This is a genomic window from Ornithinimicrobium ciconiae, assembly GCF_007197575.1.
Classification (GTDB): domain Bacteria; phylum Actinomycetota; class Actinomycetes; order Actinomycetales; family Dermatophilaceae; genus Ornithinicoccus; species Ornithinicoccus ciconiae.
The window spans coordinates 113568-167819 of record NZ_CP041616.1 but is presented as its reverse complement, the minus strand read 5'-3'; the positions used below and the strand labels follow the sequence as shown (position 1 = coordinate 167819).

The window sequence follows — 54252 nt, the reverse complement described above, 5'->3', positions numbered from 1 at the left end:
AGGAGCGGGTGCTGGACCGGGTCGGGATGGCGACGAGCACCTTCCTGCGCGCCGACGTGTCGCCCCATCTGGGCGCCAGTCCCCACCTGGGACTACCGCCGCAGGTGGTGGAGGGGGCGTATCCCTACACGCGCAAGCACGCACCGAGTTCGACCCTGCACAGCAGCGCCGCCGAGCTGGGGCGGTGGATGGTCGCCCACCTCGCCGACGGAGCCGGGCTGATGTCCCCGGGGACCCACGAGGTGATGTGGACGCCGGTGGTCGAGAGCGGTAGCGAGTGGCACGCGCACATGGCGCTCGGCTGGTTCTGGGGGACCCACCGTGAGCACCTGGTCGTGAACCACTCTGGCTCCGACCCCGGCTTCGCGACCAACCTGGCCCTGATGCCGGAACTCGGGCTCGGGGTCAGCGTCCTGGCTAACAGCAACACCGCCCCGATCTTCGGTCTGACCAGGGCGGCGCTGGACGTGCTGCTCGGGCGGGAGCCGGCCGACCCGCCGCTCCCGCCGGTGACCGTGCCGCTGGCGTCCGTGCTTGAGCGGTCTGGGGTGTCAGCGGCCGCCGACCTCTACCGTCGGCTCGCGGCTGCTGACCCGCCGACCGCGGACGTCGACGAGGAGGGGTTCGAGGACGCGGTATGGGGTCTGATCGAGATGCATCGCACCGACCTCGCCTGGCCGTTGTTGGAGCTCTGGCGGCTGGTCCAACCGAGGTCCTCCCCAGCGTGGGGCAACACGGGATGGGCCCACGAGATCGCCGGGCGCTTGCAGACCGCAGCGGAGCACCTGCAGCGGGCGGTCGAGCTGGACCCCGACAACGACGAGGCGACCACCATGCTGCGCCGCTTGCTCAGCGCCCCGTGACGACTTGGTCGACCGACCCCGTGGTGGGCGGCTCAAGGTATGGCGAACTGGTGACCGTCCATCTTGCTGCGCTTCGGATGTGGACCAACTACGAATAGGCAGAACCGTCCTGACATGCCGTTGGTGGGTCGCTGGACGAACTGGCTCGATGGGTTCCGCGGAACGCCGCTGCAGCCGGAGGTCATGATCGATAGACGTCCGCACGATGTTCGATTGCGATGATGGTCACGCGCTCGTTGATCCGGTAGAGGATCCGGTCGTCACCACGTCGAGCGCTGTGCAGCTCTTCGAGGTCGAAACGCGGGGCTTTGCCGACGCGCTGGGGGTTGCTCGCGAGTGGACCGTAGATGACCTCGATAGCCGCCGTAGCCACCTTTTCGGGCGGTCGCTGCAGGGCGCGCTTGGCCGTCGGCGTCCACGCGACCTGTACTGCTCCACCATCAGGCGCGTAGCGTTGCAACGACTTCGTCTTTGCTGAGGACCTCGGCCTCGCCGGCCGCGAGCTCGGCAAGGCTGTCTCGGACCTGTGTGTTGAGTTTGGGTCGGCTCACGACCTTCAGCGTCTCCGCCAACGACTCGAGGTCGTCGGCGCGGATGACCACCGCCGCCGGCTTGCCGTGACGAGTGATCACGACCCGGTCATGCTCCCGCTCGACCTGGTCCACCACCTCGGACAGCCGATTCTTCACATCTCGCAGGGCCATCGCAGGATCCACAGTCATAGCCACAAGTGTGGCCTTATTAGGCTGCAGGTGAACGTCCTGTTCTGGGCCTGCCGTACCGACTTTGCCGCGTGGGTGATGTGGCTCAGGCAGTCTGGAGAGGGTGGATTTGGTCCAGGTCGGCTCCGATGACGTCCCTGCGGGTCTCCAGGTCGTACCGGGTCTGCAGGTTGATCCAGAACCGATCGCTGGTCCCGAAGTAGCGGGACAGGCGCAGGGCCGTGTCGGCGGTGATGCTGCGCTTGGCGTGCACGATCTCGTTGATGCGCCGTGGGGGCACGCCGATGGAGACGGCTAGGTGGTGCTGGGTGACTCCCAGGGGTCCGAGGAACTCCTCGAGCAGCACTTCGCCGGGGTGGATTGGGGTGATTGTCGCGGTCATGCCTGGGTGCCTCCTTAGTGGTAGTCGACGATTTCGACGTCCTGCGGACCGGCTTCTGTCCAGACGAAGCAGATCCGCCACTGCTGATTGATCCTGATGCTGTGCTGGCCGGCCCGGTCGCCCTTGAGCGCCTCGAGCCGGTTGCCGGGCGGCACCCTGAGGTCGTCCAGGGTCTCGGCGGCGTCCAGCATGACCAACTTGCGCAGGGCGACCCTCTCTATCCGAGGGTCGACGCCCTTAGCCCGCTGGCGAGACCAGAGACGCTCCGTCGCAGTGTTCCGGAACGACCTGATCACACGATCAGCATAACGCGTCGCGTTATGTCTTGCCAGGCCCTTCGAGCGACCGCACCTGCCGCAGGTGGTTCGGGATGCTCGCGCGGGGCTGCTCAAAACGGCCAGTCGCGGGGGTAGGCCAACGGAGTGGTCAATACCTGCACGTCGATCCTCCGGCACCTGATCTTGCCCGATAGCCCAGCGAAAGCACGACCCTCAGTCGTCGAGTTGCGGTACCGTCCGCAGTTACATAGAGCGTGCCGTCCGTCGAGAAGATCATGGACTCGATGAGAGCCAACCCTCGCAACGTGCGGTACGAGAACCGGCGAGTCCGTGCCCGTGCCCTTTGCGACCCGCAACTACCCAGGCAAATTCAACCTGCGCGTAGGGGAGCACCTACACCGCCAGCTAGCCGTGAACGCCGCCCAGGAACACCTCAGCCTGAACGAGTACCTCGTACGGCGCCTTTCAGACGCTTCCTAGACCGCCGCAAGCCGTTTGCGTGCGCTGGTACCACTTGGCCAAGTGACGAGCGGCCATCTGGTGGTCGGCCGTACCGCTGGCAACGGCTATCACCAGGTCGAAGGCGTCGCCGTCGGGTGCTTGGAGGTCGATACCGTTGAGGCCGTAGAACACGACCACGGCCAGCCATCCCAGTCGCTTGTTGCTATCGACGAGCGGGTGGTTGACGACGATGGACTCCAGCAGCGGGCCAGCCTTGGTGTCGATGTCGGGGTAGGCGTCACGTCCGAAGACGCTGGCGTTTGGGCGGTGGGCTGCGGAGTCCAGCAGGCCAAGGTCCTGTACGGGACCGACGCCCAGGTCCTAGGACGTGCCATTCAGTCCCGTCGGGGACACTGGGGGAACACCGACCGCAGTTTCGAGAAGGAGTCAGACGTGACCGAGGGAACCGTCCGCTGGTTCGATGCCGACCGGGGTTTCGGCTTCATCGCCCTGGGGCAGGAGGCGGAGGACCTGTACGTGCATGCGTCCGAGATCATCAGCGACGGCGCAGTGAAGTTGCTCCGGGAGGGACAGGTGGTCGAGTTCGAGATCGGCGAGGGCGACCGCGGCCCGCAGGCACGCCGCGTCCGGGTCATCGCCGACCAAACCGCCGATACACCGCTGGGCCTGCTCGGCACCGTCTCCTGGTATGAGCCTGCCAAGGGGTACGGCTTCATCGCGCCCGACGGCGGTGGTGCCGAGATCTTCATGCACAGTTCGGCCATCATGGTCGGTGGCGTGGTCTCGGAGGGGCAACGGGTGGCGTTCCTCGTCGTTGACGGAGAGAAAGGACCGCAGGCTGACTATCTGCTCCCCCTGGGAGCAGAGGCCGGCCAGCAGGCCGTGGCATCCGACGGGGCGGACGGCACCGTGACCTGGTATGACGGGGACAAGGGCTTCGGGTTCATCACCCCCGAGTCGGGCGGCCCCGATGTCTTCGTCCACATCCGGGCGCTGCCCGACGGGCACTCCGAGCTGCGCGAGGGGGACCGGGTGACGTACGACATCGTCGTGAGCGAGAAGGGCCCGCAGGCCCGCGACGTGCGCCTCGTGCGCAGCTCGACACCGCGGGGTGCACCCGCGACGTCGACGAGCAGCGGTCGGTCGGGACAACGGGAGCCATCGGTCGTCCCGGCGCGCGGCGGCGAGGGAGTGGTCGCGCGCTACGACACGGAGCGGGGGTTCGGCTTCATCGCGCCGGACACGGGAGGCGCGGACCTGTTCGTGCACGTGTCGGTTCTTAGAGGCGCCGAGGCGCTGCACCCGGGCGATCGGGTCCGATACCAGGTGCGACAGAGTGATCGAGGACCACAGGCCGACCGCGTCGAACGGGTGTGAGCGGGACGGCGGGCCGGTCCGAGCAGTCCCTGGGACGAGGAGTGAGGCGCGGTGAGCTGTGGACGGTCGCCGGCGGTGTCCATGCTTCCAAGCCCGACCTCTTCGAGGCCACCACTTCCGTGACTGTCGTACCACTGATCAGCACGCTGGTCGACGCACCTCTGCTACGGGTGCGGGTCGACGCTGACGAGGTCACTGGCCTCCAGCAGGAGAGCCAGATCATGATCGACAAACTGACGACCGTGCCGCGCGACAACGTCGTTTCTCGCGTCGGACGACTTCGCCCCGAGAGCCTCGTGGAGGTCGAGAGAGCACGGATGGCCTTCGTGGGCCTCGCCCGATAAGCAGAGCCGCCCGCCTAGGCTTCAGCGCAAAGAACTCACCAACCGCGCGGAGGCGACGTGGAGGACTACCAGGTGCACGATGCGGTCTCGCTGGCCGCTCTTGTCCGCCAGGGCGAGGTCACGCCGGATGAGCTGCTCACTGAGGCCCGACGGCGCCGTGACGAGGTCAACCCCCGGCTCAACGCCGTCGTCATGGACCTCGACCCGCCGGTCGCCAGTGAGGGGATCGACGGCCCGTTCTCCGGGGTCCCGTTCCTGCTCAAGGACCTCGGACAGTATGTCGAGGGGCAGGCGTGCAGCGACGGCAGCCGGTCGCTGGTGGGGTTGCCCCGCGCCGAGACCGCGACGGCGGTGCAACGGTGGCTCGACTCCGGCCTGGTGATCTTTGGCAGGACCAACACCCCGGAGTTCGGGGCCAAGGGAGTGACCGAGCCTGCCGTCTATGGAGCGGCCCGCAACCCGTGGAACACCGACCATTCTCCGGGTGGATCGTCCGGCGGGGCAGCTGCGGCCGTGGCGGCCGGCATCGTGCCGTGCGCGGCGGCGAGCGACGGTGGTGGTTCGATCCGCATCCCCGCCTCGGCGTGCGGTCTCTTCGGTCTCAAAGCGTCGCGCGGTCTCGTGCCGTCCGGCCCGGCCGTGTCGGAGGCGCTGGGTGGGATCGCCACGAGCGGCGTGATCTCGCGGACGGTCCGGGACAGTGCCGCGATGCTCGACGTCCTGGTCGGGCCGTCCGCTGAGTCGCCATACCTGGCGGCGGTGCCGCGCACGGCATACGCCGACGAGGTGGGGCAGGACCCGGGTCGGCTCCGGGTCGGCATGTGCACGTCGAGCTCGATCAACGCTGACCCGCATCCTGAGGCGATCGCCGCCGTGCGCAGCACGGCCGACCTGCTCACCGAGCTAGGTCACGAGGTGGTCGAGCTCGAGCAGGCACCGTTCGACGACGCCGAACTGGCTCGGGACTTCCTCACGATCTGGTTTGCCTATGCCGCCTACGAGGTTGATCTTGCCAAGCGGGCGAGTGGTGCCGACGACTCGCAGTTTGAGCCCGACACCCTCACCATGGCCGCCCTCGGTCGGGCGACGAAACCGATGGAGCTGATCCAGGCGCTCGAGAACCGCCAGGTGCACATCCGTCGTCTTGCAGCCTTCCACGAGACCCACGACCTGCTGCTGACCCCGACCACCGCGACCCCACCCCCGCGCATCGGGGCGTTTGATCTGCCGCCGCGGCTGCAGGCCATGCAGGCCAGGCTCATCAAGGTCAAGGGTGCCGGGCTGCTGCGGTTCACGTCGCTCATCGACCAGATCATCGGCGCCAACCACAGCTGGGTGCCCTACACACAGCTCGCCAACATGACCGGTCGTCCGGCCATGTCCGTGCCGCTGCACTGGACGCCGGACGGCCTGCCGATCGGATCGCAGTTCGTCGGCTCGCTCGGCTCAGAGGGAGTGCTGCTGCGGCTCGCCTCCCAGCTGGAGGCTGCCCGTCCCTGGGCGCAGCGACGCCCTCAACTCCGGCCCCTGAGGGACGCCCCAGGGGACGCTGGCACAGTGGAGAGGTGAACCGTTCCGACGACCTGCTGATCTCCCGTGCTCGGTGGCGGGTGGCGCGTCCCTTTGTCGGCCTGGCCCTCCTCGGCGTGCTCGCCGGCGGACTGGTCGCTGCCGTCACCGGCCCGCTCGATCTGAGGCACGGCTCCTGGGCCGCGGCCTATCTGGTCCTCGTGGTCGGGGTCGCGCAGGCAGTCTTTGGCGCGGGACGTGCGTGGCTTCCTGCCGTCGCCACCGTGCCGCCACCCCGGCTGCTCCTCGAGCTCGCGGCCTGGAATGTCGGCAGCCTGGCCATCATCGCCGGCACCGTCCTCGATCAGGTGTGGCTCGTCGTGGCCGGCAGCGTCCTGCTCGTGGGGGCGCTGGCGTCCTGGGCCGCCGCAGTGCGCACTTTCCGGCAGGAGCAGCGGCCGCTCGCCACGGCATACCTGCTGTTTGTGGCTTTCCTCATCCTCAGCGTGGTCGTCGGGATCGGGCTCTCGGTCTCCCGCAACCTGTAACCCCGGCTTGACGGACCAACCACAGACACTGCACGGGAGTGAGCACCATGAGCAACGACCAACCTCTCGACGGCATCACCGTCGTCTCGATCGCGATCAACCTGCCCGGCCCGGCCGCCGTCGCGCGGCTTGCCGCCCAGGGCGCCGCCGTGGTGACAGTGCTCCCGCCAGGCGGGGACCCGATGCAGCAGTACGCAAGGGCTTACTTCGATGAGCTGCACGTCGGTCAGGAGCTGCGCACCATCGACCTCAAGTCAGAGGCCGGCCAGTCCGATCTCGACGACCTGCTCGCGACCGCGGACATCCTGATCACCTCCTCGCGGCCGTCCGCGCTGCGAAGACTGCACCTGGACTTCACCAGCGTGCACGCGCGGCACCCACAGCTCTGCCAGGTCGACATCGTCGGCTACCCCGGAGACCAGGCAGAGACCGCCGGTCATGACCTGACCTACCAGGCAGGGCACGGCCTCATCGTCGACGGACGCATGCCGTCAGCCCTGATGGTCGACCTCGCCGGCTCCGAGCGGGCGGCTGCGGAAGCCTGCGCCGCACTCATCGCACGCGCCCGCCTGGGGGAGGGGGTCCGTCGCGAGGTGCCACTGTCGGACCTCGCGCAGACCCTCTCCGGCCCGCTGCGCGCCGGCCTGACGGGCCCCGGGCAACTGCTCGGCGGAGGCCTGCCCGTCTATGGCGTCTACGACACTCTGGATGGCCAGATCGCCCTGGCCGCTCTCGAGCCGCACTTCACCAAGGCGCTGCTGGTTGCCCTTCGCCTCTCACCCGAGGACTGCACCCGGGAGCGGCTCAGCCAGGTCTTCGCTGAGCGCACCGCCACCGACTGGCAGACCTGGGCCAACGAGCACGACATCCCGCTCGTCAGGTGCGCATGAAGGACAGGTGGCGCGGCGCAAGGTCACCCAGCTGTCGTTCATCTTCGACCACCGAGTGTGCGACGGAGGCACGGCAGGCGGATTCCTGCGCTATGTCGCCGACTGCGTGAACGCCCCATCCGTGAGCTGCGCGAGCGTCAGCATGCCGTCGCGCTCACCGTCGGTCAGCTCGGGGAACTATTGCAACCCGGCCACGGTGATCCAGGCCAGCAGCGCCAGTATGCCGATCGCGTCGCCCGCCTGTTCCCGCTTCAGGGCGTCTTTGGTCCCCAGAAGCTCGGTGGTGGGCTGCCCTGGCGGCCCGAGACGCTGATGACCGTGACTCTGAGGCAACTTGCAGCCGGATATGTCTCTCGCAGCCGGAAATAACCGGCTGTCAGAGACATGTCCGGCTCGAAGACGGGCGAGGAAGGCCGCGTCGACGCCGGGAGTGGAGGGCGGGGGTGCGGCGGGGTCGGACCGGAGTGGAGGGTCGGAAGGGTGGCGCCGGGGGAGGAGGGTGCGGGCTGGGCCGAAGCCACCTCACAGGATAGCGAGCAGGACCGCCGGGCTCTCCACGCAGTCGGCGACACCATCGAGACACTCTCCTCGTGGAAGAGCTGAGCAGTGGGCACCGACTATGACGCCTTCGCCGCGGAGTATGCCGCGGACGGCCCGGCAGGAGTCGGGCCTGCCGCTGCTGGCAAACGACCCCCAAGGTCAGCGCAGGATCACGGTCCGGTGCTCGTGCAGGAAGACCCGACCCTCGCAGTGCCAGCGGACGGCGTTGGACAGTGCCTTGCACTCGGTGTCCCGACCGGTCGCGATCAGTTCCTCGGGACCGAAGGCGTGGTCCACCTCCTGCACGCTCTGCGCGATGATCGGCCCCTCGTCCAGGTCGCTGGAGACATAGTGCGCGGTGGCCCCGACCGTCTTGACCCCACGGTCATACGCCTGGTGATAGGGCTTGGCTCCCTTGAAACTGGGCAGGAACGAGTGGTGGATATTGATCGCTCGCCCGCTGAGCCGTCGCGACAGGTCGTCGCTGAAGATCTGCATATAGCGCGCCAGCACCACCAGTTCCACGTCGAACCGGTCGATGAGCTCGAGCAGCTCAGCCTCGGCCTGGCGCTTGGTCTCCCGGGTGATCGGGATGTGAAAGAACGGGACCCCATGCCACTCCACGAGCTGCTGGGAGTCCGGATGGTTGGAAGCCACCGCCACGATCTCGGCGCCCAACTCGTCGTTGCGGGCGCGAAAGAGCAAGTCGTTGAGGGCGTGGGGGAACTTGGAGACCATGATCAGCACACGCCGTCGGGTCGCTGCGCCACGGATCGTGAACGCCCCCTCGACCCCTTCGGCCAGCGGGGTGAAGGCCGTGCGCAGACCCTCCTCACCGGGGTCGTCATGTGCCTGGTCGAGCACGAAGTGGACCCGGAGGAAGAAGCGTCCGGCGCGGAAGTCGTCGAACTGCTTGAGCTCGAGGATGTCGGCGTGCCAGTCCTGCAGGAAGCCGGTCACCAAGTGGGCGAGACCGGGGCGTTCCGGAGCGTCAAGGGTCAGGACGTATGCCGGACCCTGGGGCAGCCCGCCGGGTGCCGGTGGGGGAGCTGGCTGGGTCATGAGGGTTCCTTCCCTGGACGATCGCCGTTCGGACATCTTGGCACTAGCGGGTCCGGGTCGGACTCATCGCCGAGGGATGCGGTGCGTAGCCACCTCTCCCCACTGGAGCCATATCTCGGGTTTACCGCATATGGAGCATGGATCAGGATCGCGTTCGGTGCCACGATCGGCAGACAGGACCGCGTTGGAGCGGACACCGCCGACAGAGGAGAAGGATGACCGTGGAACTCGTCCCGGGAAACACACTGATCACCGCCACGCCGCAGGAGGGCCGCGAACTGGCGATCACCATGGCCCGCAAGACGATCGGGGCGATGCAGCCCGACGCGGAGGTCCGGCAGGTGCTGCGGCCCGGCTACGCGACGAGCGCCGACTCGTTGACGGCGGCGGGCCACGTCGTGGCCGTCGAGTTCGCCACGATCGCAGCCGCCAACAACTACTGGCGCGGGGACAGCGTCTGACCCCAGGTTGATCGGGTCGTCGGTCAGCGGAGCAACGGCCGAGCGGGTCAGGCCGAGACGGGCCAGTGCCGACGGTCAGACTCGCGGTCAGGCCGAGTCGACGCCCTCCGTCGACAGCAGGACGACGACGGCGTCCGGAGGCAAGGCGAGGTCTGCCCTGCGGTCCGGATCACTGAGGGCTGCCCGCACGCCGGCAAGCGTGGCGGCACCGCACGGTCCCGATGAGACGCCGAGCTCGCCGAGATCGCGGGAGGCGGTCAGTGCCGCCTCGTCGCTGACCGCCACCGCGGCGTCACACCCCTCGCGCAGCACCGGCCAGGCCAGGCTGGAGACAGTGCCGCAGTTCAGGCCCGCCATCACCGTCGCTGCGGTGGGCACCGAGGTGGGTATGCCGTCGCGCAGGCTGGTGAGCACGCACGCCGCTGAGTCGGGCTCGACCGCGAGGACACTGGTGCGGGGGGTGCCGGGGGTGCCGCTGGTCCCGTGACGGTAGTGGGACACGACTGCCTGAGCCAGCGAGCCCACCCCGACCGGGACGGCAAACAGGTCCGGCTGACGGCCCAGCGCCTCGTCCACCTCCTCGGGCAGCGTCGCGTAGCCGTGGACGATCCACTGCGGCACCTCCTCATATCCCTCCCAGGCGGTGTCCTGCACCAGTGCGCGGGGTGCGCCGGACGCACTTCCCTGCTCGTCGGCATACGCGGCGGCGGTGCGCACCGTCTCGTCATAGTCACCGGCCACCCGGATGACCTCGGCGCCTTCGGAGGCGATGAGCGTCGCGGTGCTCTCCGGCATGACGGCGGGGACGAAGATCGTTGCGCCCGTGCCCAGTTCGCGGGCCATCCGCGCGACTGCCCGGCCGTGGTTGCCGTCCGTGGCGGTCACCAGCGTGGCCCCCGGAGTGCGATCGAGCGCCTGCCGACAGGCCCACGAGGCCCCGAGGATCTTGAAGGCGGGCAGCCCGAGGCGCGCAGACTCGTCCTTGACCAGCACCCGGCCCACACCGAGCTCGGCGGCCAGGGCAGGCAGGTCGACCAGAGGCGTCGGCGCATAGCCGTCCAGACCGCGGTGGAAGACACGGACGGCATCGACTGCTGCACCGTCGGTCGAGGGCCACTGTCGGGCAGCGGGATTGCTGAACCAGAGCGTCATCGGTCTGCCGATCCGGCGAGTCCGGCCACCAGGTCGGGGGTCACCTCATCGAGGTTGCCCACGACGACGGCGGCCAGGGCCAGCGCGTCCTGGGCCGGGGGGAAGGCCTGGTGCGGGATGGCGATGACCTGCAGTCCTGCGGCGGCGGCGGAGCGGATCCCGTTGCTGGAGTCCTCGATCGCCACGGCCGAGCCCGGGTCGACGCCGAGCAGGTCGCAGGCCCGCAGATAGCCGTCCGGTGCGGGCTTGCCGGCAGCAACCTCCTCCGTCGAGACCGACACCTGGAACTGGTCGGTCAGGCCGAGCGCCTCCAGCGAGGAGTCGATCAGGGTGCGGGGTGAGGACGAGGCCAGCCCCAGCGGCCAGCGCGAGCCTAGCCGACGCACTGCCTCCACGGCGCCGGGCATCGTCGGCAGGTGCTGGCGATAGCGTGCGGCCATCCCCTCCAGGGTGCGCTGGGCGGCGTCCCCGCGGATGCCGACGGTGGTGGTGAGGTAGTGCGCCCACTCGGGGGTCGACATACCCATCATCGCCTCGGTGGCACCCTCGGGCCACGGGAGGTCATCCTGCGCGGCCAGGCCGCGGCGCACCTCGTCCCAGATGGTCTCGGTGTCGGTCAGCACACCGTCCATGTCAAAGACGATGGCGGCGATGGGGGCAGATGTGTCGCTCATGCCCCTATGGTGGCCGAACCGCGGTGTGGGGGCCGCTGACGGTCCACCCTCTCGGGCAGCGCCGCAAACCCAGCTGACCGATAGGCGGCGACGGCGCCGACGTTGGCGCTGGGCGTGGCCACCAGGACGGCCGAGGATCCGAGGTCGCGCAGCGCCGCCGCTGCGGCCATCGTGATCGCACGGCCGTATCCGTGGCCGCGGTGGTCCTCGTGCACACCCATCGGCTCGATCAGACCACAGCGTCCCGGCCCCGCCGACCACACGGTGATCGCTGCCACGGCAGCGTTGGCACTGTCGCGGGCGACGAGGGAGCGGGCATCGGCATACGGGATTCCCTGAGCCATCGCGTGCCAGCGGTGCACCATCTCCTCCAGGCTCAGGGCGGAGCCGAAGGCGGACTTCTGCACCCGCGCCCAGTCCGGAGCGTCGGCTGGTCCGACCGTCTCGATCCGGACTCCCGGGTTCTCGACGGGGTCGCTCAGGTCGCGACGCAGCGGGGTCCACACCTCATCGGCGTGCCAGCCGGACTCGTCGAGGAGCTCGGGCAGCAGCGCTCCCGGAGGTGACTCCAGCGACACCGTCCCGGCTGGCAACACTCCCCGCTCCGGTGCCGACAGATCCGCTGCCAGGTGCTGGGCCAGTTCTTCGTCCCGGTGCGCCGTCGGTGCCATCGCGAGGCGGAGCAGGTCAGGGCCGTCGAGTATGCCGATCGCGACCAGCCCACCGTCGCGCGTCCAGGTGCGCACAGCAGCGGTCGTGGCGTCGGTTCCCGTGCGCCAGAGCCAACCCAGGTCGCCCGGGTGCAGCTGGAAGGGTGTGCTGTCCTCTTGCCAACTGCGCAGCGCCTCGACGACGCCGTCGAGGTCACGCAGCCTTGGCCGGTCCAGTGTGATCGTCATGCGGTGATCGCATCACGTCTGCGGGGGGCGGCGCATCGGGATTTCCGGTCGTCGAGGAGGTGTCAGGGGGGCGGGAGCAGGTCGGTCTTGCCAAACATCTCGGCCGTCGCGCGAGCAGTCGGCGCTCCCGCCTCGGGGTCCGCGCCATGCTCCAGCAGGGCGGCCACCACGGCCGGCTCACCCTTGAAGATCGCGCCCGCCAGAGGCGACTGTCCGCGGTCGTTGAGCCGGTCGACGTCGGCTCCTCGGGACGCCAGCTCACGGACCAGGTCGGCGTGGCCGTGATAGGCCGCGAGCATCAGCAGCGTGTTGCCCGATGCGTCGGTGAGATTGGGTGGAGCCCCGGCGTCCAGATAGGCAACGAGCTGAGCCGTCGCCCCCTGCCGCGCGAGATCCATCAGCTGGTGGGCGAACTCGACCGACTCCTGGCTGGGTTCCTCCATCGTGACAGCGTACGGTCGACGTCACTATGGATGGGCTGACGCAGACTCCGAGCGCGCTGGTCCTGGGCGTGCCGCTCTCCCTGCTCGACCGCTCCCGCATCCGTCAGGGTGAGCAGGCGGGGGTCGCGCTGCGGGCCACCGTCGATCGGGCCGTGCGCGCCGAGGAGCTCGGATTCCACCGGTTCTGGGTCGCCGAGCACCACGCGGTGCCTGGGATCGCCAGTGGGAGTCCGCCGGTGCTGATGGCGGCGGTCGCAGCCGCCACCCGACGGATCCGGGTCGGCTCGGGCGGGATCATGCTCCCCAACCACCGGCCGCTCATCGTGGCGGAGCAGGCTCGGATGCTGGCGGCCCTGCACCCCGGCCGCATCGATCTGGGCGTCGGGCGGTCCCTCGGATTCACAGCCCCGGTGCGCGAAGCGCTCGGTGTCACGCAGTACCGGCCCGAGAACTTCGCGCAGGACCTGGGCGCCCTCCAGGAGTTCCTCGACGACACCAGGCCGGTGACCGTCATGCCACCCGGGATCGCCGCACCACCCCTCTTTGTCCTCGCGACCGGTTCCGGACTCGCCACCGCCGCAGAGCGTGGGCTCCCCGTCGTGGTTGGTGGGCCGGTGCTCCACGGCGACCTGGAGCCGTTGTCCGACTACCGGCGCCAGTTCCGCCCCAGCGCCCACTGGCCCGAGCCGCACCTGATCATCAGTGCAGACGTCCTCATCGCCCAGACCCCGGAGCGCGCTCGCGACCTTGCGCTGCCCGAGGCCTGGGCGATGGTGGCGTCGCGGTCCACCGGCGCCTTTCCACCCCTGTCGGACCATGAGCCGCACGGGCTCACTGGCCGTCAGCAGGCACTGGTGGAGGAGCACGTGGAACGCACCGTGCACGGCACGGCGGACCAGGTCGCCCAGAGACTGCGCGACCTGGTCGCTCGCACCGGTGCCGCCGAGGTCATCGCCTTCAGCTCGACCTTCGATCGAGCTGCGCAGGACGCGTCCGATGCCGCCCTTGCTCGGCTGCAGCACAGGGGAACTGACCAAAGTCATCCGCAGGGGGTATAGCGCGCGCACCCCTGGGTGCGGGATACTGAGTGGGTGCGCTCCCGGGACTAGCTCGGCGGCCCCGGATCTGGGAGAACCTTAGATGTCTGAACTCATCATCATCGGTTACGACGACCACGAGACGGCAGACCGCGCCTACAACAAGGTGATGGACCTGCAGCGAGACTTCGTCGTCGAACTCAACGGCCTGGCCACGGTGCACATCGACGACAAGGGCAAGAAGCATGTCGAGATGCCGCAGAAGATCGTCGGTGCCTCGGCCACCGCCGGCGGACTCTGGGGAGTCCTGGTGGGCCTGCTCTTCCTGGCCCCCGGCCTGGGGCTGCTGCTCGGCGGGGCCTTCGGTGCCCTCAGCGGCAAGCTGAGCAAGGCCGGGATCGACAGGTCCTTCCGGGAGCGCGTCGAGGGCATGCTCACCCCGGGCAGCGCGGCGGTGGTGGTCATGGCCGGCAAGATCACCGAGGACAAGTTCAACAAGGCCATGGCGGAGTTCGGCGGAACCGTGCTGCAGACCTCCCTCTCGGAGGAGGACGAGGCTGAGCTCGCCGCGGACCTGGCGGGCGAGCAGGAGTAGGCACCAGACTGCGCGTTTCCCTGTTCACTCAGGAGATTCCTCGCTAGACTCGCTGGCCCTACGAACGGGAGACTCCTATGTCCGACACCAACTTCCAGTTGCTCGCGATCGGTGTCTACTTCCTGGCGATGATCGGAATCGGCTATTACGCCTTCCGCAAGACCAGCAGCCACGAGGACTACATGCTCGCCGGGCGTGGGCTCAACCCCATGACGGCAGCCCTGAGCGCCGGTGCCTCCGACATGTCGGGCTGGCTGATGATGGGCCTGCCCGGCGCCATCTACGCCGCCGGGCTGATCGAGGCTTGGATCGCGATCGGTCTCACGGTGGGTGCCTACCTCAACTGGCTCGTCGTGGCGCCCCGCCTGCGCGCCTACACCGAGGTGGCGCAGAACTCCATCACGATCCCCAGCTTCTTCGAGAACCGGCTGCACGACCGGTCCCGGCTGCTGCGCATCGTCTCGGGCCTGATCATCCTCATCTTCTTCACCTTCTATGTCTCCTCCGGCATGGTCGCCGGTGGTGTCTTCTTCGAGTCCTCGTTCGACTCCAACTATCAGGTCGGGATGCTGCTCGTGGCCGGCGTCACCCTGCTCTACACCCTCTTCGGTGGGTTCCTGGGAGCCTCGCTCACGGACGTGGTGCAGGGGCTGATGATGGTGATCGCGCTGGTCATCGTGCCGCTCATCGCCTTCTTCACCGTCGGCGGGCTGTCCGACGTGCAGGACGGCATCAGCGAGTCCGGCGCGGAGCTGTCCGGCCTGTTCCCCGCCAACATGGACACCCTGGTGTGGTTCGGGATCATCTCCTCACTGGCCTGGGGCCTGGGCTATGTCGGTCAGCCACACATCATCGTGCGCTTCATGGCGCTGCGCAGCGTCGCGAGCGCCAAGCCGGCCCGTCGCATCAGCATCACCTGGATGATCGTCTCCCTCGTCGGAGCGGTGGTCTCCGGGTTCATCGGCATCGCCTACATCCAGCGCAGCGACGTCACCCTGGACAACCCCGAGACCATCGTCCTGGTCATGTCCCAGGCCCTCCTGCACCCGTTCATCGCCGGCCTGGTGCTGGCCGCGGTGCTCGCGGCGATCATGTCGACCCTGTCCAGCCAGCTGATCGTCTGCTCCTCGGCGCTGGTGGAGGATCTCTATCGGGTCCGGGCCAAGGAGCCGCCCAGCCAGCAGCGCCTCGTGCTTCTGGGCCGGCTGTGCGTCCTCGGGGTGGCGCTCGTCGCGATCCTGCTGGCTCTCAACCCCAACGACACCATCCTCGAGCTGGTCGGCTTTGCCTGGGCCGGTTTCGGTGCCGCCTTCGGGCCGATCGTGCTGCTCAGCCTGTTCTGGCGCAAGCTCAGCAACTGGGGCGCCCTGGTCGGCATGATCACCGGCGCGGTGACCGTCTTCCTGTGGGATGCACTGGAGGGCTGGACGGACGCCTCGATCTTCACCGTCTACGAGATCCTGCCGGGCTTCCTGCTCAACCTGGTCGTGGCGATTGTCGTCAGCAACATGACCTATCAGGAGAACCCCGAGCTGGAGGACGAGTTCGACACAGCCAGCGAGCTCGTCACCTCGGTGCGGTAGGGCTGAGCCAAGCCTCTCCTCCGTGGCATCAGTCGGCAAAATCCGATAGATATGGAGCATGCGCAAGGCACGCGTCCTCATCGTCACCTATCCGGTCGTCGCACTGACGGTCGCAGTGCTGGCGGTGGTCCTTGGCCTGCTCGCGTCGGGTCAGGGCGAGGCTGCGCGTTGGCTGGCCAGTCTCTACGTGGGCGCTGTCGTGATCCACACCGCAGTCGGGATGGTGCGCGACATACTGCGTGGGCACTACGGCCTCGACATCCTCGCCGTCGTGGCGATGGTCGCGACCATCGCGGTGGGGGAGTATGTCGCGGGCCTGATCATCGTGCTGATGCTCAGCGGTGGCGAGGCGCTGGAGGAGTTCGCGGCCCGGCGGGCCCGCTCGGAGCTGACCGCCCTGCTGGAGGGCGCCCCGCAGCGAGCCCGACGACTGGCTGAGGACGGCCAGGTCCAGGATGTTGACATCGCAGCGGTGCAGATCGGTGACGTGCTGCTCGTGCGCCCCGCAGAGGTCGTCCCTGTCGACGGCGAGCTGCTGGATGAGGTGGGCGTCTTTGACGAGTCGTCGCTGACCGGTGAGAGCCTGCCGGTCGAGCGGGTGCGGGGCGAGTCGGTGATGAGCGGAGCGGTCAACGGAGAGGTGGCCCTGCGGATACGCGCGAGTGCCTCCGCCGCAGACTCGCAGTATCAACAGATCCTGACCCTGGTGACCGAGGCCCAGGAGTCCAAGGCACCGACCGTGCGGCTCGCCGACCGGTTCGCCGTTCCCTTCACCGTCGTGTCCCTGGTGATCGCCGGCATCGCGTGGTGGGCCTCCGGAGACCCAGTGCGCTTCGCGGAGGTGCTGGTGCTCGCGACCCCGTGCCCCCTGCTGATCGCCGCGCCGGTCGCCTTCCTGGGCGGTATGAGCCGCTCGGCCCGTTCCGGTGTCGTGGTCAAGGGCGGCGGGACGCTGGAGGCGCTGGCGCGGGTGCGGTCGGTCGCCTTCGACAAGACGGGCACCCTCACGCACGGCCGACCAGCGCTGACTGAGATCGACCCTGTCGAGGGTGCAGATCCGGACGAGCTGTTGAGACTCGCCGCCTCGGCCGAGCAAGGGTCCTCCCACGTGCTGGCAGCGGGGGTGATGCAGGCCGCCCACGACAGGGGGTTGGCACTGTCTCCCGTTGACTCGGCGAGCGAGACCGCAACCAACGGGGTTGAGGCGATGGTCGACGGCCACACCGTGCGGGTCGGCAAGCTGCGTTTCGTCCAGGAGGTCGACCCCACCGCCACCTTCCCGGAGCTCGAGCCGGGCCACACCGCTGTTGCGGTGGCGGTCGACGGGCGATGGGTGGGCTCCCTGATCCTGCGGGACACCCTGCGCGAGAACGCCGCCGCGACGGTCCGGATCTTGCGCGAGGAGGGGGTGGGCCGGGTCGTGATGCTGACCGGCGACAACGAGGCGACCGCCCGCTCGCTGGCTACCCAGGCAGGGATTGACGAGGCCCACGGTGGGCTCCTGCCGGAGGACAAGGTCCGGTTGGTCGGCGAGTTGCCCCCGATCGTCGTCATGGTCGGCGACGGGGTCAATGATGCTCCCGTCCTAGCGGCCGCAGACGTGGGGATCGCGATGGGTGCCCGTGGCTCGACCGCAGCGAGCGAGTCGGCAGACGTGGTGATCATGAAGGACGACGTGGGCAAGGTCGTCCAGGCGGTCACCATCGGTCGGCACACCTACCGGGTGGCCCTCACCGCGATCTGGATCGGCGTCGTGCTCAGCCTGGGCCTCATGGTGGTCGCCGCGTTCGGGCACATCCCGGCGGTCGCCGGAGCCCTGACCCAGGAACTCGTGGACCTGGCCTGCATCCTTTATGCGCTCCGGGCGCTGAAGGGCGGCACGAGCCATCCGGAGCTGCGCCTGCCCTCCGGGGGTTCGGAGCAGCAGAGTCCCGTCAGCCTCCGAGCTGGCCGCGCCGACGGCTGAGATAGGCACGCTCAGCAGCGTTTCCCGCCAGGGCGATCGCCCGGTCATAGGCCGCGCCCGCCTCAGCGCTGCGACCCAGCCGCCGCAGCAGGTCGGCTCGCGTCGCGTGAAGGGCGTGATAGCCGCTGAGAGGTTCCGCCAACCGCTCGACCTCGGCGAACCCGACCGCCGGTCCATCCACCTCGGCGACGGCGACGGCACGATTGAGACGCACGATCGGCGAGGGATCGATGGTGACCAGCCCGTCATACAACCGGACGATGCGGGACCAGTCGGTGTCCCGGACAGATGGGGCGGCGGTGTGCACGGAGTTGATCGCGGCGAGCAGCTGAAAGCGACCCACGGATCCCGCTCCGGCGACGGCTGACCCGGCCTCGGCCACCAGCGATGCTCCCTCGGCGATCAGGGCACGATCCCACGCCCCACGGTCCTGCTCGTCCAGAGTCACCAGCTCACCGGTGCGCGACACACGCGCGGCCCGGCGCGCGTCGGTGAGCAGCATGAGCGCCAGGAGTCCGGTCACCTCGCCCTCGTCGGGCAGGAGTTCGTGCAGCAACCGGCCGAGCCGGATCGCCTCATCGGTCAGTTCGACGCGCAGAGGATCGTCACCCTGGCTGGCGAGATAGCCCTCGTTGAAGATGAGATAGACCACGGCCAGCACGCCGGCGAGGCGGACCCGCAGGTCCTGCTCGAGCGGCACGCGGTAGGGGATGTGAGCCGTCTTGATCTTCGCCTTGGCGCGCGTGATGCGTTGTGCCAGAGCGGTCTCCCGGACGAGAAAGGCATGGGCGATCTGGGCGACGGTCAGGCCGCCCAGCAGCCGCAGCGTGAGGGCGACCCGCGCCTCCATGGCCAGTGCCGGGTGGCAGCAGGTGAAGATCAGACGGAGGCGGTCGTCCTCGATCGGGCCGACCGGATCGGGGCGGCTGTCGTCCGTCACCATGAGGGCCTCCTGGTGCTTGGCGTCCCGTCGGGACTCGCGGCGGATCCGGTCGATCGCCTTCCGCGTGGCCGTGGTCGTCAGCCACCCGCCGGGATGAGGAGGTATGCCGTCCCGCGCCCAGCGCTCCACCGCCAGGGAAAATGCCTCGGCAGCGGCATCCTCGGCGATGTCAAGGTCACCGAAGCGTCGGGTCAGGCCGGCGACCACCCGCGCCCACTCCTGACGGTGGACACGGGTGATGGCCTCCTCGAGTTCCCGGTCGGTCACGACTCCAACAGCGTCGCGAAGGACTCGGCAGATTGGAACGGCCGGACCTCGACCGTGCCGCGACATGCCTTGGACCCCTCTGCGGCGAGGGCAAGTGCCTCGTCCAGATCTGCTGCCTCGATGACCCAGAAGCCGCCGAGGTGCTCCTTCGTCTCCAGGTAGGGCCCGTCGGTGAACACCGGCTGCTCGCCCTGGCCGTCGACAGTGGTGGCGATGCTCGCCGGCTCGAGGCCGTCGGCGAAGACGAGGTGGCCATCGCGTTCCAGCTTCTCGTTGAAGACGCCGGTGTCAGCAAACGCCTGCAGCATCTCCTCCTTGGAGGAGTAGTTGCCGAAATCGGTGCGCTCGGCGGATCCGAAGACGGACAGCAGATATCTGGGCATCTGCCTCACCCCGCCTCTGGTGCGTCGAGCTGAAGGATCTGCGCCCGGGTCGGGAACCGGTGGACCTCCTGCGGCCAGTCGAGCGCGACCGCGAGGCGGCCGGCCCAGTAGCGTGCCCTGGCATCGTCGGGGACGTCCACCACGCAGAAGCCGCCGAGGTGCTCCTTGGTCTCGACGAAGGGGCCGTCGGTGAACACCGGCTCACCGTCTCGGTTCTCGACACTGCACAGTGTGGTGGAGGCGTCGAGGCCCCCGTCGCCGAAGACGTAGGCACCGTCGGCCGCCATCTCCTCGGTCACGGCCAGACTGGCCTCGGACTTGGCGCGCAACTCTTCCACCGTGTGGTCGGGCACCCACTCGTCGTTGAATGCGATCAGATACTGCGGCACAGTCGTCTCCTCCTCAGGCTCGGGTGAGATCAGTGGTTGACCTCGGTTCGGGCGGCTTGGTGGCCACCCTTCACCAGCTCAACGAACGGGCTCCCTCCGATACGACACCATCGCAGCAAGTGGCGCAAGATTTTTGCGTGTTGGGGTTGCGACTGTCAGTGATGATTAGTACACTTGTTCGCATGAAGGGAAGAGGCGCCGGGGCGCGGGTCGGGGAGAGTGTTCTCCTCGGTCAGCGCCGCGTGCCGGACTGGCGCACCTTCGACCTGGACTGCGTGTCGGGCTCTGGTGACGTCGTTCTCGGTGCGGTTGGTCCGGGGGAGAGCCTTGAGGAGTTGGCGGCGGCTCGGGCGTGGGAGGGGCAGTTCTGGACTGAGTTGGGGGCGGTCTCGGACACCGAGGGTGCGGAGTATGCCGCGTTGGTCGCCGAGGTCGAGGAGGCGTTGGCGGGGATGGGGCAGGAGGCTGATCCTGCGCAGGATCTGGCTGGTGGGTTGGAGGTTGCGGGTCGGGGCCTGGCGCGGGCCGGGCAGGTGGGGGCTGAGGGGTTGGTGGCGGTCTTTGAGTCCGAGCTGGTGGCGGGGTTGGAAGCGGCCGGGCGGGTCCGTAACCAGGTGATCGGGCAGGTCGTGGCCCTGGCCCGGGAGTGTTGGGAGCGGGGGTTGCACAACCAGGTGGGGATGTCGTTGCCGACGTGGTTGCGGGTGCGTTGCCAGTGGTTGTCGAAGCAGGAGGCCTGCCAGATCCTGGACGTGGTCCGTGCCGGTGAGTGCGACTGGGGCAGCGCGTTGGCGTTGGCGGTCGTGCAGGGGCGCACGGGGGTGGATCGGGGCGCGTTGGTGGCCCGCACGATGCGCCGGTTGGTGCCGTGCCTGAGTGCGGAGCAGGCGCAGGATTATGCGGGTATCGCTACGGACGCGGCGATCGACCCGCAGATCAGCGACGCGGACCTTCAGGTGGTGTGCAAGAAGTTGTTGATCGACCTGCTGGACGAAAAGCCCCGGGAGGAGACCAAGGACACCGCGCAGGCCCTGCGGACGGTGTCGCGCCGCGCCCTAGGGCGGGGCATGACCCGCTTCACCGTCGACGCCCCGGAGGTCGAGGCGGCACTGATCGATGGGGTGCTGAACGGGCCGTTGGCGGCACCGGTGCCGGACAAGGCCGCCCTGGACGATGGTGGGGGTTTGGACCTGCGCAGCCCGGGGCAGCGCAAGTTCGACGCGTTGCTGATGGTGCTCAACCGTGGGATGTCCAACCCGGGTGCCCCGCCGTCCTCGGGGCGGGCGTCGGTGATGGTCACGGTCAAGGCAGACCCGGACACGGGCAAACCTGCCGGGGCGGCGTTGTCCAACACCGGTGCGGTGCTGGACGCGGCGCAGGCCGGACGGTTGGCGTGCATCGGGGACCTGACCCCGATCGTGCTCGGTGAGCACGGCGAACCCCTGAGGCTGGGACGCACGGTGCGGCTAGCGACGCCGGGACAATTCAAAGCGTTGATGGTCCGCGACAGGCACTGCACTTATCCGGGCTGCGATGTGCCCGGCACGTGGTGCGACGCGCACCACATCATCTGGTGGTGCCGCGGGGGTGGCACCGACATCGCCTTCCTGGTCCTGCTCTGTCCGCGACACCACACCCTCGTGCACGACAAGGACCTGATAGCCACCATCGCCGGATCCATCGTGACCTGGCACGTGTGACCACCCTGCCCCGCGCCCGGCCCTTCGCGGCCGGGCACACAGCCATGTCCGCCGACGCTCTGGGGAGGCACTCCAGAGGGTGCTCACTCGGCATACAGCTGCAGCTCGCGAGCAAATCGGTCGCCGATGCGCAGGACCTCCTCGAGGTCGGGGTGACGATAGATGATCATGCCGTCGGAGAGCAGGGTGGCCCGCCAGTCACGGCGCGGAGCCCCGACCGGCAGCAGATCGAGGACGCAGACATGCTCACCGAGCTCACGCATCAGCCGGTCCAACCCCTCGACGCGGCTGATCCGGCCCGTGCCCTGAGCCCGTTTGAACATGCTGGCCGCGTTGAACTTGTGCGTCACCGCCGGCGCGGTCCCCGTGGTGATCGCCTGGGCCCAGGTGCGGAACAGGTCGTTGTCCGTGGCGTAGTTCATGACGTCGACGGTGCGGGCGCCGGGCGGGCGCGCCCCGATCTCGCCGAAGACGGCCTCGCCGTCCGCCTTCAGATACCACTCCATGTGCGTGAATCCGTCGGTGAAGTTCAGCGCCTTCAGGACCGCGCGGCCCATCGCCAGGCCACCGGCCAGTCGGGGCTCACTCGTGTCGCGCAGAGACAGCGTGACCGGGCTGATCCACTCATGGCTGCGCTGCTCCAGGGGGCGTGGCAGATACCAGCTGACGTTCTCAAAGAGCACGTCACCGTCGCCGCACACGGTGTCATAGGTGAACTCCTGGCCGTCGATGAACTCCTCGACGCTGAGCAGCGGCACGTGCCGGATCATCGCCTGCACCTCGGCGAGCTGCTCGGGGGAGTCCACGCGATAGGTGTCAGCCGAGCCAGCGCCGGCGATCGGCTTGACGATCAGCGGGAAGCCGATGCGCTCGGCCGCCTCCCACACCTCCGCACCGGCGCGGGCGGAGGCGTGCCGCGGCGTGCGGATCCCGGCGGCGTCGAGCACCTGCTTCATCGCCTCCTTGTCCCGGAACCAGGTGGCCTGCTCCAGTGTCATTCCCGGCAGCTCCAGGTGCTCGCGGATGCGGGCGGCGAGCTCGACATAGGGCTCCCAGAGGCACTCGACCCGGTCGATCGAGACATGCCGGGACAGGCCACGCAGCGCGGCGAGCACGGCCTCCTCGTCGCGCAGGGAGACGTGCTCATAGTGGGCCAGGTGCTGCTGGGCCTCCGGCGGCAGCATGGCGGCGGGTTGGTCGCCGACCCCGATGACGCGGGCCCCGGTCTGGGCCAGCGCACGGGTGAAGTAGGCCTGCTCGAAGGGGAAGCCCGGGGACAGCATCACGATGTTCATGGTCACGCCCTTCTACTCCGACTCGACGAGCTCGATGCGGACCGTGCTGACGATGCGGTCCAACGCCTCCTGCACCACGTGGGTGTCCCAGTGCCGCACCGTGATGAACCCCTCTCCCTCGTATGACGGCGAGGCCGCCTGACCACGCGACGGGAGCCGGGCGGCGACCACCAGGTCTCCGAGCGCGGCCTGGACCTCCTCGATTCCGTGGACGGCGCGGACCCGGCCACGCCCCATCCCGCGCAGGTAGGCCGTACCGGCGGCGTAGACCCGGTCCGGGCGGTCGAACTGGCCCAGCAGCACCAGGCGTGCCCACAGGGTGAAGAAGTCGACGTCGTGGCTCAGCCCGATCATGCCGGCCAGTTGCGCACCAGGTGGCCGGGCGCCCACCTCGGAGATGGCCACCGAGCCGTCCGGGCGGGCGAACCACTCCATGTGGGAGAAGGCGGTGTCCACCCCGAGCGCCTGCAGTGCGGCCGGTCCCACCCGGTGGATCTCGGCATACTCCGCCCCACCGATCTCGTGCGGCAACAGCACGGTCCACTGCATCCACGGGTTGCGCAGCACCTCCAGCGGTGGTGGCGCATAGTCCGCGATCGAGGACCACAGGGTCTGCCCGTTCAGGGTCACCGAGTCGAAGGTGTGCTCACGGCCGGTGAGGAACTCCTCGAGCAGCCACACCTCCGAGGGGTCCCGCTGCGCCATGGCCAGCCATGAGTCGAAGTCGTGCGCCGTGTCCAACCGGAAGGTGGCCTTGGCCCCGGCACCGTCCGGCGGCTTGGCGACGATCGGGAAGCCGACCAGGTCTCGGAACGCGGTCGCCTGCTGGGTCTGGTGCACCAGCTGGTGGCGGGCGCACGGCAACCCGGCCGCGGTGAGCACCTCTTTCATCCGGGACTTGTCCCGCACGTTGCGGGACGACCCGACGCTCAGCCCGGGGATGCCCAGTGCCTCGCGGGCCTGAGCCAGGGGGACCTGGAGCTGCTCGAGGATGCCGATCAGCCGCTCGATCGGACCCAGCTGGTGCTGCAGGTCGCGGACAGCGTCCACGATCTCTTGCGGGTCGAGCCCGTCACTGACCTGCCAGTGGCCCGCCAGTGCCTCGCGCAACTCGGGGGAGAGCTGCTCGCGCGGTGTGGTGGTGATGACCGCGAGTTGCACTCCAGGAACTCGGGCGGCGGCCAGGACAAAGTGGCTGGTCGCCTCCAGCAGGAAGGGCGCGACAAAGGCAGCGTTGACCATGTCGGAACTGTAGTGGCCGCTGGCACACTGTGCCCATGGAGAGCGAGGGCCCCCGGGGCCGGCCGGGGCACCTTGGGCTGCAGGGAGCCCGAGGCGGGGCGGGGAGAGGGGGCGGCGCGGGGACAAGAGACGGCGCGGGGACCGGGCAGCGGGATCGTTTCATCGACCTGGTCCGGGCCGTGAGCATCGTGGTCGTGGTGCTGGGGCACTGGACGATGGCTGCCCTGCACGGCGGATCGACCACGGGTGAGGGGTGGTCCGGCATACGGGTCGACAACATCCTGGCGTTCACCCCGCAGCTGCACCCGCTGACCTGGCTGCTGCAGGTGATGCCGCTGTTCTTCTTCGCAGCCGGCTTCACCAACGCCCTGGGGCTGCGCCGACCGGGACGGGTCCGCGCCTTTCTGGTCGGGCGCGTCGAGCGCGTCACCCGGCCGACCCTGGTCCTGATCGGGGTGTGGCTGGTGCTCTGCACGGTGCTCATCGCCGCGGGCGTGGACGAGGGCCTGGTCGACGCGGCCGGGCAGAACGCCGCGATGATCCTGTGGTTCCTCGCGGTCTACCTGGTGCTGGCCCTGATCGCACCGCTGCAGGTGGCGGTGCACCGTCGGCTCCCGTGGCTGCTGGTCAGCGTGCTGCCGCTGCTCGCTGTGCTGCTGGACCGCACCCAGAACACCTCCTGGGCCGGCCTGGGATTCGTCAACTACCTCATCGTCTTCGGCTTCGCCCAGGAGCTCGGGATGCTGTATGCCGACGGTCGGCTCACCCGACGACCCCGGTGGGTCTGGCCGCTCGGTGCGGCGGCGGCCGTCGGACTGCTGGTGCTGCTCACCGCGATCGGGCCCTATCCGGTGAGCATGATCACGGTGCCAGGGGAGCAGATGTCCAACATGCTGCCGCCGAGCGTCTGCGTGATCCTGGCTGGTGCCCTGCAGGTCTGTCTGCTGATGTGGGCTCGGCCCGCCCTGAGCCGGTGGTTGGAGGGGGAGTGGACGTGGCTCGCCGTCGTGGTGGTGAACCGGTCGGTGATGACCATCTTCCTGTGGCACCTCACCGGATTCGTCGTCGCCACCGCGGTGCTGCTCGGGGTGGGACTGCCACTGCCCGAGCCGGGCACCGGACTGTGGTGGGCGCACAAGCTCCTGTGGTTGCTGGTCGCCGGGATCATCACAGCGGTGCTGGTGCGGCTGCTGACGTTCGTCGAATGGCTGCCCAGCCGGGCGGCCGTGCCACCCACCACCCTGGCGGTCCCGGCGACCGTCCTGGTCGCCGCCGGCATGACGATGGTCGCCTCGGCCGGGTTCGCCCATCCGCTCCAGCGGGGAGGGGTCTCACTGGCCGGGCTCACCTTCGCCCCGGCCTGGGGAATGGTGCTCGTGGTGGTCGGGCTGCTGCTGGTCTGGCTGGTGCCGGCCCGGGCACGGGGGACGCTCGACGAGGATCGGGCCGTCAGGGTCCCGCGCTGAGCCCAGGGGTCCGGTCCTGAGTCCAGGGGTCCGGCGCTGAGTCGTGGAGGTGTGGACAACACTGGGCCCATGCGCTTCTCACAGGTCGACGTCTTCGCCCAGGACCCGCTCCGCGGCAACCCGCTCGCTGTCGTGCACGACGCGCAGGGTCTGTCCGACGAGCAGCTCGCCCGCTTCGCCAACTGGACGAATCTGTCGGAGACCACCTTCCTGCTCCCGCCGACCGACCCCGCAGCCGACTACCGGGTGCGGATCTTCACCGTGAGCGAGGAGCTTCCGTTTGCAGGGCACCCCACCCTCGGCAGCGCGCGGGCCTGGCTGTCTGCGGGTGGACAGCCCCACACCCCGGGCGAGGTGGTCCAAGAGTGCGGGGCGGGACTGGTGCGGGTGCGGTATGACGGGGACCACCTGGCGTTCGCAGCACCCGGATTTCTCCGTTCCGGAGAGGTGTCGGAGAGTGAGCTCCGCCAGATTGTCGCTGCGCTGCGCATCCGACCTGACCAGGTCCGGCACGCGCAGTGGATCGACAACGGCCCCGGCTGGGTGGGGGTGGTGCTGGACTCAGCTGCCGAGGTGCTGGCCCTGGAGCCGGACTACACCGCCTTCGAGGGCCTCGACGTCGGGGTCATCGGGGCCCACGGACTCGGCGGCCCGGCGGACTACGAGGTGCGTGCGTTCGTGCCAGGGCTCGGTGTCACCGAGGATCCGGTGACGGGCAGCCTCAACGCCGGCTTCGGGGTGTGGCTGATCAGGACCGGGCTGGCGCCCGACCGCTTCACTGTCCGCCAGGGCACCGCCCTGGGGCGGGCCGGAGACGTCGAACTGTATGTGGCAGACGGGCAGGTGTGGGTGAGCGGCCGCGCACAGGTGCTGATCAGCGGCGAGCTGACCCTCTGACCACCGGGGTCAGTGCTTGCCGGAGACGCAGAACTCGTTGCCCTGCGGATCGGCGAGGGTGACCCAGCGGAAGCTCTCGTCCCCACGCCGCGCCACCAGCGTGGCGCCAGCAGCCAGGAGTCGCTCGACTTCGGCGTCCAGGTCGGTGTCGGTCGTCAGATCCAGGTGCAGCCGGTTCTTGCCAGCCGTGACGGTCTCGACCTTCTGGAAGGCCAGCCAGACCGGCAACGAGCCGCCCCGGACGATGGCAAACCAGCCGTCGTTGGTCTCGGCGACCTCGGCGCCGGTCTGCTCTGCCCACCAGGAAGCCAGTGACTCCGCATCGGTGGTGTCGGTCGTGATCATGCCTACGGTGAGTGTCATGGCAGGACGCTAGTGCCCGCCACCGACACCCGTCCTCCTCGTTGCTCGCTGCCGGGCCGGGAACGCTGTCGTCGGGGCGTCGGCGGGGCGTCGTCGGGCGTCGTCGGGGCGTGTTCGTGGCGTGGTCAGGACGTGAGCGGGCGGACGGTGAGCACCTGCGCAAGAGTCCCGAACGGGCCGTTCTCGTCGTGCAGGATGCTGCTGGTCAGACCCACGCCACCGGGCCCGAACGAGACCGTGGTGTCGAGGCCGAGCCACTCACCACGCGGCTGGGTGAAGAAGTGGGCGGTCAGGTCCAGGTTAGGAAAGAGCACCTCGCGCGGGTCGGCGCGCACCGCCATGCCGTTGGCGATGTCCAGGAGCCGACACAGGTGGGCGAGCGGGCTGACCTGCTCGCCCTCGACCAGATCCTGGGTGGACCGGACCCTCAGGCGGGCCCGCCCGACCTCGGGGGCCTCCCGGTGGACCTCGGTCGAGGCGATGAACCCGCCCTGCCACACTCCCGCGGCGTGCCAGGGAGGCAGGCTCTCCCGCGACGGAAGTGGCTGGAGCGGTGTCCCGGCCAGCGCCTCGGTGTCACCGGGCTGCATCAGCCAGCAGCGCAGGATGACCGCGTCGCGCCCCCCGTGACCCAGCCGCGCCTCGACCAGCTCGATGGTGCGTCCCGGACGGAGCACGGAGACCGTGCAGTCCACGATGTCGACGGGCAGGGTGCCCAGGATGTCGTAGGAGAGGCGTCCCACCACCATCGGGTCATCCCGGCGCGCTGCCAGGTCGGTCTCCACCACGTGCACGAGGAGCCCGAGGGCTGGAGCAATGTGCTGCTCAGCAAGGTTCCAGGCCCCGCTGACGTGCTCGGTGGCTCGAAAACTGGACTCGCTGACGCGCTCGAAAAAGGCCATGGGTCCGGTGGCTCCCCTCTGCTGTGGTCTCTGACCCGCAGTATGCCGGTGGGTCGCGCGAGCTGTCGCACCCGGCTCAGTCGTCGGGCAGCACCCGCGTGAAGTGCCCGGTCGTCAACCAGTGCCGCAGCCGGTCCGTTGAGGTCGGCAGGTAGGTCGCGGCCATCTCACGGAACTGCGCGGTCGTGCTCGCCACGATGTCGTTGAGCAGCAGCAGTTGCCGCGCGGCGATGAGGGGTTCGAAGTCACGGGGGTCGATCTCCGGCAGCGGGGTGACCGAGGCATAACCATCGCGCATCGCCTGCTCTGCGTCATCGGCACCGCCGCGCAGATAGAACGTGGCGATCGCCAGGTCCAGCGCCGGCACCCCCAGCCCGCAGTCGTCGAAGTCGAAGATCGCGAGCCGGTCCTGGTGCCACTTGAGGTTGCCTCCGTGCAGGTCGGCGTGCAGTGCGTGGACGGGAGCGTCGGCATACACCCGGGCGAAGGCCGTGGTCGCCAGGGCCATCGCCTCGTCGAGCACCTGGCGCGTCGGCGCGTCCACAGCCGTCGTGGCGAGGCGGTCGGGTGCTCCGAAGAGCGGCGAGTCAAAGACCGGCAGGATGCCGTCGACCGGCAGCGACCAGGACCTGGCTTGCAGGTGCAGGTGTGCCATCGCCGCACCGAGGGCGTGCGCGACCTGCGGGGTCGGCTCACCCACGTCGGGACCCGGCAGCCAGTCGGCGCAGGTCACCAGCAGCTCTCGACCCAGGACCTGCGACTGCACCGCGGCGCACCACTGGCCGTCTGTGGTGCGCAGTGGTGTCGGCACCCGCACGGGGGTCTGCTGTGCGATGGCCAGCTGCCAGGCCTGCTGGGTGGCGATCTCCTCCCGCGGGCTGGTGGAGCTGGTGTTGATCCGCAGCGCGAACCGTTCACCGGTGTCGGTGTCCAGTGCGTAGGTCGTGTTGTAGGAGTGCAGGTGCACGTCGAGGCGGTCCACCGGCAGACCGAAGGAGGCCGCGGCGGCGACGGCGACCGGGCGCAGCGCCTCGGCCTGCTCCTCGTCGGTGAGGTCGGCGTAGGTCGGCCCGGTCGTCATACCGGCTCTTGCGGGGACGTGCGAAACATGCGGGCACTGTAGACCGTGGCTCCGTGCTATTCGAGCCACTCGGTCTCAAAGGTGTCGCTCTCGTGCAGGTGCAGGCCCTCGTAGCCGTCCGGACCGGTCACGAAGGTGTGGGCGGTCTCCGCCGGAACCACCAGGATCTGGCCCGCCCGCCCCGGCACCGTCGCGGCGCCCACGGTGAAGACGGCCGAGCCGCGCCGGATGACGAACGTCTCGGGATAGGGGTGCTGGTGCAGCCGCGGGCCGACGCCAGGCCGGGTGGTGGACTCCAGGATGAGCGAGATGCCGGCGCCGCCGGGCAGACGCTCGTGGCTCTCCGCCCACTGCTCCCCGTCCTCACGCCCGTCGGCCCGCTCGATCAGCAGGCTCGCGGCATCCCGGGCCGAGGCCGTGGGGACCACGATCCGCAGCACCTCGAACTCGGCGGGACGCAGCGGGGAGATCCCGACCTCCAGGCGCAGCAGCCCGGCGGCGACGTCCTCGGCAGTCATCGTCTGCCCCAGCCCCACCTGCACGAAGAAGGCGTCCCGGGGTCTGCTCCCGACCAGTGCCCCCTGCTCGAACAGGGCCATGAGGAACTCCTCGGTCATGACGCGGACCCGCTGCCACAGGTCGGGCTCGTCCTGCTCAAAGACCACCCAGCCCAGGTCCGTGCTGATCGACCGACGCACGTGATCGGCCAGCCTGCGGACCGGGAGGTAGCGCTGCGCCGCACCACCGGCCTGGGCGGCGGAGAGGACCCGGGCTCCCCAGACGACCGGTCCCCGACCCGGTGACTCGCGCAACGGGTTGACCCCAGCCAGGGTGAGAGACTCGGCCAGCTGGTGGTCGGCCGGAGTCGCCAGGCCCTCGATGCCGTGCAGCACGGCGTCACTGCCGGCGGGCGTCTTCCACACCCCGCGGGCCGCGTCCGTGCGCGCGATGACCCCGGCCACGGCCCCGGTCGGTGGCACGGCCCGCCCGCCGACCAGCACCCACGGGTGATAGACCGCGGCGCGGTCGCGGTGCTCTGGGATGCTGGTGAGGTCCTGTTCGGTGCTGGCCCGCCAGTCCCCGGCCGGTGGGTCGAGCAGCAGCACGGCGGAGTATGACGCGCAGCGGCGCAGCGCACGCCGCACCTGGGCAGTGTGTCCAGTGGTCAGGCCCGGGATGACGAGCACCGTGACACCGGAGCCGTCGAGGGCCTCGGCATGCTCCGTCCCGTCCGGCGGCACCAGCTCCTCCGCTGACGCTCCCGGTGCCCGGACGATGATCGCGTTGTCCCCACCGTTGGCAAAGAACAGGTCCACGGCGTGCCCGAGCGGCCGGGCGGCGTCCAGGCTGGGCCCGAAGGTGTCGTGATAGTCGGCTGCCGTCGCCACGCGCACGGGCCTGCCCACCGGCCCCTGGGTGCACGCACCGACAAAGGCGGTGACCGAGGTGGCGGCAGCTCGGATGTGACGGCTCCTGCTGAGCTGGGGGATGGGGTTCCCAGGCCGGTCGTCCTCTGGCATGTGCCATTCAACCGTGGATAGGTGAGGCGGCGCCAGGGTCGGCACCCGGCCCGCATCGTCCGGGCCGGGTGCCACCCCTCGGGACTAGGCCGGCTTCGTCGACAGGTCCCTGCTGTCCTGCGGAAACAGCAGCCGCAGGACGTCCGAGAGGGTGACCACGCCCACGGTCCGGCCCTGGTCGGCGACCACGGCCAGGTGCGTGGCGGTCTCCCGCATCCGCGCCAGCGCCTCATAGACCTTGGTCTCCGGGTCCAGCGTGAAGACGGGACGGACCAGGTCGGTCACCGGGGTGGCGTCCTCGTGGAGCAGGGTGTCCCGCACGTGGATCAGGCCGTCGGTGGCCGGGCCCGTGCCCACCAGGATCCGCAGGTGGCCGCTGCGGTGGGTGGCGGCCCGCACCTCGGCGACGGTCGCGTCCGGCTCCACCTGGGTGACGGGCGCTCCGTCGAGGAGGTCGCGGACCCGCAGGGTCTCGAGGTTGAGCGCGCCGCTGAACTGCGACGAGAGCCTGGCGTCGAGGGCGCCGACATTGGTCGAGTGCTCGACCAGGTGCCGCAGGGCGTCCGGGTTCTGACCGGTGGCGACCTCGTTGACCGCCTCGACGCCGAAGCGCTCCAGGATCCAGTTGGCGGTGCCGTTCAACGCCCGCAGCAGGGGCCGGGTGAGTGTCATGAAGACCCGCATCGGCAGGGCCAGCAGGGTCGCCGACCGCTCCGGGTGCGCGATCGCCCACGACTTGGGGGCCATCTCCCCCACGACGAGGTGGAGGAAGGTGACGATGATCAGGGCGAGGACAAAACCGGCGACGTCAGCCACCCAGAAGGCCAGGCCCCAGGCCTCGAAGAGCGGCGTCAACCAGTGGTGCACCGCGGGCTTGGTGATGGCACCGAGGGCCAGCGTGCACACGGTGATGCCCAGCTGGGAGCCAGCGAGCAGCAGGGTGAGCTCGGTCGAGCTGCGCAGCGCGGCGCGCGCCGACCGGCTGGTGCTCGCGGCGTCCTCGAGGCGGTGACGCTTGGCGGCGATCAGGGAGAACTCGACGGCGACGAAGAAGGCGCTCAGCACGATGATGGCGACGGTCACCACGGCGACGATCCACGGACTGCTCATCGCTGCTCCTCCTGCTCGTCCTGGGATGCTTCCGGACCAGTCGTGACCCCAGGCTCGGCCGTGGCCTCCGGATCGGTCGTGGCCTCCGGCTCGGTCGTGGCCTCCGGGTCGGCCGTGGCCCCAGGCTCGGTGCCGGGCGGTGAACTGGTGGCGAGGGTCAGCCTGAGCAGCGAGGGCACGTGCCGGTCGACCTCGAGGACCTCCGCGTGCAGCTCGAGCTGCTCGTCCTCACTCGCCAGGACGCTGGCGGGCTCGATCGACACCACGATGACATCTCCCTCGTCCGGGAGGGCGCCGTGGGTGGCGATGAGCAAACCGGAAGCGGTCTCGTAATCGCCGTCAGGGAGCGTGTGCCCGATGGCCCGCTCGATCTCGTCGACGTGGACGTCCCCGTCCAGCACCCACGTGCCGTCGCTCTCCTCCAGCGTCTCCGGCGGGGGCTCCGGGTCGTGCTCGTCGGTGATCTCTCCGACGAACTCCTCGGCGAGGTCCTCGAGGGTCACCACGCCGGCCAGGCCGCCATACTCGTCGACGACACAGGCCAGCTGGTTGCCGGAGGCGTTGAGCTGCTCGAGGGCGTCCGGGAGGAGCATGACCGTGGGGACGATCGTCGCCGGGCGGACCAGCTCGGTGGCGGGGGTGTCGTCGGGTCCGGTGGAGACGAGCACGTCCGTGAGGTGGACCACGCCGAGGATCTGCTCGTCGTCGTCGAGCACCGGATAGCGGGAGTGCTCCCGGGCCATCAGCTCGCGGATCTGCCCCAGGGTGTCCGTGGCCTGCAGGACCCCGACCCGGGAGCGCGGGATCATCGCGTGCTCGACGTCGCGGTCGGGGAAGTCGATGATGCGGTCGAGGAGGGTGGAGAGCTCGTCCGGCAGGTCCCCGCTGCGACGGGACTCGGCCACGATGTGCTCGAGGTCCCGGGGAGAGGCCGAGTGCTCGACGTCGTGCACCGGCTCGATGCCCAGGGCCTTGAGCAGCAGGTTGGAGGACTGGTCGAAGATCCACACCAACCACCCGGTCAGTCGCAGGTAGATGGTGGTTGGCAGGGACAGCGCCCGGGCCACCGGCTCGGGCCGGGCGATCGCGAGGTTCTTGGGCACCAACTCGCCAAAGACCATCTGCACGATGGTCGACAGCGCCAGGGCCAAGATGGTGCCGATCAGGATGCCGGTGCCCTGGGGCACACCGGCCCAGCCAAACATCTCACCGGCGGCCTGCCCGACGAGGGGCTCGGCGACATACCCCACGAGCAGCCCGGTCACGGTGATGCCGAGCTGGGCGCCGGAGAGCATGAAGGAGGTGCGCTTGGTGATGGACAGGGTGCGCTCGGCGACCGCGTCACCGGAGGCGGCTCGCGCTCCCAGCCGGGAGCGGTCCACCGTCATGTAGGCGAACTCCTGGGCGACGAAGAAGGCGGTGGCCGCCGTGATCGCCAGGATCACGACCAGGCCGATGAGCAGCGAGAGGATGGCGCTCACGGGTTGTCAACCCCCTGCCGGTTGCGGACCGTCAGGGGGCACGGCAAATGCCCGTCGTCACTCATGCGGTGGATCTCCTCGGGGGTTGGTGTGGGGCTGCACCGTGCGGCCCCTCAAACTATTGTCCTGCACGGCGAGTCTGGCTGCCGAATTGCGGTCGCGGGCAGAGCCTCGGGTCCACCTCTTCACATCTCGCGCGCAGCCCGGCTGCGGGTTTATGTTGACCCTCGGAAGCGATGGGTCCTGGCCCTTGACACCCGGGGGCGCCACTCGCCGAAGGTGGTGGTCTGCATGAGCATCTTCCGGACCAAGTCGATCGAGGCCTCGATGGCCGCGGCCGACGAGCCCGACCACCAGTTGAAACGCCGCCTCACCGCGCTCGACCTCGTCGTCTTCGGCGTCGGGGTGGTCATCGGCGCGGGGATCTTCACGGTCACCGGCCGCGCGGCCCATCAGTTCGCCGGGCCGTCAGTGGTCCTGTCGTTCATCATCGCCGCGACCGTCTGTGCCCTCGCCGCGATGTGCTATGCCGAGTTCGCCTCGACCGTGCCGGTGTCCGGCTCGGCCTACACCTTCTCCTACGCCACCCTCGGCGAGGTGGTCGCCTGGATCATCGGCTGGGACCTGCTCCTGGAGATGATGCTGGGGGCGAGCGTCGTGGCCCAGGGCTGGTCGGCATACCTGGAGATCCTGCTCGGCCACCTGGGGGTGAGCATCCCGGCGGGCATCGCGCCCGGCTCCCACTTCGACGCCGGTGCCTTTGTGCTGGTGGCCCTGCTGACGCTGCTGGTGGCCAGGGGCATCAAGGAGTCGCTGCGGGTCAACCTGGTGTTCGTCGCCGTCAAGGTCTTCATCGTCCTGTTCGTGATCGTCGCCGGCATCTCCTTCATCGATCCCGCCAACTGGTCCCCGTTCATCCCGCCGAGCGCTCCCGGTGCCGAGGGATCCAGCGGCATCCACACCCCAGTGCTGCAGCTGATCACCGGCATGACCCCGGCCACCTTCGGGGTGATGGGGATCATGTCCGGAGCAGCGTTGGTCTTCTTCGCCTACATCGGGTTTGACGTGGTGGCCACGACCGCTGAGGAGGCGAAGAACCCGCAGCGGGACCTGCCGATCGGCATTCTGGGATCCCTGGCGATTTGCACCGTGCTCTATGTCGGCGTCTCCCTGGTCATCACCGGGATGCTGCCCTATCCGGAGATCAACCCGCAGGGCGCGCTCGCCGACGCCTTCGAGCAGGTCGGCAAGGGTGGCTATGCCACCTTGATCGCGGCTGGTGCCGTGGCTGGTCTGACGACCGTGGTGATGACGTTGATCATCGGCACGACCCGGGTGAGTTTCGCGATGAGCCGCGACCACCTGCTGCCCCCGGGCCTGGGGGTCACCAGCGAGCGGACGGGCACACCGGTGCGGCTGACCATGATCATGGGTGGGCTCATTGCCTTGGTCGCCTCGCTCACCCCGATCGGCAAGCTGGAGGAGATGGTCAACATCGGCACCCTGTCGGCGTTCGTCCTGGTCTCCCTCGCCGTGCCGATCCTGCGTCGGAAGCGTCCCGAGCTCAAGCGCGGGTTCCGGGTGCCGTTCAGCCCGGGGCTGCCGTGGCTGTCGGCCGCCCTGTGCACCTATCTGATCCTGAACCTGTCCGTGGAGACCTGGATCCGGTTCATCGTCTGGATGGGTGTGGGTTTCCTGATCTACTTCCTCTACGGTCGGCACCACAGCCGGCTGGCCACGGGTCTCCCGGAGGCGGGGATCGAGGGACGGCCGTCGATGCTGGACGTCGACTGAGTCGGCTGTCCGGCGTCCCGATGTCGAGAACGGTGCCGCGGCTCCGTCCCAGGAGTGAAGGTGACCCAGATGAGGTCACCGGGGTTCGTGAAGCACCGCGGACCCCACGGACAAAGGAGACAGCTGATGGCCAAGTACCTGTTGCTCAAGCACTACCGCCGCACCACCGGGCCCACCAACCTGCCCCAGGCGGACATCCTCATGGACCAGTGGTCGGAGCCGGAGATCGCCGACCACATCCAGTTCATGAACGACTTCGCCGACCGGCTCCGCGAGCGAGGGGAGTTTGTCGACGGTCAGGCCCTCGCCCCCGAGGGGGCATGGGTGCGCTATGACGGGGAGGGCAGGCCGCCGGTCACCGACGGTCCGTTCGCCGAGACCAAGGACCTGATCGCCGGGTGGATGATCATCGACGTGGACTCCCAGGAGCGCGCCTACGAGGCGGCCGCCGAGCTGTCCGCAGCGCCGGGCAAGGACGGTGCCCCCCTCCACGAGTGGCTCGAGGTGCGTCCGCTGATGGGCGAGGCGCCGACCGTCACCGAGTGAGGCGAGCACGTGGCACCCGCCGACAGCCCTGGTGAGGACGGCACACCCGACCTGCTGCGGCACCTCGGACCGCAGGTGCTCGGGGTCCTCGTCCGCCGCGGCGCAGAGTTCGCGACGGCCGAGGACGCCGTGCAGGAGGCCGTCATCGAGGCGTTGGCCCACTGGCCGGAGGGTATGCCGAAGGACCCGTTCGCCTGGCTGGTCACCGTCGCCTGGCGCAAGTGTGTCGACGCGCACCGCTCCGAGACCGCCCGGCACCGTCGGGAGCGGGCCGAGCTCGAGGAGCCAGCACCGGGCCCCTCCGAGGAGCGCGACGACACCCTGCAGCTGCTGTTCCTGTGCTGCCACCCGGCACTGACCCCTTCCTCGGCGGTCGCGCTGACCCTGCGGGCCGTGGGTGGGCTGACCACACGGCAGATCGCCGAGGCCTACCTGGTGCCGGAGGCCACGATGGCGCAGCGCATCAGCCGTGCCAAACGCACCGTCGCGGCCGAGGGGCTGTCCGGTCCGGGTGACCTCGGACGGGTGCTGCGGGTGCTCTATCTGATCTTCAACGAGGGCTACAGCGGTGCGGTCGACCTGGCCGCCGAGGCGATCCGGCTCACCCGCGAGCTGGTGGCGCAGGCTGGTGGGCGCCGGCCCGAGCCGGAGATCGCCGGGCTCCTCGCGCTGATGCTGCTGCACCACGCTCGCCGAGCCTCACGCTTCACTGCGGCGGGGACGCTGGTGGCCCTCGCCGAGCAGGACCGGCGGCTGTGGGACACCGACCTGATCGGTGAGGGGATCCACACCCTGCAGGAGGCCTTGGAGCGAGATCGCTTGGGGGAGTTCCAGATCCAGGCAGCCATCGCCGCGCTGCACGCCGACGCACGCAGCGCCGACGAGACCGACTGGGTGCAGATCGTGGAGTGGTATGACGAGCTGGCCGCCCTCAATGACAGTCCCGTCGTCGCCCTCAACCGGGCCGTCGCAGTGGGGCAGGCTGACGGACCCCGCGCGGGACTCCGGGCGCTGGAGCAGGTGCCGGCGTCGGTGCCCCGGCGCACGGCCGCCGAGGCGCACCTGCGGGAGCGGGCGGGAGAGACGTCGACGGCTGCCGAGCTCTATGTCGTCGCCGCACGTGAGGCCAGCAACCTTGCCGAGCGCGACCACCTGGCCCGGCAGGCCGCCCGCCTGCGGGGCCGGTGACTGGCGCGACTGTGCCCTCCGACTGTGCCCTCCGACTGTGCCCTCCGACTGTGCCCGCTCAGCCACTCCCGAGGTCGCGTCGCATCACCAGGCGCGGCATCTTGCTGGCGACCGCATCCGTGACGCCCACCTGGCGGAAGCCGGCGCGCTCAAACATCGCCTTGGTGCCGACGAAGGCCATGGTCAGGTCCATCCGTCCTGGCGGGTCCACGGGATAGGCCTCGATGGCGGGCGCACCCTGCTCCTCGGCATACCGCACGGCGCCGTCGAGCAGGTGCCCGGTGACTCCCTGCCGCCGGTGGCCGCCACGGACCACCACGCAGATGATGCTCCAGACCGGCACGTCGTCGATCGGGTGGTACTTTTTCGAGGCGACCATGAGCGGGATCTCGGTGCGTGGACTGATGCTGCACCAGCCGACCGGCACGCCGTCGCGATAGGTCACCACGCCCGGTGCGTGCTCGCGGCGGGTCAGGCACCTCATCGCCTGCTCGCGCGAGCCGCCACCCAGCTCCTTGATCTCGCGGGCGGGGAGGCGGTGGGACAGGCACCAGCAGTGCGTCTCGCGCCGGTTGGTGTTGACCACCGCGGCGAAGTCGTCGAAGCGGTCCTCGGTCACCGGGTGCGTCTCCCACCTGACAGCGGTGCTGGATGCGTTCATCTGACCAGCCAAGCAGGGACCGGTGACAGTCACCTGGCGGGCAGCCTGACTACTCCTGACCCTGTCTCGGTCCGCGCGCAGGCACGAGTGGGGCCACATCCGTCGCCCGCAGGCCCAGCCACCGCGCCAGGGAGGCGATCTCGGCGTCGACCTCGGCATGCGCGGTGCGGCTCCAGCCGTGGTCGTCGTGCACCGCGTCCACTCGCAGCACCCCGCGCTCATGGTCGGCCGTGGCGTCGACCTTGCCGACCAGCTGGTCGCCGCGCAGGACGGGCAGGGCGAAGTAGCCCCACCGGCGCTGGGCGGCGGGCTTGTACATCTCCAGCTGGTAGTCGAACTCGAACAGGTCCACCATCCGCTTGCGGTCGAACAGCAATCGATCCAGCGGCGACAACAGCACGGTGCGACCCCGGAAGGGTTCACTGAGCCGCGTGAGCTGTGCCGGGTCGACGCGCCACCGGCCGCGGACGCCCTCGATGGCAGCCTCCTCGCCGACCTCACCGACCGAGTTCGGCTCGCCCGGGGTCTCGGTGGTCTTCGCGCGGGCGATCCCCAGCGCAGCCAGGCGACGCTGGCTGCGGACGATCTCGGCCTCCTGCGTGGGAACCGTCGGACCATCTGGATAGATCCGCTCGGCCAGGTCCCACAGGCGGTCTCGCCCCTCCCGTCCGGCGACGGCCACCTCACCGCGGGCCTCCATGATCTCCACGAGCATGCGGACGTTGCGGTTGTTGTTCCACCCGCTGGAGCGCCACGGCCGCACAGTCGTGTCGGGCAGCTCACGGACCGGCAACGGACCGTCGGCCCGCAGGGTCTCGAGGATGTCGAGCCGGCAGCCACGGTTGTCCTGCACCCACTCCGCGACACTTTGGCGATAGGGCCCCACGTCACCCTCGCCGGGCCACTCGGCCATCGCCGCCCGAAAAAGTGCCAGGTCCTCACTCGGCCGCAGATAGCCCTGGAACTCCACCAGGTCCTGGGCCGCCACCGCATCGTCCAGGTCGTCTGGGGCGTATGCCGAGCCCATCCTGCTCCAGAACAGCAGGTCGGCGTGCGGGGCCACCGCAGCGGTCAGGTCGACCTGCACCACGGTGAGCTGCCGAGCCACCACTCGCAGGTCGGTGGGCCGGGGGGCCTCCAGCAGCTGGGCGCGCACGGCGATGCGGCGGGCGTCGCGGCGGGAGAGTTCGTGGACCACGGCCCCCACCGTAGGTCTCATCCCGGACGAGCGGCGACCGGAAAGCCGGGCGGTTCTCACTCTCAGGTATCACCTCGGAACCAGCCGATCGGGTGATGCCTGGTGGCGCCACGGCTTCCTAGGTTTGAGGCATGAGCTCCCAGACGATCACGCGAGACCCACAACTCACCGGTGCATCCGCCCTGGGGGTCCCTTCCCCCGGGCGCACGGTTGCCCGGATGTCCTGGCGGTCGGTGGGCACCGACCTCGCCTATCTGACCGCAGGCTTCTTCCTGTCCGTGGTCAGCTTCGTCCTGCTCCTGACGCTCTTCACCCTCGGTGCGGCGACCGCTGTGGTGTGGGTCGGCCTACCGATCACCGGGTTCATGCTGCTGACCGCGACGGGCTTCGCCCGGGAGAACCGCGAGTTGCTGCGACGCTGGGGTGCGCCGGTGGAGGAGCCGACCTATCGCGGGCGCCGGGTGCTGACGATGCTGCGTGACCCCAAGGCTTGGCTGGAGACGGTGCACGGCATGCTCGTCGCCTTCCCGCTGCGGCTGACCACCTTTGTCGTCTCGGTCACCTGGCTCGCCGGTGCGCTCGGCGGACTGACCTGGTTCCTCTGGGGGCACTTCCTCCCACAGGACGACGACAACGGGCTGGCCTGGCTGCTGGGCACTGTGCTGGACGTGGACATCACCGGCAGCTGGTATCTCTGGGAGTCCCTCACCATGGGGCTGGCCGGCCTGGTCCTGCTGCTCACCGCGCCGCTGGTCACCCGGCTCTGCGTCCGAGCGGACGTCACGGTGGCGCGGGCGCTCCTGGGGCCGCTGGGCTCGCCCCAGGCTGAGGCGGGCCGCTGAGCGCCACCTCGGCGCACCGCTACCCTCGCAGGGATGAGCACCCCGGCCGGACGGCATACCAGGACCTGCCCCTGCGGGAGCGGAGCCGCCTTCGCGCGCTGTTGCGGTCCGTATGTCGGTGACGGGCTGCCCGCCCCGACGGCCGAGGCGCTGATGCGCTCGCGCTACACGGCCTATGCGCTCGGCGTGGACGACCACATCTTCCGGACCTGGCACCCGCGCACCCGCCCCGCCGACACCGCGCCCGATCCCTCGCTGCGCTGGGACTCGCTGGAGGTGCTGGAGGTCAGCGGCGGTGGGGAGGAGGACGCGGAGGGGTTCGTGACCTATCGCGCCCGCTGGTCGACGCCCGCGCCGGACCACCAGCGCGGCGAGCTCCGCGAGCGCAGCCAGTTTGTGCGTCGCGCCAACCGGTGGGTCTACCTCGGCCCCGACCCCCAATTTTAGTAGTGGTTTCGTAGGCCAACCACGTCTTTTCGTAGTGGTTTCGTGCCTCAGGGCCTCAGCCCAACCGGCTGCGAATCACCTCGTAGGCGGCCGTGGTCGCAGTCGACAGGGTCGGCTCGAGGACCGGCGCGAAGAACGGCGAGTGGTTGGAGGGGGTCGGCTCGGGCAGGTCGATGACATCCTGCGGCAGCCCGCCGAAGAACCAGTAGACGCCCGGGACACCGATCGCCTCCGGCAGGGCGCCGAAGTCCTCACTGCCCATCTGCGGCACCCGCGGACTGACCCGGTCGGCGCCCAGTGCGGCGACCAGCACCTCGGTGACCGCGGCGCTCGTCTCCTCGTCATTGTGGACCAGGGGGAAGGTGTAGAGCTCGCGCACCTCCGGCTCCGGCGCGCCCGAGGCAGCGGCCTCGGCCGAGACGATGCGTCGGATCCCGGCCAGCACCTGCTGGCGAACCCGCTCATCCAGCGTGCGCACGTTGATGGTGAAGACCGCCTCGGCCGGGATGATGTTCTCCTTCATCCCGGCGTGGATCGTGGCGACCGTCAGCACCGCGGCGTCCTGGGCGGCGAGCTCACGGGAGACCAGGCTCTGCAGCCGGACGATCATGTGGGCGGCCAGGACCACCGGGTCGATGGTGCTCTCCGGACGTGAGCCGTGCCCGCCCCGGCCGTGCACCACGACCTCGAGGGAGTCGGCCATCGCGAGCGCCGGGCCGGTCGAGAGGTTGACCGTGCCGGCCAGGTCGGCGGAGAGGTGCTGGGCAAACATCACCTCGGGCCGCGGCACCTTGTCCCACAAACCGTCCTCCAGCATCGCCACCGCTCCGGCGGCCGTCTCCTCCCCGGGCTGGAAGACCAGGACCACGGTGCCCGACCACGACTCCCGGCTCTGCTGGAGCAGGGTCGCGGCCCCGATCGCCGCGGTCATGTGGGTGTCGTGGCCGCAGGCGTGCATCACCGGCACGTCGGTGCCGTCGGGCAGCGTCCCACGGTCCGTGGAGGCGTAATCCAGCCCCGTCGCCTCGGCGACCGGCAGCCCGTCGGTGTCGGCGCGGAAACCGATGACCGGTCCTTCACCGTTGGTCAGCACGGCGACGACGCCGGTGCCCCCGATGCGGGTCGTCTCATAGCCGAGCGCGCCCATGCGCTCCTCGATGAGTTCGGCGGTCGCCGACTCCTGCATCGACAGCTCGGGGTGTGCGTGCAGGTGGCGATAGAGGTCGTGCAGGTCTGTGGTCAGGTCCTCCGGCAGCGTGGTCACGCCTGTCATCATCCCAAGGTCAGGCTCCCGGACAACCGGGGGCGGCGTGGAATGCTGCGGCGCCGCTCGCCGTTGCCGCTGACATGAGGACTCCACTCAAGGTTGACATCTGGTCCGACATCGCCTGCCCCTGGTGCTACATCGGTAAGCGCAAGTTTGAGCGTGCCGTCGAGGAGTTCCGTGTCGACGGGCGCGACGTCGAGGTGGAGTACCACTCCTTCGAACTCAGCCCCGACACCCCGCCCGAGTTCGAGGGCAGCACCACCGAGTACCTCGCCGAGCGCAAGGGCATGCCCGTCGAGCAGGTCGAGCAGATGCTCCAGCGGGTCACCGAGATCGCCGGTGCGGTGGGTCTGGACTACGACTTCGACAAGGTCGTGCACGTCAACACCCTGCCGGCCCATCAGGTGCTGCACCTGGCCAAGGCCCGGGGGCTCCAGTCCGAGGTCAAGGAGCGCCTGCTCAAGGCCTACTTCGAGGAGGGACGCAACCTCTCCCGCCCCGAGGAGCTCGCGGATCTCGCGGCCGAGGCCGGGCTGGACCGTGCCGAGGTGCTCGCCGCGCTGGAGTCACAGGAGTTCCTCGCCGACGTCCGTGCCGACATGAAGCAGGCGCGCGCCTACGGCATCAGCGGGGTCCCGTTCTTCGTGGTCGACGCCAAGTATGGGATCTCCGGAGCCCAGGAGAGCCAGACCTTCGTCCAGGCGCTGACTCAGGCCTGGGACGAGCGGACCGCGTCATGACCTCCCCTCGCGCGCCGAAGACCGCTACCACGTCGGAAGTCTCCCCACCGAGAGCGTCGGGTGGCGCTGATCTGACCCCACCGACCGCGTCGTATGGCGGACTGCCCGGCTCCCCGTCTGCCTCACCTGCTGACGGTGCGAACGTGGGCGGGTTGGTGGCGTTCGGCTCGTCCGACGCCGCCGTGTGCGAGGACGGCTACTGCTGGGTGCCGGACTCCTCGTCCACCTGAGGCAGCACCACCCCCGGATCGACCCTGTCCAACTCCAGTCTTGACGGGTTCGACGTTCCGTGCTGCAATATATTGCATGCCGGTCCCTGCAACGTCTGCCTCTGTCGCTCGCAATCTGCTGCGTGACGACGTCTACGGCCGGTTGCGCGACGCCATTGTCGACGGCACGTTCGAGCCCGGGGAGAAACTGCGCGACCTTGAACTGGCCACCTGGCTCGGTGTGAGCCGCACGCCGGTGCGTGAGGCGCTGCTGCGGCTGCAGCAGGCAGGTCTGGTAGTGGCACGTCCGGGACGCTCGACCGAGGTGGCCGGGCTGGACGCCAGAGCCGTGCGCGACGCACAGTCGGTCGTGGCAGCCATGCACCAGGTCGCCGTCCGCGAGGCCGTCGGCCGCCTCACCGCTGCGGACCTGACCCAGATGCGAGACGCCAACGCACGCTTTGCCGACGCGCTGTCGCGCGGGGAGGTGGATGCTGCGCTTGCGGCCGACGACGAGTTCCACCACGTGCCTGTCCGGGCGGCCGCCAACCGGGCCGTGATGACCGTCCTGGAGCAGTTCACCCCCACGCTGCGTCGTGTCGAGCGGCTGCGCTTCGGCTCGCTCGCAGGTCGGGGGTCCGTGAGCCTGCACGAGCAGATGGTCCAGCACTGCGAGCGGGGGGACGCCGAAGCCGCCGCGTCCGTGTCCCACCAGACGTGGTGCGCCCTCGAGCCCCTCCTGGACGCCCTCGAGACCGACTCCCCAGCCACGCCCAACCACCGTCCTGGGAGCTGACGACTCAGCACGCCCAGGGCTCCCCGCCCCACCCCGCCCCATTCCACGCGTCACCTGCGCCACGCCCCACGGAGGAACCCATGTCACTGCAGGACTTCGAGCGTTATCCCCTGACCTTCGGCCCCAGCCCGATCCACCCGCTCGACCGGCTCAGCACGCACCTCGGTGGGGCGCGCATCTGGGCCAAGCGGGAGGACGTCAACAGTGGTCTCGCCTTCGGCGGCAACAAGACCCGCAAGCTGGAGTACATCGTGCCGGACATCCTTGCGCAGGGGGCTGACACGATCGTCTCTATCGGTGGTTACCAGTCCAACCACACGCGTCAGGTCGCCGCGCTGGCCGCCCACCTGGGCCTGAAGGCCGTCCTGGTGCAGGAGAAGTGGGTCGACTGGCCGGACAGCGTCAACGACAGGGTCGGCAATATCCTGCTCTCGCGCATCATGGGCGCCGAGGTGCGGCTGGATCCGGCCGGCTTCGGCATCGGCTTCAAGGACAGCTGGAACCAGGCGCTGGAGGATGTGCGCTCGGCAGGTGGGCGGCCCTACGGCATCCCCGCAGGGGCCTCCGACCACCCGCTCGGCGGACTGGGCTTTGCCAACTGGGCGCAGGAGGTCGCCCAGCAGGAGCAGGAGCTGGGGGTCTTCTTCGACACCATCGTGGTGTGCACGGTGACCGGCTCGACCCATGCCGGGATGATCGCCGGGTTCGCCGGCCAGGACCGGCTCCGTCGGGTGATCGGCATCGATGCCTCCGCAACCCTCGCCGCCACGCGCGAGCAGGTGGCGCGGATCGCCCGCAGCACTGCTGAACTGATCGGGCTGGGTCGCGATCTGCGCGAGGACGAGATCACCGTCCTGGAGGGCTGGGCGGGTGACGTCTACGGCATACCGGTCCAGTCCACCCTGGACGCGATCCGCCTCACCGGGTCCCTCGAGGGTGTGATCATCGACCCCGTCTATGAGGGGAAGTCGATGGCCGGTCTGATCGACCTGGTGACCCAGGGTGAGATCGGCAAGGACTCCCACGTCCTGTACGCGCACCTCGGTGGTCAGCCGGCCCTCAACGCCTACAGCGCCCTGTTCACCACCTGATCCGCTCTGGCGGGCCGGGCTTCCCCTACAGTGACCCGCATGCCGAGCAGCGCTCTCCCGTCTCCTCACGGTCGGCCGTGGTCGGTCCGGGTGCGGGTGATCACCCTGGTGGTGACGATGCTGACGATCGGCCTGATGCTGGCGGGCCTGGTCGCTTTCACGGTGCAGTTCAGCGAGCTCAACCAGCGCCTCGACAGCGAGCTGGCACAGGAGATCACCGAGGTTCGGGAGCTCGCCAGCAACGGACCGCCCGACACGAACGCGCCCTACCAGGACCTGGACCAGCTGTTCAACGACTACCTGTCGGTCTCCCTGCCCAACGAGTATGAGTCGATGGTGACGCTCATCGACGGCGAGGTGGCGTTCATCCCGGGAGGGGAGATCGCCTTCAGCCTCAACGACGAGCGGGTGGTCGCCGAGGCGCAGGCCAGGAAGGTGCCGGGCCGCGCCCTGACCTTCGACTTCGCGCTGGACGATCGCGACCTGCGGATGGTCGTCTCCGACGTTGCACTGCCCGGCGAGACCCGCGAGGGCACCCTCATCGTGGCGATCGACGCCGGCGTGCAACGGCGGGCGATCTGGCAGCAGGTGGGCACCTATGCCCTGATCGCCCTCGGGGTGATCCTGGTGACCGGCGCGACCGGCTATGTGGTCGCCGGACGGTTGCTCCGTCCGCTGACCGACCTCGCCCGGGCGGCCTCCAGCGTGGACACGGAGGGACTCACCCAACGGGTCAAGGTCACCTCGGTCGACAATGACGTCGCCCAGCTGGCCGTGACCTTCAACCAGATGCTCGACCGGCTCGAACAGGGGGTGGCCGACCAGCGGCAGTTCCTCGATGACGCGGCGCACGAGCTGCGGACACCGCTGACGATCATCCGGGGCAACCTGGAGATCATGGAGGTCGGCGACGCCGAGGACGTGGACCAGACCCGCGAGCTGGTGCTGGACGAGCTGGACCGGATGAAGCGCCTTGTCGACGACCTGCTCCTGCTGGCGAAGTCCCAACGGCCTGACTTTGTGCGGCTCTCCCCGGTGGACATTCAGCAACTCGGCCGTGAGATCCAGGACAAGGTGCACCTGCTCGGTGACCACGAGTGGCAGACCACCATCGACGCCACCGGCACGGTCCTGGGTGACCGTCAACGCCTGCAGCAGGCCGCGATCCAGCTGGCTGCCAATGCCGAGAAGTTCTCCGAGGCGGCGGCCCGGATCGAGGTGCGGCTCGGTTGGTCACCCCCGACGAGCGAGGTGGCCCACAAGGCGGCCGCCCAGGCTCAGCGCTATCTGGTGATCTCGGTCCGCGACCACGGGACCGGCATCGCCCCCGAAGAAGCAGAGCGCATCTTCGAGCGGTTCGGTCGCAGCGAGAAGCACCGCTCCGTCGACGGGTCCGGACTGGGTCTGCCCATCGTCGTGGCGATCGCCGAGGCCCACCGAGGCACGGTGACGCTCGACACCATGCTCGGGGCCGGGAGCACCTTCCGGATCTGGATTCCGGAGGAGATGTGATGCTTGGCCCATGGCAAACATCCTGATCGCCGAGGACGAGGAGCGGATCGCGCTCTTCGTCGCCAAGGGGCTGCGGTCGGCGGGCTACGAGACGCACGTGGTCGGCGACGGAGTCAGCGCGCTCGAACACGCCTCCAGCGGGGACTACGACCTGCTTGTCCTCGACGTCGGCATGCCCAAGATGGACGGGTTCACGGTGCTCAAGGTGCTGCGGACCCTGGAGCACGACATCCCGATCATCATGGTGACCGCCCGCGACGCCGTGGACGACACGGTCGCCGGACTGGAGGGGGGTGCCGACGACTACCTGACCAAGCCGTTCAAGTTCGAGGAGCTGCTGGCACGGGTGCGGACCCGGCTGCGGCCCCGGCCGGGAGTGCAGGAGTCCACCGTCCTCAGCCACGGAGGTCTCTCCCTGGACCTGACGACCCGGGTCGCGACGGTCGACGGCGCTGCCGTCGAGCTCTCCCCCCGGGAGTTCGCCATGGCCCGCGAGTTCCTGGAGCACCCCGGGCAGGTCCTCTCCCGTGAGCAGCTCCTGTCCCGGGTGTGGGGATACGACTTCGACGGTGCCTCCAATGTCGTCGACGTCTACATCCGCTACCTGCGCAACAAGCTCGGCGCCGAGCGCTTTGGCACCGTCCGCGGCGTGGGATACCGGCTCATCGACGGCTGACGCGGCGCGGCACGCCGCAGATGAGAGTTCTCTCATGGGCATCTCATCCGCATCAAAGACTTCGGCGGGAGACTTGGGCCATGAAGTTGCTCGCATCTTTCCTCTCCCTCACCCTCGTCGCGGCGCTGAGCGCGTGGCTCTGGTTCAGCCAGGGCTCGAACGACCTCGAGGCTGCGGGAGTCGACCTGGCCGCCGCCACCAGCACGCAGCCAGGCAGCACCGGCGGTGGAGCGTTGGAGGCGGGCAGCCTCGAGGCCCAGGTGCAGGATGTGCCGGGCCTGACCAGCGAGCACGCCGCCGCGTTCGTCGGCCTGCAGGCCGTCTTCGACGTGTGGCAGAACCAGCCACGGTCAGTGCTCTCCGACTCGGACCAGCTGGCCGGGGCTGTCCAGGACGCCCGCAGCAAGGCCGAGACCGAGGTGGCCGCGGTCCAGGAGGCCGCTGCCCAGCAGGCGGCCGAGGAGGCTGCCGCGGAGCAGGCCCGTCAGGAGGCCGCCGCCGCCGAGGAGAGGGCCCGTCAGGAGGCCGCGGCCAAGCCCGCCCCCGCGCCGCAGCCGCCCGCGCCGCAACAGCCCGCCCCGCAGCCGCCGAGGCAGGTCTCCCCGCCCCCGGTCGCCCCGGGCAACGACTGCGAGTGGGATGACGACGAGTGGGACTGCGACGACGATGACGACGACGATGACGACGATGACGACCGGTAGTCACCACCCTGTCTGTCAGCGACGCGACGACGCGCAGGAATAGCTCGGGCACCCCGCGGCTTGACCTGACACGGGCTGGACAGGGAGGTCCGCGCCCGTCGCACCACCTCCCGACTCATCCCGCCACCGGAGCAGCCCGTATGACGACCCTCCACCCTGCCCGACCGGCCACCTCCGGCGTGGGCCCGCTGACCCAGGCCCAGCACGCAGAGGCGCTCCCCGGTCATCCGCCGTCAGTCGGTGGCCCCCGGTTGGCCCTGATCACCACCGCCCTGGTCGTCGGTGGCTTCGCCATCGGCACCACGGAGTTCGTGACGATGGGTCTGCTCCCGCAGATCGCCGATGGCCTCGGGGTCTCCATCCCGACCGCCGGACACACGATCTCCGCCTACGCCATCGGCGTCGTGGTGGGTGCGCCCCTGGTGGCCTTCTTCGGGGCCCGGCTGCCGCGCCGCGGTCTGGCTCTGGGCCTGATGCTCCTCTTCGCCGCCGGCAACGTCGCGAGCTCGATCGCCACCAGCTATGAGGCCTTGGTCCTGGCCCGCTTCCTGGCAGGCCTGCCGCACGGTGCCTTCTTCGGTGCCTCGGCACTCATCGTCGCCGCCTGCGCCCCGGCGCACCTGAAGGGCCGGGCAGTCAGCCGCGTGATGCTCGGCATCCCCATCGCCAACATGATCGGTGTCCCGGTCGCGACCTGGCTCGGTCAGCAACTGGGCTGGCGGTCGGCATACTGGCTGGTCGCGGGGCTCGCGGTGCTCACCATCGCCCTCGTGGCCCGGTGGGTCCCGGCGGCGCCGGGCAACCCGGAGGCGAGCGGTCGCAAGGAGCTCGCGGCCCTGTGCAACCCGCAGCTGTGGCTGACCCTGGCCATCGCCTCGGTCGGCTTCGGCGGCATGTTTGCGATGTATTCCTACATCGCCCCCACGGTGACCGAGGTGACCGGGCTCGGGGAGGCGGCGATCCCGTGGTTCCTGCTCGCCTACGGTCTCGGTGGCGTCTTCGGCAGCCTGATCGGTGGCCGACTGGCTGACTGGTCCGTGCTGCGCGGCCTGGTGCTGAGCCTGGTCGGGGTGGGAGCGGTGCTGGCCACCTTCACCCTCACCTCCCAATGGGCGATCCCCGCCCTGGTCAACCTCTTCCTGGTCTCGGTGATGGCCACCGCCCTGGTCGTCGTGCTGCAGCTGCGCTTCATGCAGGTCGCCGGTGACGCTGAGACTCTGGGCGCGGCCAGCAACCACGCCGCCCTCAACATCGCCAACGCCCTGGGCGCCTGGCTCGGTGGCCTGGTGATCGCCGCCGGCTGGGGCTATCCGGCGGCCAGCTGGGTCGGGGTGGTCCTCTCCCTCGGCGGCCTGGTCTTCCTGGGCGCCTCACTGCTCCTGCACCGTGGCACCACCCGTGCGGCCCGCTCTGTCAGGATGGCGCCATGATCGTTGCCATCAGCATCAGCCCCTCCGGCGGGGACGAGACCGGCGGTGTCAGCGAGTCTGTCGCCCGCGCCGTCCAGGTGATCCGCGCGTCCGGACTGCCCTGCGAGACCAACGCGATGTTCACCAACATCGAGGGCGAGTGGGACGAGGTGATGGCGGTGGTCAAGCAGGCGGTCGATGTCGTCGCCGCCGAGTCCCCCCGCGTGGGACTGGTCCTCAAGGCCGACATCCGGGCGGGCCACACCGGTCAGCTCACCGCCAAGGTCGAGCGGGTCGAGGCACACCTGGCTCAGCAGGACTGAGCCGGGCTCGTATGCCGTCACCCGACGCAACACCCGACGGACCTTCCCGAGAGCTCGAGATCGTGCTGCGCTTCGGCGACCCGCGCGTCCGGCAGGCGGAGGCGGACGGGTGGGAGTGCGTCGCCACCTCCTGGGGCGCCCGCCTCGAGCTCGACCCGTCGGACCCGGAGCCGTTGGCCCGGCTGCGCCGGCTCGTGGGCCGGGTGGACAGCGCCGGTTACGTGCTGCGCCTGGCCCAGCCCGACGACATACCGCAGCTGCTGGCCCTGGACGGGCTGACCGCCCCGGACTATCCCGGTGGGGTGGCGACCCGCCACGACCCCCTGGACGAGAGCGCCGCCGCGGCCCTGTTGCAGGGCGGCCAGGTCTGGGGCGCCTGGCAGGGCGAGACCCTGGTCGCGCTGACCACGACGCACCGGCTCGAGGACCGGGTCGAGACCGACTTCACCGCAGTGCATCCCGAGCACCGCGGTCGCGGGTTGGGCAGCGCAGTCAAGGCTGCGTCGGTGCTGGCCCACGCCGGGCAGGGTGAGACCCACTTCGGCACCGGCGGCGCGGACAGTAATCTCGCCAGCCTGGCCATGAACCGGGCGGTCGGCTATCAGATCACCGAGAGGTGGCACACCTACCGGCGCCGCCCGGCCGACCTGGAGCTGTGGGGCAGCGTCACCGACGCCGAGCTCACCAGCCTGCACGCCGCGGCCTTCGGTCACGCGCCCACCGCCGTCCCCTGGAACGAGCGACTCACCGCGCACAGCCTCACCTGGGTGACGGCCCGGGCACCCGAGGACCGCAGCCTCGTCGGCTTCGTCAACGTCGTCGGCGACGGCGGCGCCCATGCCTTCCTGCTGGACACGATGGTGCGCCCCGACCAGCAGGGCCGCGGGATCGGGCGGGGACTGGTCCGGGCTGCGGCCCGCGAGGCGACGCTGCGGGGCTGCCACTGGCTGCACGCCGACTACGAGGAGGCCGCCGCGGCCTTCTACGAGCAGGGCTGTGGGCTGGTGCCGACCCGAGCAGGGCTGCTGCGCCTGCGCCCAGACCAGCCGGAGCCGCGACCAGCTCGAGACGTGACCAGCCGGAGCCGCGACCAGCTCGAGACGTGACCGGATCGTGACCCGCCGGCACAACCTGGGGCCACCCCGCATCCGTTAGACCACTATGGGCCCAGCCGGAGGGGGTGAGCAGCGTGCAGGTCGATGAGGACTTCCTGGACTTCGTCCGGGCCCGTCAGGACCCGCTGCTGCGTGCTGCGGTGCTGATGTGCGGCAACCACCACCTCGCCCAGGACCTGCTGCAGGACGCGCTCGCCAAGCTGGCCAGCCGCTGGGACCAGGTGCGCCAGGGGTCCCCCGAGGCCTACACCCGCCGGATCCTCTATCGCGACGCGATTTCCCACTGGCGCAAGTGGCGCCGCGAGCAGCCGTATGACGTCAACTCGCCCGAGGGTGACTTCGTCACCCGGCAGGGTGGGCCGGACCGTGCCGCCGAGTGGGTGGAGGGTGCCGAGGTGCGCGCTGCCCTGGGGGAGCTCGCGCCCCGTCAGCGGGCGGTGCTGGTGCTCCGCTACTACGAGGACCTCCCGGAGGAGCAGATCGCCGAGATCCTCGGCATCAGCCGCGGGACCGTCAAGAGCCAGGCCAGCAGCGCCCTGGCCAACCTGCGCCGGCTGCTGCCGGAGCTGGAGCCGGTGCTGACCGGCGAGGGAGGTGAGCACGCATGACTCGCAAGAACCTGCATGAGGTGCTGGACCAGGCGGTGGGTCAGACCCCCCGAGTCGATCTGGCTGAGGGTGCCTGGGCTCGGGGTGTCGGGATGCGCCGCCGCCGTCGGGCAGCGTTTGCCGGGGGAGGTGCGGTGCTCGCGGCAACAGCCGTCGCCGGAGCTCTCGCGATCTCGGGCGGCCTGGCCCCGGATGAGGACATGGCACCGGCCGTGCCGACCGGGTCGTCGCCGACGCAGGGTGAGCCCTCGCCGACCGACGGGGCAGAGCTCACCGGGACTCCGCCCCCGTCGGACTCCGCACCGTCCGACGGTGACCCCGCCAGTTGGCGGTTGCTCGATCCGGGCAGTCTGACCATGGAGTCGCAGACCCTCCGGGTGGGCGTCACCCGGGCAGGGTGCTCCGGAGGCAGGACCGGCCAGGTGCTGGAGCCGGTCGTGACTGCTGAGAGCGACCGGGTCCTGGTCCGGATCGACGTGGAGCCGCTGCCGTCGGGCGAGTATGCGTGTCCCGGCAACGACGAGGTCGAGGTCGACGTCGTGCTGGACGAACCACTCGGCCGGCGTGATCTCTTCGACCTGGCCTGTCAGGACACCGACTATCCGGTGCCCTGCGACGACCACATCCAGTGGGCCCATCCGAGGGGTGAGCCGGTCGAGGTCATGGTCGACCCCTACCTCATCGCGACCACGCCGCAGGAGTTCGCCGACTGGGGCTCCCACGTGGTCTGGGTCGAGGTGCTCGCCGAGCGTGAGGTGGAGCCGCGCTATCCGGGCTCCCTCGGCGCCGACCAGACGGCCCGAGAGGTGGACCTCTATGTGCGGGACGTCATGTGGTCCCACCCCGAGGCCATCACACCGGTCTCGTGGGATGAGGTCATCACCCTCGAGGTCTCACCGGGGTGGAGCGACGGGCAACCGGCTGTCCTGGAGTCTGACACCCGTCTCGAGGTCGGTCACGAGTACGTGCTCGCGCTGGTGGACACCTATGACGACGGCGAGCAGTATCTCGACAGCCTGCTCGGGAGCGTGACCGAGATCGAGTCCCCCGCGGGTGATCTCGCCTACCAGTTGTATGCCGAACTGGAGAACATCACGCCGGATCCGGACCGAGCGCCGCGCCCCGGTGAGGCCTGGGACGCCCGCTTCATGCGGGTGACGGGCTAGCGCCCAGGGCCTACGAAACCACTACCAAAATGCGGGGTGCGCCTACGAAACCACTACCAAAATGCGGGGTGCGCCGACGAAACCACTACCAAAATTGTTTCTAGCGGACGACGACCGCCGGCACCGGTGAGGCGCGCACGATCCGAGTGCCGGTCGGTCCGAGGAAGAGCCGGGTCAGCCGACCCTCGCGGGAGGACCCGACCACCAGGATCTCGTCGTCGTGCCAGGACACCCGGTGCAGCGCCTTGGACCAGTCGGCGCCCCGGGCGACGGCCTGCTCGACCTGCGCCGGGTCGATGCCGAGGTCTGCCAGGGACTCGACGGCGCGCGTCTGCTCCTGCGTCACGGACTCCTCCCACTGGTCAGTGACCAGGCGCTCGCTGCGACCTACACCAGCGGTGAACATGCCCTGACTGGTGACCGAGAAGGTCACCACGCGCAGCGAGGCTCCCGCCCGCTGGCACACCTCGGCGGTGCGGTGCAGTGCTCGGTGAGAGGGCGGATCACCCCGGAAGGCCACCGTTGCCCTCGCGATCACCCCGTTCCGTGGGGCCGCATATCCGTGCGTGCTGATGGCCACCGGGATCGGGGAGGAGTGCAACAAGGCGTCGGCGGTGGAGCCCAGCGCGATGCGACCACGCGTCCTGGACGAGCCCAGGACGATGAGATCAGCACTGATGCGCGCGGCCTCGCGGCGCAGCGCGGACGGGGCGGACCGGCCACGCACCCACGAGGTGCTGACCTCGATCCCCTGACAGTGCTCGTCCGTGAACTCCTTGGCCCGCGCGGCCGCGGCGGCTCCCTGCGTGCTGGCCCACTCGGCATACTCCCCGTCGACCCCACCGGAGATCGGGGTGGGCCAGGGTGCGGGGACCACGGAGACCACGGACAGGTCCTGCCCGTCGGACCGGGCCAGCGTCGCCGCGAACTCGATGGTGGAGTGGTCGTCCAGGGGGCCGAGTCCGACCAGGACGGTCATGGCACGTCCGCCGTCTCGACCGGGGCCTGGCCCGGGTTCAACCGCGAGTTTCGTCGACCCCACAGGAAGTAGAAGGCGAGCACGATGGCCAGCCAGGTGAGGAAGACGACCCAGGTGAACAGGCGCAGGCCGGACAGAACATAGATGCACAGGATGACGGTCAGGATGGGGGTGACCGGATAGCCCGGCACCTTGAACGGCCGCTCCAGATCGGGGTTGGTGCGCCGCAGCACCAGGACGCCGATCGCCACCGTGATGAAGGCTCCCAGCGTCCCGATCGAGACGGTGTCCCACAGGTAGTCGGCCGGGACGAACCCGGCGATGAGGGACACCACGAGTGCCACGACGACGGTGTTGAAGTTGGGGGTCAGGGTGCGCGGATTGACGTGGGCAAACTTGTGCGGCAGCATCCGGTCGCGCCCCATGGCAAACAGGATGCGGGTCTGGCCATAGAGCGTCACCAGGGTGACCGAGAAGATCGAGATGACGGCACCGGCGGCCAGGATCGTCCCGGCCGTGGAGTTGCCGGTGATGTTGCCCAGGATCACCGACAGGCCGGCGGACTGTTGCTCCGGGTCGGAGAAGTCCTCCAACGGTTGGGCGCCGACGCTGGAGATGGCGACCAGGACATAGACGGTGACCACGATCACCAGCGCACCCATGATCGCCTGCGGCAGCGCCTTCTGGGGGTTGCGCACCTCCTCACCGGCGGTGGAGACGGCGTCCAGTCCGATGAAGGAGAAGAAGATCGTCGCGGCCGCCGCGCTCACGCCGGCCGGCCCCGCGGCCCAGAAGTTGTCGAACCGGTCGGCCTCGAAGGCGGTGAAGGCGATGATGACGAACATCAGCAGGACCCCGAGCTTGATGAGCACCATGATCGTGTTGGCCCGTGCCGACTCGGTCACTCCCCGGATCAGCAGCAGCATGCACAGGAAGACCAGCACCACGGCCGGCAGGTTGATCAGACCGGTGGCGTTGTCCTCGAACGGGATGGGCGAGAACGACAGGGCGTCGGGCAGCTGCCAGCCGAACAGGCTGCTGGTGAGCTCGTTGAAGTAGCCGCTCCAGCCGACCGCGACCGCGGAGGCCGCCACGCCATACTCCAGCAGCACGCAGGCGGCGATGATCATGGCGACCAGCTCACCCATCGAGTGATAGGCGTAGGAGTAGGTCGAGCCGCTGACCGGGATCGCACTGGCCAGCTCGGCATAACAGAGCGCGGACAGCCCGGCGGCCAGGCCGGCGACGATGAAGGCCACCACGACAGCCGGTCCCGCGTCGGGGGTGGCCTCCTGCATGACGAAGAAGATGCCTGTGCCGACGGTGGCGCCGACGCCAAAGAGCATCAGCGTAAAGGTGCCGAGCTTGCGCTCCAGGTGCTCGTCGCTGCTCCCCGAGGTGACCCGCGCCAGCGGCTTGCGCCGACTCATCTGCTCCCAGAGGCTGACGCTCATCGGCCCACTCCTTTTCCCGAGGTGATATGGCCCTCCTCGCACAAGGTAGACCTGTCGAGTCCGTATCGCACCTGGAACTTTCTGCACCTAGGTTGGGACCCATGGCACACACTGCTCCGTCCCCTCACCCCGGCATGGGTGCGACCCTGCACGACGACGGCGTGACCTTCCGCGTCTGGGCGCCGAACGCCCGCGGCGTCGCGGCCGTCGGCTCCTACGACGAGTGGAAGGACCCCGCACAGCTGAGCCCCGACGGTGACGGGTCCGCGGGCACCTGGTCGGTCCACGTCCCGGGGGTCAGCGCCGGGGCCGAGTATCAGTTCAAGGTGACTACCGGAGGCGGTGAGGACGTCTGGCGGGCGGACCCCTATGCGCGCGTCATGACCAACTCGGTCGGCAACTCGGTGGTTTACGACCCGCACGCCTTCGACTGGGGGGACGACGACTTCCAGATGCCGCACTGGGACGACGTGGTGATCTACGAGATGCACGTCGGCACCTTCGCCGCGGACCAGGAGCACCGGGGCACCTTCGACCGGGCCGCCGAGCGACTGCCCTACCTGCGCGAGCTGGGCATCTCGGTGGTGCAGGTGATGCCTCCGGCAGAGTATGCCGGGGACATCAGCTGGGGCTACAACCCGGCGCACATGTTTGCCGTCGAGTCCTCCTACGGCGGACCGGACGCCTTCAAACGCTTCATCAAG

At 69.5% G+C, this 54252-nt stretch carries 59 protein-coding genes and 1 pseudogene (2 of these 60 running past the window's edge); 33 read left to right on the top strand and 27 right to left on the bottom strand.

From position 1 onward, the window contains the following. Positions 1 to 863, top strand: the 3' portion of a protein-coding gene (locus FNH13_RS00820; RefSeq protein WP_143781703.1) for a serine hydrolase domain-containing protein. It extends 559 nt beyond the left edge of the window; only the last 863 of its 1422 coding nucleotides appear in the window; its start codon lies beyond the left edge, outside the window; it ends in the stop codon at positions 861 to 863. Positions 864 to 1044: 181 nt separating this feature from the next. On the opposite strand, the gene FNH13_RS00815 is transcribed toward FNH13_RS00820, so the two are convergent. From FNH13_RS00815 to FNH13_RS00800, 4 genes are all read right to left on the bottom strand, one after another. After that, positions 1045 to 1323, bottom strand: coding sequence for a type II toxin-antitoxin system RelE family toxin (locus tag FNH13_RS00815; protein ID WP_143781702.1), 279 nt, complete (start codon positions 1321 to 1323; stop codon positions 1045 to 1047). After that, complete coding sequence (locus FNH13_RS00810; protein WP_165699958.1) at positions 1304 to 1585, bottom strand: type II toxin-antitoxin system Phd/YefM family antitoxin; 282 nt, start codon at positions 1583 to 1585, stop codon at positions 1304 to 1306. The genes FNH13_RS00815 and FNH13_RS00810 overlap by 20 nt, the downstream gene beginning before the upstream one ends. Positions 1586 to 1670: 85 nt before the next feature. Then, complete coding sequence (locus tag FNH13_RS00805) at positions 1671 to 1967, bottom strand: HigA family addiction module antitoxin (protein ID WP_143781701.1); 297 nt, start codon at positions 1965 to 1967, stop codon at positions 1671 to 1673. 14 nt (positions 1968 to 1981) lie between these two features. Beyond that, the gene (locus FNH13_RS00800; protein ID WP_143781700.1) at positions 1982 to 2263 is read right to left on the bottom strand and encodes a type II toxin-antitoxin system RelE/ParE family toxin; all 282 of its coding nucleotides are present in this window, start codon (positions 2261 to 2263) and stop codon (positions 1982 to 1984) included. A 312-nt stretch (positions 2264 to 2575) separates the two neighbouring features. Between FNH13_RS00800 and FNH13_RS00795 the strand changes: the two genes are divergently transcribed. Beyond that, positions 2576 to 2725, top strand: a complete 150-nt coding sequence (locus FNH13_RS00795) for a toxin-antitoxin system HicB family antitoxin (protein ID WP_143781699.1) — start codon at positions 2576 to 2578, stop codon at positions 2723 to 2725. On the opposite strand, the gene FNH13_RS19785 is transcribed toward FNH13_RS00795, so the two are convergent. After that, positions 2711 to 2884 carry a hypothetical protein gene (locus tag FNH13_RS19785; protein ID WP_321169207.1) on the bottom strand — a complete coding sequence of 58 codons (174 nt, stop codon included), beginning with the start codon at positions 2882 to 2884 and terminating at the stop codon, positions 2711 to 2713. The genes FNH13_RS00795 and FNH13_RS19785 overlap by 15 nt on opposite strands. After that, a pseudogene (locus FNH13_RS19895) lies at positions 2885 to 3031 on the bottom strand (Fic family protein); the annotation flags it as partial. It abuts the gene before it with no gap. A 108-nt stretch (positions 3032 to 3139) separates the two neighbouring features. On the opposite strand from FNH13_RS19895, the gene FNH13_RS00785 reads away from it, so the two are divergent. Genes FNH13_RS00785 through FNH13_RS20040 form a run of 6 tightly spaced genes read left to right on the top strand, consistent with a single transcriptional unit; the run spans position 3140 to position 7688 of the window. Continuing rightward, complete coding sequence (locus tag FNH13_RS00785; RefSeq protein WP_143781697.1) at positions 3140 to 4084, top strand: cold-shock protein; 945 nt, start codon at positions 3140 to 3142, stop codon at positions 4082 to 4084. A gap of 41 nt (positions 4085 to 4125) precedes the next feature. Next, positions 4126 to 4428: a type II toxin-antitoxin system PemK/MazF family toxin gene (locus FNH13_RS00780; protein WP_143781696.1), complete on the top strand. Its 303-nt coding sequence runs from the start codon at positions 4126 to 4128 to the stop codon at positions 4426 to 4428. Positions 4429 to 4485: 57 nt separating this feature from the next. Then, positions 4486 to 5997 (top strand): amidase, encoded by a 1512-nt coding sequence (locus tag FNH13_RS00775; protein WP_143781695.1) that lies wholly within the window; start codon positions 4486 to 4488, stop codon positions 5995 to 5997. Next, positions 5994 to 6485 (top strand): hypothetical protein, encoded by a 492-nt coding sequence (locus FNH13_RS00770; protein ID WP_228266515.1) that lies wholly within the window; start codon positions 5994 to 5996, stop codon positions 6483 to 6485. The genes FNH13_RS00775 and FNH13_RS00770 overlap by 4 nt, the downstream gene beginning before the upstream one ends. Positions 6486 to 6532: 47 nt before the next feature. Further along, entirely contained in the window at positions 6533 to 7375 is an 843-nt protein-coding gene (locus FNH13_RS19390) for a CoA transferase (RefSeq protein WP_143781694.1), read from the top strand. A gap of 7 nt (positions 7376 to 7382) precedes the next feature. Next, on the top strand, positions 7383 to 7688 hold the full coding sequence (locus FNH13_RS20040) for a 2-oxo acid dehydrogenase subunit E2 (RefSeq protein ID WP_228266514.1): 306 nt from the start codon (positions 7383 to 7385) through the stop codon (positions 7686 to 7688). A 386-nt stretch (positions 7689 to 8074) separates the two neighbouring features. Here FNH13_RS20040 and purU read toward each other — a convergent pair whose 3' ends face one another. After that, the gene (purU, locus tag FNH13_RS00755) at positions 8075 to 8977 is read right to left on the bottom strand and encodes a formyltetrahydrofolate deformylase (protein WP_143781693.1); all 903 of its coding nucleotides are present in this window, start codon (positions 8975 to 8977) and stop codon (positions 8075 to 8077) included. Between the two features lie 215 nt (positions 8978 to 9192). Between purU and FNH13_RS00750 the strand changes: the two genes are divergently transcribed. Further along, positions 9193 to 9438: a hexameric tyrosine-coordinated heme protein gene (locus FNH13_RS00750; protein WP_143781692.1), complete on the top strand. Its 246-nt coding sequence runs from the start codon at positions 9193 to 9195 to the stop codon at positions 9436 to 9438. 87 nt (positions 9439 to 9525) lie between these two features. Here the strand turns inward: FNH13_RS00750 and FNH13_RS00745 are convergent, their stop codons facing one another. From FNH13_RS00745 to FNH13_RS00730, 4 genes are all read right to left on the bottom strand, one after another. Continuing rightward, positions 9526 to 10590, bottom strand: a complete 1065-nt coding sequence (locus FNH13_RS00745; RefSeq protein WP_143781691.1) for a pyridoxal-phosphate dependent enzyme — start codon at positions 10588 to 10590, stop codon at positions 9526 to 9528. Further along, a complete protein-coding gene (locus FNH13_RS00740; protein WP_143781690.1) occupies positions 10587 to 11264 on the bottom strand; it encodes an HAD family hydrolase in 678 nt (225 codons plus the stop codon). The genes FNH13_RS00745 and FNH13_RS00740 overlap by 4 nt, the downstream gene beginning before the upstream one ends. Further along, entirely contained in the window at positions 11261 to 12163 is a 903-nt protein-coding gene (locus FNH13_RS00735; protein ID WP_143781689.1) for a GNAT family N-acetyltransferase, read from the bottom strand. Before FNH13_RS00735 ends, FNH13_RS00740 begins: the two co-directional genes overlap by 4 nt. 62 nt (positions 12164 to 12225) lie before the next feature. Next, a complete protein-coding gene (locus FNH13_RS00730; protein ID WP_143781688.1) occupies positions 12226 to 12606 on the bottom strand; it encodes an ankyrin repeat domain-containing protein in 381 nt (126 codons plus the stop codon). Between the two features lie 26 nt (positions 12607 to 12632). On the opposite strand from FNH13_RS00730, the gene FNH13_RS00725 reads away from it, so the two are divergent. From FNH13_RS00725 to FNH13_RS00710, 4 genes are all read left to right on the top strand, one after another. Beyond that, positions 12633 to 13664, top strand: a complete 1032-nt coding sequence (locus FNH13_RS00725) for an MsnO8 family LLM class oxidoreductase (protein WP_143781687.1) — start codon at positions 12633 to 12635, stop codon at positions 13662 to 13664. Between the two features lie 82 nt (positions 13665 to 13746). Further along, on the top strand, positions 13747 to 14238 hold the full coding sequence (locus tag FNH13_RS00720; RefSeq protein ID WP_143781686.1) for a DUF1269 domain-containing protein: 492 nt from the start codon (positions 13747 to 13749) through the stop codon (positions 14236 to 14238). A gap of 77 nt (positions 14239 to 14315) precedes the next feature. Then, on the top strand, positions 14316 to 15821 hold the full coding sequence (putP, locus tag FNH13_RS00715; protein ID WP_143781685.1) for a sodium/proline symporter PutP: 1506 nt from the start codon (positions 14316 to 14318) through the stop codon (positions 15819 to 15821). A gap of 58 nt (positions 15822 to 15879) precedes the next feature. After that, positions 15880 to 17787, top strand: a complete 1908-nt coding sequence (locus FNH13_RS00710; RefSeq protein WP_143781684.1) for a heavy metal translocating P-type ATPase — start codon at positions 15880 to 15882, stop codon at positions 17785 to 17787. Here FNH13_RS00710 and FNH13_RS00705 read toward each other — a convergent pair. The 3 genes from FNH13_RS00705 to FNH13_RS00695 are packed head-to-tail and all read right to left on the bottom strand — an operon-like array spanning position 17756 to position 19769. Further along, positions 17756 to 18997 carry an RNA polymerase sigma factor gene (locus tag FNH13_RS00705; protein ID WP_228266513.1) on the bottom strand — a complete coding sequence of 414 codons (1242 nt, stop codon included), beginning with the start codon at positions 18995 to 18997 and terminating at the stop codon, positions 17756 to 17758. The two genes, FNH13_RS00710 and FNH13_RS00705, sit on opposite strands and share 32 nt — an antisense overlap. After that, entirely contained in the window at positions 18994 to 19380 is a 387-nt protein-coding gene (locus tag FNH13_RS00700) for a YciI family protein (protein ID WP_143781682.1), read from the bottom strand. Before FNH13_RS00700 ends, FNH13_RS00705 begins: the two co-directional genes overlap by 4 nt. A gap of 5 nt (positions 19381 to 19385) precedes the next feature. Further along, entirely contained in the window at positions 19386 to 19769 is a 384-nt protein-coding gene (locus FNH13_RS00695) for a YciI family protein (protein WP_143781681.1), read from the bottom strand. Between the two features lie 182 nt (positions 19770 to 19951). Here FNH13_RS00695 and FNH13_RS00690 point away from each other — a divergent pair, with 182 nt between their 5' ends. Further along, positions 19952 to 21469, top strand: a complete 1518-nt coding sequence (locus FNH13_RS00690; RefSeq protein ID WP_165699957.1) for an HNH endonuclease signature motif containing protein — start codon at positions 19952 to 19954, stop codon at positions 21467 to 21469. 83 nt (positions 21470 to 21552) lie between these two features. On the opposite strand, the gene FNH13_RS00685 is transcribed toward FNH13_RS00690, so the two are convergent. Both FNH13_RS00685 and FNH13_RS00680 read right to left on the bottom strand, forming a co-directional pair. Beyond that, on the bottom strand, positions 21553 to 22764 hold the full coding sequence (locus FNH13_RS00685; RefSeq protein WP_143784872.1) for an ATP-grasp domain-containing protein: 1212 nt from the start codon (positions 22762 to 22764) through the stop codon (positions 21553 to 21555). Between the two features lie 12 nt (positions 22765 to 22776). Then, complete coding sequence (locus FNH13_RS00680; protein ID WP_143781679.1) at positions 22777 to 24006, bottom strand: ATP-grasp domain-containing protein; 1230 nt, start codon at positions 24004 to 24006, stop codon at positions 22777 to 22779. Between the two features lie 35 nt (positions 24007 to 24041). Here FNH13_RS00680 and FNH13_RS00675 point away from each other — a divergent pair, with 35 nt between their 5' ends. Both FNH13_RS00675 and FNH13_RS00670 read left to right on the top strand, forming a co-directional pair. Then, entirely contained in the window at positions 24042 to 25472 is a 1431-nt protein-coding gene (locus FNH13_RS00675; protein WP_143781678.1) for an acyltransferase family protein, read from the top strand. A gap of 69 nt (positions 25473 to 25541) precedes the next feature. Next, positions 25542 to 26369: a PhzF family phenazine biosynthesis protein gene (locus FNH13_RS00670; protein ID WP_143781677.1), complete on the top strand. Its 828-nt coding sequence runs from the start codon at positions 25542 to 25544 to the stop codon at positions 26367 to 26369. A 9-nt stretch (positions 26370 to 26378) separates the two neighbouring features. Here FNH13_RS00670 and FNH13_RS00665 read toward each other — a convergent pair whose 3' ends face one another. The 6 genes from FNH13_RS00665 to FNH13_RS00640 form a co-directional block, all read right to left on the bottom strand. Beyond that, the gene (locus FNH13_RS00665) at positions 26379 to 26732 is read right to left on the bottom strand and encodes a VOC family protein (RefSeq protein ID WP_143781676.1); all 354 of its coding nucleotides are present in this window, start codon (positions 26730 to 26732) and stop codon (positions 26379 to 26381) included. A 125-nt stretch (positions 26733 to 26857) separates the two neighbouring features. Further along, on the bottom strand, positions 26858 to 27634 hold the full coding sequence (locus FNH13_RS00660; protein WP_143781675.1) for a thioesterase family protein: 777 nt from the start codon (positions 27632 to 27634) through the stop codon (positions 26858 to 26860). A gap of 76 nt (positions 27635 to 27710) precedes the next feature. Continuing rightward, a complete protein-coding gene (locus FNH13_RS00655; RefSeq protein WP_143781674.1) occupies positions 27711 to 28715 on the bottom strand; it encodes a phosphotransferase enzyme family protein in 1005 nt (334 codons plus the stop codon). A gap of 56 nt (positions 28716 to 28771) precedes the next feature. Beyond that, positions 28772 to 30121, bottom strand: a complete 1350-nt coding sequence (locus FNH13_RS00650; protein WP_165699956.1) for a phage tail sheath subtilisin-like domain-containing protein — start codon at positions 30119 to 30121, stop codon at positions 28772 to 28774. Between the two features lie 198 nt (positions 30122 to 30319). Beyond that, on the bottom strand, positions 30320 to 31345 hold the full coding sequence (locus FNH13_RS00645; protein ID WP_143781672.1) for a hemolysin family protein: 1026 nt from the start codon (positions 31343 to 31345) through the stop codon (positions 30320 to 30322). After that, entirely contained in the window at positions 31342 to 32826 is a 1485-nt protein-coding gene (locus tag FNH13_RS00640) for a hemolysin family protein (protein WP_143781671.1), read from the bottom strand. Before FNH13_RS00640 ends, FNH13_RS00645 begins: the two co-directional genes overlap by 4 nt. A gap of 291 nt (positions 32827 to 33117) precedes the next feature. On the opposite strand from FNH13_RS00640, the gene FNH13_RS00635 reads away from it, so the two are divergent. The 3 genes from FNH13_RS00635 (at position 33118) to FNH13_RS00625 (ending at position 36354) form a co-directional block, all read left to right on the top strand. Further along, complete coding sequence (locus tag FNH13_RS00635; protein WP_143781670.1) at positions 33118 to 34620, top strand: amino acid permease; 1503 nt, start codon at positions 33118 to 33120, stop codon at positions 34618 to 34620. A gap of 126 nt (positions 34621 to 34746) precedes the next feature. Continuing rightward, positions 34747 to 35166 (top strand): YciI family protein, encoded by a 420-nt coding sequence (locus tag FNH13_RS00630; protein WP_143781669.1) that lies wholly within the window; start codon positions 34747 to 34749, stop codon positions 35164 to 35166. A gap of 9 nt (positions 35167 to 35175) precedes the next feature. After that, positions 35176 to 36354: an RNA polymerase sigma factor gene (locus FNH13_RS00625; protein WP_143781668.1), complete on the top strand. Its 1179-nt coding sequence runs from the start codon at positions 35176 to 35178 to the stop codon at positions 36352 to 36354. A gap of 58 nt (positions 36355 to 36412) precedes the next feature. Here the strand turns inward: FNH13_RS00625 and FNH13_RS00620 are convergent, their stop codons facing one another. Both FNH13_RS00620 and FNH13_RS00615 read right to left on the bottom strand, forming a co-directional pair. Then, a complete protein-coding gene (locus tag FNH13_RS00620) occupies positions 36413 to 37015 on the bottom strand; it encodes a GNAT family N-acetyltransferase (protein WP_143781667.1) in 603 nt (200 codons plus the stop codon). Between the two features lie 49 nt (positions 37016 to 37064). Beyond that, the gene (locus FNH13_RS00615) at positions 37065 to 38213 is read right to left on the bottom strand and encodes a DNA glycosylase AlkZ-like family protein (protein ID WP_228266512.1); all 1149 of its coding nucleotides are present in this window, start codon (positions 38211 to 38213) and stop codon (positions 37065 to 37067) included. 131 nt (positions 38214 to 38344) lie between these two features. Between FNH13_RS00615 and FNH13_RS00610 the strand changes: the two genes are divergently transcribed. Together FNH13_RS00610 and FNH13_RS00605 are read left to right on the top strand one after the other, a co-directional pair. Further along, positions 38345 to 39055, top strand: coding sequence for a sensor domain-containing protein (locus tag FNH13_RS00610; protein ID WP_143781665.1), 711 nt, complete (start codon positions 38345 to 38347; stop codon positions 39053 to 39055). A gap of 33 nt (positions 39056 to 39088) precedes the next feature. Next, the gene (locus FNH13_RS00605) at positions 39089 to 39502 is read left to right on the top strand and encodes a YchJ family protein (RefSeq protein WP_143781664.1); all 414 of its coding nucleotides are present in this window, start codon (positions 39089 to 39091) and stop codon (positions 39500 to 39502) included. 55 nt (positions 39503 to 39557) lie between these two features. On the opposite strand, the gene FNH13_RS00600 is transcribed toward FNH13_RS00605, so the two are convergent. Continuing rightward, positions 39558 to 40775 carry an amidohydrolase gene (locus FNH13_RS00600; RefSeq protein WP_228266511.1) on the bottom strand — a complete coding sequence of 406 codons (1218 nt, stop codon included), beginning with the start codon at positions 40773 to 40775 and terminating at the stop codon, positions 39558 to 39560. A 74-nt stretch (positions 40776 to 40849) separates the two neighbouring features. Between FNH13_RS00600 and FNH13_RS00595 the strand changes: the two genes are divergently transcribed. From FNH13_RS00595 to FNH13_RS00545, 11 genes are all read left to right on the top strand, one after another. Beyond that, positions 40850 to 41509 carry a DsbA family oxidoreductase gene (locus FNH13_RS00595; RefSeq protein ID WP_143781662.1) on the top strand — a complete coding sequence of 220 codons (660 nt, stop codon included), beginning with the start codon at positions 40850 to 40852 and terminating at the stop codon, positions 41507 to 41509. Positions 41510 to 41815: 306 nt separating this feature from the next. Then, complete coding sequence (locus tag FNH13_RS00590) at positions 41816 to 42514, top strand: GntR family transcriptional regulator (protein ID WP_143781661.1); 699 nt, start codon at positions 41816 to 41818, stop codon at positions 42512 to 42514. A gap of 80 nt (positions 42515 to 42594) precedes the next feature. Next, on the top strand, positions 42595 to 43605 hold the full coding sequence (locus FNH13_RS00585) for a 1-aminocyclopropane-1-carboxylate deaminase (protein ID WP_143781660.1): 1011 nt from the start codon (positions 42595 to 42597) through the stop codon (positions 43603 to 43605). Between the two features lie 39 nt (positions 43606 to 43644). After that, positions 43645 to 45117, top strand: coding sequence for a sensor histidine kinase (locus FNH13_RS00580; protein ID WP_143781659.1), 1473 nt, complete (start codon positions 43645 to 43647; stop codon positions 45115 to 45117). Positions 45118 to 45127: 10 nt separating this feature from the next. Then, the gene (locus FNH13_RS00575) at positions 45128 to 45793 is read left to right on the top strand and encodes a response regulator transcription factor (protein WP_143781658.1); all 666 of its coding nucleotides are present in this window, start codon (positions 45128 to 45130) and stop codon (positions 45791 to 45793) included. Positions 45794 to 45873: 80 nt separating this feature from the next. Further along, on the top strand, positions 45874 to 46494 hold the full coding sequence (locus tag FNH13_RS00570) for a hypothetical protein (protein ID WP_143781657.1): 621 nt from the start codon (positions 45874 to 45876) through the stop codon (positions 46492 to 46494). A gap of 140 nt (positions 46495 to 46634) precedes the next feature. After that, positions 46635 to 47924 carry an MFS transporter gene (locus FNH13_RS00565; RefSeq protein WP_143781656.1) on the top strand — a complete coding sequence of 430 codons (1290 nt, stop codon included), beginning with the start codon at positions 46635 to 46637 and terminating at the stop codon, positions 47922 to 47924. After that, entirely contained in the window at positions 47921 to 48226 is a 306-nt protein-coding gene (locus FNH13_RS00560) for an MTH1187 family thiamine-binding protein (RefSeq protein ID WP_143781655.1), read from the top strand. The genes FNH13_RS00565 and FNH13_RS00560 overlap by 4 nt, the downstream gene beginning before the upstream one ends. An 11-nt stretch (positions 48227 to 48237) precedes the next feature. After that, complete coding sequence (locus FNH13_RS19380; RefSeq protein WP_228266510.1) at positions 48238 to 49332, top strand: GNAT family N-acetyltransferase; 1095 nt, start codon at positions 48238 to 48240, stop codon at positions 49330 to 49332. A 74-nt stretch (positions 49333 to 49406) separates the two neighbouring features. Next, a complete protein-coding gene (locus tag FNH13_RS00550; protein WP_143781654.1) occupies positions 49407 to 49949 on the top strand; it encodes a SigE family RNA polymerase sigma factor in 543 nt (180 codons plus the stop codon). Continuing rightward, on the top strand, positions 49946 to 51115 hold the full coding sequence (locus FNH13_RS00545) for a hypothetical protein (RefSeq protein ID WP_143781653.1): 1170 nt from the start codon (positions 49946 to 49948) through the stop codon (positions 51113 to 51115). Before FNH13_RS00550 ends, FNH13_RS00545 begins: the two co-directional genes overlap by 4 nt. Before the next feature lie 100 nt (positions 51116 to 51215). Here FNH13_RS00545 and FNH13_RS00540 read toward each other — a convergent pair whose 3' ends face one another. Together FNH13_RS00540 and FNH13_RS00535 are read right to left on the bottom strand one after the other, a co-directional pair. Beyond that, a complete protein-coding gene (locus FNH13_RS00540; protein ID WP_143781652.1) occupies positions 51216 to 52094 on the bottom strand; it encodes a universal stress protein in 879 nt (292 codons plus the stop codon). Next, entirely contained in the window at positions 52091 to 53548 is a 1458-nt protein-coding gene (locus FNH13_RS00535) for an amino acid permease (protein WP_143781651.1), read from the bottom strand. Before FNH13_RS00535 ends, FNH13_RS00540 begins: the two co-directional genes overlap by 4 nt. A gap of 101 nt (positions 53549 to 53649) precedes the next feature. On the opposite strand from FNH13_RS00535, the gene FNH13_RS00530 reads away from it, so the two are divergent. Then, positions 53650 to 54252, top strand: partial view of an alpha-amylase family glycosyl hydrolase gene (locus tag FNH13_RS00530; RefSeq protein ID WP_143781650.1) — the beginning only. The gene runs 1212 nt beyond the window's last position; only the first 603 of its 1815 coding nucleotides appear in the window; it begins with the start codon at positions 53650 to 53652; its stop codon lies off the right edge, out of view.

What these genes read in the sequence shown, in the direction of transcription:
- FNH13_RS00660 (WP_143781675.1), bottom strand. Translation starts at nt 27,634, where the DNA reads ATGGCCTTTTTCGAGCGCGTCAGCGAGTCCAGTTTTCGAGCCACCGAG.
- FNH13_RS00620 (WP_143781667.1), bottom strand. Translation starts at nt 37,015, where the DNA reads ATGAACGCATCCAGCACCGCTGTCAGGTGGGAGACGCACCCGGTGACC.
- FNH13_RS00675 (WP_143781678.1), top strand. Translation starts at nt 24,042, where the DNA reads ATGGAGAGCGAGGGCCCCCGGGGCCGGCCGGGGCACCTTGGGCTGCAG.
- FNH13_RS00685 (WP_143784872.1), bottom strand. Translation starts at nt 22,764, where the DNA reads ATGAACATCGTGATGCTGTCCCCGGGCTTCCCCTTCGAGCAGGCCTAC.
- FNH13_RS00670 (WP_143781677.1), top strand. Translation starts at nt 25,542, where the DNA reads ATGCGCTTCTCACAGGTCGACGTCTTCGCCCAGGACCCGCTCCGCGGC.
- FNH13_RS00750 (WP_143781692.1), top strand. Translation starts at nt 9,193, where the DNA reads ATGACCGTGGAACTCGTCCCGGGAAACACACTGATCACCGCCACGCCG.
- FNH13_RS00545 (WP_143781653.1), top strand. Translation starts at nt 49,946, where the DNA reads ATGACTCGCAAGAACCTGCATGAGGTGCTGGACCAGGCGGTGGGTCAG.
- FNH13_RS19390 (WP_143781694.1), top strand. Translation starts at nt 6,533, where the DNA reads ATGAGCAACGACCAACCTCTCGACGGCATCACCGTCGTCTCGATCGCG.
- FNH13_RS00560 (WP_143781655.1), top strand. Translation starts at nt 47,921, where the DNA reads ATGATCGTTGCCATCAGCATCAGCCCCTCCGGCGGGGACGAGACCGGC.
- FNH13_RS00610 (WP_143781665.1), top strand. Translation starts at nt 38,345, where the DNA reads ATGAGCTCCCAGACGATCACGCGAGACCCACAACTCACCGGTGCATCC.
- FNH13_RS00580 (WP_143781659.1), top strand. Translation starts at nt 43,645, where the DNA reads ATGCCGAGCAGCGCTCTCCCGTCTCCTCACGGTCGGCCGTGGTCGGTC.
- FNH13_RS00645 (WP_143781672.1), bottom strand. Translation starts at nt 31,345, where the DNA reads ATGAGCAGTCCGTGGATCGTCGCCGTGGTGACCGTCGCCATCATCGTG.
- FNH13_RS00535 (WP_143781651.1), bottom strand. Translation starts at nt 53,548, where the DNA reads ATGAGCGTCAGCCTCTGGGAGCAGATGAGTCGGCGCAAGCCGCTGGCG.
- FNH13_RS00635 (WP_143781670.1), top strand. Translation starts at nt 33,118, where the DNA reads ATGAGCATCTTCCGGACCAAGTCGATCGAGGCCTCGATGGCCGCGGCC.
- putP (WP_143781685.1), top strand. Translation starts at nt 14,316, where the DNA reads ATGTCCGACACCAACTTCCAGTTGCTCGCGATCGGTGTCTACTTCCTG.
- FNH13_RS00590 (WP_143781661.1), top strand. Translation starts at nt 41,816, where the DNA reads ATGCCGGTCCCTGCAACGTCTGCCTCTGTCGCTCGCAATCTGCTGCGT.
- FNH13_RS00575 (WP_143781658.1), top strand. Translation starts at nt 45,128, where the DNA reads ATGGCAAACATCCTGATCGCCGAGGACGAGGAGCGGATCGCGCTCTTC.
- FNH13_RS19380 (WP_228266510.1), top strand. Translation starts at nt 48,238, where the DNA reads ATGCCGTCACCCGACGCAACACCCGACGGACCTTCCCGAGAGCTCGAG.
- FNH13_RS00740 (WP_143781690.1), bottom strand. Translation starts at nt 11,264, where the DNA reads ATGAGCGACACATCTGCCCCCATCGCCGCCATCGTCTTTGACATGGAC.
- FNH13_RS00605 (WP_143781664.1), top strand. Translation starts at nt 39,089, where the DNA reads ATGAGCACCCCGGCCGGACGGCATACCAGGACCTGCCCCTGCGGGAGC.
- purU (WP_143781693.1), bottom strand. Translation starts at nt 8,977, where the DNA reads ATGACCCAGCCAGCTCCCCCACCGGCACCCGGCGGGCTGCCCCAGGGT.
- FNH13_RS00680 (WP_143781679.1), bottom strand. Translation starts at nt 24,006, where the DNA reads ATGGTCAACGCTGCCTTTGTCGCGCCCTTCCTGCTGGAGGCGACCAGC.
- FNH13_RS00810 (WP_165699958.1), bottom strand. Translation starts at nt 1,585, where the DNA reads ATGACTGTGGATCCTGCGATGGCCCTGCGAGATGTGAAGAATCGGCTG.
- FNH13_RS00720 (WP_143781686.1), top strand. Translation starts at nt 13,747, where the DNA reads ATGTCTGAACTCATCATCATCGGTTACGACGACCACGAGACGGCAGAC.
- FNH13_RS00805 (WP_143781701.1), bottom strand. Translation starts at nt 1,967, where the DNA reads ATGACCGCGACAATCACCCCAATCCACCCCGGCGAAGTGCTGCTCGAG.
- FNH13_RS00745 (WP_143781691.1), bottom strand. Translation starts at nt 10,590, where the DNA reads ATGACGCTCTGGTTCAGCAATCCCGCTGCCCGACAGTGGCCCTCGACC.
- FNH13_RS00735 (WP_143781689.1), bottom strand. Translation starts at nt 12,163, where the DNA reads ATGACGATCACACTGGACCGGCCAAGGCTGCGTGACCTCGACGGCGTC.
- FNH13_RS00585 (WP_143781660.1), top strand. Translation starts at nt 42,595, where the DNA reads ATGTCACTGCAGGACTTCGAGCGTTATCCCCTGACCTTCGGCCCCAGC.
- FNH13_RS00570 (WP_143781657.1), top strand. Translation starts at nt 45,874, where the DNA reads ATGAAGTTGCTCGCATCTTTCCTCTCCCTCACCCTCGTCGCGGCGCTG.
- FNH13_RS00630 (WP_143781669.1), top strand. Translation starts at nt 34,747, where the DNA reads ATGGCCAAGTACCTGTTGCTCAAGCACTACCGCCGCACCACCGGGCCC.
- FNH13_RS00595 (WP_143781662.1), top strand. Translation starts at nt 40,850, where the DNA reads ATGAGGACTCCACTCAAGGTTGACATCTGGTCCGACATCGCCTGCCCC.
- FNH13_RS00730 (WP_143781688.1), bottom strand. Translation starts at nt 12,606, where the DNA reads ATGGAGGAACCCAGCCAGGAGTCGGTCGAGTTCGCCCACCAGCTGATG.
- FNH13_RS00710 (WP_143781684.1), top strand. Translation starts at nt 15,880, where the DNA reads ATGCGCAAGGCACGCGTCCTCATCGTCACCTATCCGGTCGTCGCACTG.
- FNH13_RS00690 (WP_165699957.1), top strand. Translation starts at nt 19,952, where the DNA reads ATGAAGGGAAGAGGCGCCGGGGCGCGGGTCGGGGAGAGTGTTCTCCTC.
- FNH13_RS00725 (WP_143781687.1), top strand. Translation starts at nt 12,633, where the DNA reads ATGGATGGGCTGACGCAGACTCCGAGCGCGCTGGTCCTGGGCGTGCCG.
- FNH13_RS00600 (WP_228266511.1), bottom strand. Translation starts at nt 40,775, where the DNA reads ATGACAGGCGTGACCACGCTGCCGGAGGACCTGACCACAGACCTGCAC.
- FNH13_RS00540 (WP_143781652.1), bottom strand. Translation starts at nt 52,094, where the DNA reads ATGACCGTCCTGGTCGGACTCGGCCCCCTGGACGACCACTCCACCATC.
- FNH13_RS00655 (WP_143781674.1), bottom strand. Translation starts at nt 28,715, where the DNA reads ATGACGACCGGGCCGACCTACGCCGACCTCACCGACGAGGAGCAGGCC.
- FNH13_RS00700 (WP_143781682.1), bottom strand. Translation starts at nt 19,380, where the DNA reads ATGCCCAGATATCTGCTGTCCGTCTTCGGATCCGCCGAGCGCACCGAT.
- FNH13_RS00565 (WP_143781656.1), top strand. Translation starts at nt 46,635, where the DNA reads ATGACGACCCTCCACCCTGCCCGACCGGCCACCTCCGGCGTGGGCCCG.
- FNH13_RS00665 (WP_143781676.1), bottom strand. Translation starts at nt 26,732, where the DNA reads ATGACACTCACCGTAGGCATGATCACGACCGACACCACCGATGCGGAG.